The following is a 51,975-nucleotide window of genomic DNA, read 5'->3' as shown; positions in this document are numbered from 1 at the left end:
GGGCCCCCCCCCCCTCATCGCGGGGCGCCCCCGCCGGCGTGCCGACCGGGAGAAGGCTACTTCTCGGCAGCCGCCTCTTCGCTCTGCTCGGCCGGAGCCGCGGCGCCGTCTTCCTCGACGGGGATCAGCGAGATCTTGCCGCGGTTGTCGATGTCGGCGATCTCGACACGCAACTTCGAGCCGACGCTCACGACGTCCTCGACCTTGGCGATGCGCTTGCCGCTGCCCAGCTTCGAGATGTGCACCAGTCCGTCGCGGCCGGGGAGAAGCGACACGAACGCACCGAAGGCGGTGGTCTTGACGACCGTGCCCAGGAAGCGCTCGCCGACCTTCGGCAGCTGCGGGTTGGCGATGGCGTTGATCAGGTCGATCGCGGCCTGCGCGGACGGGCCGTCCGTCGCACCGACGAACACGGTGCCGTCATCTTCGATGGAGATGTTGGCGCCGGTCTGCTCGGTGATGGAGTTGATCATCTTGCCCTTGGGCCCGATGACCTCACCGATCTTGTCGACGGGGACCTTGATGGCCGTGACGCGCGGGGCGAACGGGCTCATCTCGTCGGGGGTGTCGATGGCCTCGGCCATGACCTCGAGAATCGTCGCCCGCGCGTCCTTGGCCTGCGCCAGCGCGCCGGCGAGGACCTTGGACGGGATGCCGTCGAGCTTCGTGTCCAGCTGCAGCGCCGTGACGAAGTCCTTCGTGCCCGCGACCTTGAAGTCCATGTCGCCGAACGCGTCCTCGGCACCGAGGATGTCGGTGAGCGCGACGTAACGGGTCTCACCGTCGACCTGGTCGGAGACGAGGCCCATGGCGATACCGGCGACCGGAGCCTTCAACGGCACACCGGCGTTGAGCAGTGCGAGCGTCGACGCGCACACGGAGCCCATCGAGGTGGAGCCGTTGGAGCTGAGCGCCTCCGACACCTGACGGATGGCGTACGGGAATTCCTCGACGCTGGGCAGCACGGGCATGAGTGCCCGCTCCGCCAGCGCGCCGTGACCGATCTCGCGGCGCTTCGGCGAACCGACGCGTCCCGTCTCACCGGTGGAGTACGGCGGGAAGTTGTAGTGGTGCATGTACCGCTTGGTCGTCTCGGGTCCGAGCGAATCGACCTGCTGCGCCATCTTCACCATGTCGAGGGTGGTGACGCCCAGGATCTGGGTCTCGCCGCGCTCGAACAGAGCGGAACCGTGGGCACGCGGAACGATGGCGACCTCGGCCGACAGCGAACGGATGTCCGTGATGCCACGGCCGTCGATGCGGAACTGATCGCGCAGGATGCGCTGACGGACCAGCTTCTTCGTCAGCGAGCGGAACGCCGCGCCGAGTTCCTTCTCGCGTCCCTCGAAGTTCGGGGCGACCTGCTCGAGGACCTCGACCTTGACCTCGTCGGTCTTGTCGTCGCGCTCCTGCTTGCCGGCGATGGTCAGTGCCGCGCTGAGCTTCTCCGCTGCGGCGGCCTCGACGGCGGCGAACACGTCGTCCTGGTACGCCGGGAAGACGGGGAAGTCACCGGTGGGCTTGGCCGCCTTGACCGCGAGCTGCTGCTGCGCGGTGCACAGGCGAGCGATGAACGGCTTGGCGGCTTCGAGGCCCTCGGCCACGATCGTCTCGGTGGGAGCCTGTGCGCCACCGTCGATCAGGGAGATCACGTTGTCGGTGGCCTCGGCCTCGACCATCATGATCGCGACGTCGGCGTCGTCACCGCTGCCGGAGACGATGCGGCCGGCGACGACCATGTCGAAGACGGCGTTCTCGAGCTGCTCGACGGTGGGGAATGCGACCCACTGGCCGGCCTTGTTCTCGTCCGACGTGATGAGCGCGACACGCACACCACCGACGGGGCCGGAGAACGGCAGTCCGGCGATCTGGGTGGAGGCGGACGCGGCGTTGATCGCGACCACGTCGTACAGGTCCTGCGGGTTCAGGCTCATCACCGTGACCACGACCTGGATCTCGTTGCGCAGACCGTCGACGAACGACGGACGCAGCGGCCGGTCGATCAGGCGGCAGGTCAGGATCGCGTCCGTGGAGGGGCGGCCCTCACGACGGAAGAACGAGCCGGGGATACGGCCCGCGGCGTACATGCGCTCCTCGACGTCCACCGTCAGGGGGAAGAAGTCGAAGTGCTCCTTGGGGTGCTTGCTGGCGCTCGTCGCGGACAGCAGCATCGTCTCGTCGTCCAGGTAGGCGACGACGGCGCCGGCGGCCTGCTGCGCGAGGCGACCGGTCTCGAAACGAATGGTGCGGGTTCCGAAAGACCCGTTGTCGATCACGGCGGTGGATTCGAACACGCCCTCATCGACCTCTACTGCGGAATTCTCTGTCATCTCTTCTTTTCACTTCCCTCTCGTCTTCGCCGTACCCGCGGGGGCGTTCTCACCCTCCTGGCGAGAACTGCGCACCTGAGGGACATCCCCCTCTCGAGTTCTCGGGATGTCACTGTGCGGAGGCGGCCGTCGATCGAAGTCCGCCGGACCGTGTCCGGAAGACCACTACCGAAGACCGACACCACATTCTCGGGTGCATACGGTAGTGCTGCCCTCGGCAGCTAACACCGATAGCCAGCGAGGCCCAGTCTAAGCAAGGCCCCGCCGGCTACCGGAGTGATTTGCGATCGAAATGATCGCGATGTTGCGAAACTCAGCGACGCAGGCCGAGACGCTCGATCAGCGAGCGGTAACGCTCGATGTCGACCTTCTGGACGTACTTGAGCAGACGACGACGGCGTCCGACCAGCAGCAGGAGGCCGCGGCGGGAGTGGTGGTCGTGCTTGTGCATCTTGAGGTGTTCGGTGAGATCGACGATGCGCTTGGTGAGCATGGCCACCTGCGCCTCCGGCGAACCGGTGTCGGTCTCGTGCAGGCCGTACTCGCTCAGGACCTGCTTCTTCTCTTCGGTGGTCAATGCCACTGGTTCACTCCTGGTGATGACGTTCGCGTGCATGGATCGAAACTCGGCGCGGCCGCCGCGAACCGCAGCGCACGCCAGCGGTCTACTTTACCAGCTGAAATGCACGTGCTTTACCGCACGTCCTCCGAGGCCGCGAGGATCGCGCGCGCACGCTCGGCGTCCTTGCCCATCGCGACGATCAGGTCGTCCACGGAATCGAACTTCTCCATCCCACGGAGACGCTCGACGAGGTCGACGGCCACGTGCTGGCCGTACAGGTCGGCTTCCCGATCGAGGACGAAGGCCTCCACGGTGCGCGTCCGCCCGGAGAACGTCGGGTTGGTGCCCACCGACACGGCAGCCATGTACCGCTCGCCGGACGTGACGGTGCCCAGGTCGACTCCGTGCCCGAGCACGGTGAACCAGGCGGCGTACACGCCGTCCGCGGGAATCGCGGCGTACATCGGCGGCGCGACGTTCGCGGTCGGGTAGCCGAGCTGGCGTCCGCGACCGTCGCCGTGGACGACGACGCCCTCGACACGGTGCGGGCGGCCGAGCGCCTCCGTCGCGGCGGCCATGTCACCGGCGTCCACGCAGGAGCGGATGTAGGTGGACGAGAACGTGACTGCGTGCTCCGCGAGCAATGTCACACCGTCGACCGCGAACCCGAACCGGTCGCCGATCTGCCGCAGCAGGTCGACGTTGCCCGCGGCCTTCTTGCCGAACGTGAAATTCTCACCGACGACGACGTCGGCCACGTGCAGGCGCTCCACGAGAATCTCGTGGGCGTACCGCTCCGGCGTCAGCTTCATGAATTCGGCGGTGAACGGCATGACGCAGAACACGTCGATGCCCAGCTCCTCCGCGAGCTCCGCCCGGCGGGCGAGCGTCGTGAGCTGGGCGGGATGACTGCCCGGTCGAACCACTTCCATCGGATGGGGATCGAAAGTCATGAGCACGCTGGGTATTCCACGCGTGCGGGCAGCCGCCACCGCTCGACTGATCAATTGGGCGTGACCTCGGTGCACGCCATCGAATACGCCGATCGTGAGAACACAACGACCCCAATCGGCAGGAACCTCGTCGAGACCACGCCATCTCAGCACGAGTGGCAGCCTACGGTGCCGCGCGCCGATGTTCATCTTCGGACCGGTCGTCCGGCGGTCCGGCGTGGCGGGGAAACGTCACGACCTCGCGGTTCGCCGTCGCCGGTGACGTCCCCCGGGGATCGATCAGGTGTGTCGATGTGTCTCGCCGGTAAGACTTGCCTAAGCTCGTTGGCGTGGCCGTGAACAAGAATGACCAGAGCGTGACCGAGGACTCGACCTCCGAGACCGGGGCGCTCTCGGCAGTGGCGCAGGACTACCTGAAGGTCATCTGGACCGTTCAGGAGTGGTCGCAGGAGCGGGTCTCCACGAAACTGCTCTCCGAGAAGATCGGGGTGTCCGCGTCGACCGTGTCGGAGGCCATCCGGAAACTGTCCGATCAGGGCCTCGTCGATCACGCCCGCTACGGGTCGATCGCCCTGACCGAGGCGGGGCGCGTCGCGGCCGTCGGAATGGTCCGCAGGCACCGCCTCATCGAGACGTACCTGGTGCACGAACTCGGCTACGGCTGGGACGAGGTGCACGACGAGGCGGAGGTGCTCGAGCACGCCGTCTCGGATCTGATGATCTCCCGGATGGACGCCAAGCTCGGCCATCCCGAACGCGATCCGCACGGTGATCCGATTCCTGCGGTCGACGGGTCGGTGCCCACTCCCCCGGCACGTCAGCTCAGCGACTTCGTCAACGGCGAGAGTGGCCGCATCGCCCGCATCTCCGACTCCGACCCGGCCATGCTGCGGTACTTCGATTCGGTGGGTGTGGCACTGGACGTGACGGTGACGGTGCTGGAGCGACGCGACTACGCCGGCACCGTGTCGGTGCGGATCGGCGCCCAGGATGACACCGTCGAGCTCGGAAACCCCGCGGCCCAGGCCATCTGGCTGGTGTGAGCCGCTACCTCAGGGTCGCGGGACGGACCACCATCACCGAGCTCGCCCGCTTTCCCCGCTCCTGGAGCAGCGCGATGGTGTGCCCGCTCGGATCGATGGCGGCGCAGACGCCCTTGATGCCGATCGGCTCCAGCCAGCGGCCCTGACTGATCGCCTCGGCCTCGTCGGCGTCGATCTGCCGGTGCGGGAACGCGGTCTGCGCGGCGGCGTCGATGTCGAGGCTGACGCCCGGCTCCTCGGCCAGCTGTTCCAGCGTGCGCGCGTGTTCGAGGGTGAACGGTCCCACTCGGGTCCGGCGCAGCGACGTGAGGTGCCCGCCGACACCGATCAACGCGATCCCCAGATCACGTGCGAGCGCCCGCACATAGGTTCCGGACGAACATTCCACCTCGACGTCGAGGTCGACGAACGTGCCCTCGGTGCGCCTCGCGGTCACCTCGAACCGGGACACCGTGACCGACCGGGGCGCGAGTTCGAACTCCTCACCGGCGCGGATCAGCGCGTGCGCCCGCCGGCCGTCCACCTTGATGGCACTGACGCTCGACGGGATCTGCTGGATGTCCCCGGTGAGGGTGCGCACCTGTGCGGCGATCTCCTCGTCCCTCACCCCGGACGCATCGGCCGAGGCGACGACGTCCCCCTCGGCGTCGTCGGTGGTGGTGGCCTGCCCCAACCGGATCGTGGCCGTGTACGCCTTGGTGGTCAGCGCGAGAAGCCCCAGCAGCTTCGTCGCCCGCTCCACACCGAGCACCAGCACCCCGGTGGCCATCGGGTCCAGAGTGCCCGCGTGGCCGACCTTCCGGGTGCCGAGCAGCTTGCGGCACCGGGCCACCACGTCGTGGCTGGTGACGCCCGCGTCCTTGTCGACGATGAGCAGTCCGGCGCCGACGAGACCGGAAGAAGGCTTTTCACGTGCAGACACGAGGCCCGATTCTGCCAGCCGCCGTCACGGCACCGAAATCAGTGCACCGCAATGGCGGTGATGATGAGGCCGTCGGACACCATCCACCGGCCGTCGAACGACGCCAGCGGTGGTCCGTCGACGGTCTCCCCGGAGATGAGGAGATCCGAATGGAACGTGCCGGTGCCGTCGCCGGACGCCTCGAACGTGATGTGCGCGTCCTCGAACCCGAGCCACCGGCCGGTGAGCGGGAACCACGCCTTGTACGTGGCTTCCTTGGCGCAGAACAGCAGCCTGTCCCGGTGCACCGGACCGCCGGTGGCCGAGCGCCACTGCCCGGAGTCCGCCGCACCCGACAGCCAGTCGCGCTCGGCGGGCAGGCTCACCGCGTCCAGCACCCCGTCGGGCAGCGCGTCGTGCGGTTCGGCGTCGATGCCGACGGACCGCACCTGCATCGCGTAGCCGAGCGCCGCGCCTCGGTACCCGTCGCAGTGGGTGAGGCTCCCGACCACGCCGCGCGGCCACACCGGGGAACCCTTGTCGCCCCGCAGAACAGGGGCCTGGTCCACACCCAGCTTCGTCATCGCCAGGCGGGCGCAGTGCCGCGCGGTGGTGAATTCGCGTCGCCGCTTCTCCACCGCCCGCCCGATCAGCGCCTCCTCCTGCGGGTGCGGACGCAGCCCCGCCGGGTCCTCGAACAGTTCCGAGGACACCACCCCGGCCGGCAGAATTCTCTCGATCACAGGGCCCCCCTCGCCCGCATCTTCTCCACTTCGGCTTCCTGTTCGGGAGTGACCTTGAAGTGGCCGCCCCACTTGTTCAGCGTGCCCGGCGGATACTCCGGCACCGGGAGGATCTGCCGCAGCAAATTGTCCGGGAGTCCCCGCCGCTGCCACTCCCGCGGGTAGCCCAGCGACACCTCCTCGAACCGCACCCCGTCGTAGTAGGTGGTGCGCGGAATGTGCAGATGCCCGTACACGGCGCAGACGGCGTTGTACCGGGTGTGCCAGTCCGCGGTCAGTTCGGTGCCGCACCACAGCGAGAACTCCGGGTACCACAGCACCTGCGTGGGCTGACGCACCAACGGGAAGTGGTTGATCAGGACAGTGCGGGTGCCGGCGGGGAGGGCGTCCAGCCGGGCCTTCGTCGTCTCGACGCGGTTGCGGCACCAGGCGTCCCGGGTTCCGTACGGTTCGCTCGACAGCAGGAACTCGTCCGTGGCCACCACGTTCTTCTCCCGCGCGATCGCGAGGCCTTCCTCCTTGGTGGTGGCGCCGTCGGGCAGGAACGTGTAGTCGTACAGCAGGAACATCGGGACCAGCGTGACCGGGCCGTCCTCCGCCTCCCACACCGGGAACGGGTCCTCGGGGGTGATGACCCCGATCTCGCGGCACATGGTGACGAGGTAGTCGTAGCGGGCGGCGCCGTGGATCTGCACCGGGTCCTTCGCCGTCGTCCACAGTTCGTGGTTGCCGGGAACCCAGATGACCTGCGCGAAACGACTGCGCAGGAGTGTCAGCGCCCACCGGATGTCGTCCGTCTTCTCGGAGACGTCCCCGGCGACGATCAGCCAGTCCTCGGGCGAGTCCGGGTAGATGTCCTCGGTGATCGGGCGGTTTCCCCGGTGCCCCACATGGGTGTCGCTCACCGCCATCAGTTTGGGTGCCACGTCAACCACCTTTCCGATCGTGCTCCGCCGCCGGATCGCTGTCCGATCCGTGCCGTGCCTGCAGGTCGGCCCCCACCACTGCCCAGCGGCCCGATCCGACCCGCCACACGACCGCAAGCATCCGAAGTATCAAGAACACCGTGAGCCCCGTCCAGATTCCCGCCAGGCCCCAGTCGTTCAGCATCGACAGCCAGATCAGCGGCAGGAACCCGGCCAGCGCGCAGGACAGCGTGGCGTTCCGGAGGAAGGCGACGTCCCCGGCCCCGAGCAGCACGCCGTCGAGCGCGAACACGACGCCGGCCACCGGCATGATCGCGACGAAGAACCACCAGGCCACCGCCATCTCGTCGAGTACGGCCCGGTCGGAGGTGAACAGTGCGGGGATCACGCCGTGACCGAGGGCGAAGATCAGGGCGAGTCCGGTCGCGAAGATCGTGGACCATCGGGTGATGCGCCACGACAGTCGCGTGGCACCGTGGGCGTGCCCGGCGCCCAGCGCGGCACCGACGAGTGCCTGTGCGGCGATTGCCAGGGAGTCGAGGGTGAGGGCCACGAGGTTCCACAGCTGCAGCACCACCTGGTGGGCGGCGACCGCTGCGGCGCCGAACCGGGACGCGACGGCGGCGGCGGACAGGAAGCACGCCTGGAACGCCAGGCTCCGCAGGATCAGGTCCCGGCCGAGAACCATCTGGGCGCGCATGACGTGCCACCGCGGTCGCAACGGCACCCGCTCGACCACCAGCGCCCCGACGAACAGGCTCGCGGACACGGCCTGCCCGATCACGTTCGCGACCGCCGAACCCTCGAGTTCCAGCCGCGGCGCGCCCCACAATCCGTGCACCAGCACCGGGCAGGCCACGGCCGACACGACGAGACCGGCGATCACGAATCGCAGGGGCCGCACCGTGTTCTGCACACCACGCATCCACCCGTTGCCCGCCATCGCGACGAGGATCAGCGGGGCGCCGAACACCGCGATCCGCAACCAGCTTCCGGCGGCCGCCGCGATGTCGGAGCCGCCCGCGATCGCCGACGTGACCGGGCCTCCGAACAGGTGGACCAGCGCGATCACCAGCGCGCCGATGCCCAGTGCCAGCCATGTGGCCTGCACTCCTTCCCGGACCGCACCGCGCTCGTCCCCGGCGCCGTGCATGCGGGACGCGCGCGCCGTCGTGCCGTAGGACAGGAACGTCAGCTGGGTGCTGACCTGGGCGAGAATGAGGCCGCCGACGGCAAGGCCCGCGAGCGCCAGCGCACCCAGCCGGCCGACGACAGCGATGTCGAAGAGCAGATAGATCGGTTCGGCCGCGAGCACACCGAGCGCCGGCAACGCCAGCCCGAACACCGTCCGGGCGGTCGCGTCGCCCGTGACTTCCGACACCTCAGCCAACGATTTCGGACCTCAGCCGAGCGATTCGACGAGCGCGGTCACGATCTCGTCCGCAGAGTTCACGGCCGTGTAGCCGGCAGCGAACCGGTGACCGCCGCCGCCGAGGTACCCGGCGACGATCGAGACGTCCACGTCGGACTTCGACCGCAGCGACACCGAATACGTGCCGTCGGCCGCCTCCTTGAGGACGGCCGCGACCTCGGCCTCGGACGTCGTCCGGACGATGTCGATGACGCTCTCGATCTCCTCCGAGCGCAGATCCCCGACGTAGGCCTGCCGGATGACGGCGTAGACGAGTCCGCGCCCACCGGCCGCCTCGGGGAGGAGCGTCGCCGATCCGAGCACCGAGGACAGCATCGGCAGCCACCCGAACGGATGGGTGTCGAGCAGACGGCGGGCGATGCGGGCACCGTCGATCCCGGTGGCGAGGAGACGCTCCGCGAGAGTGTGCGTGCCCGGCTGCACCCAGCGGAACGAACCGGTGTCGGTCACGAGACCCGCGTACAGGCAGTGCGCGAGGTCGGTGTCGATGTCCACACCCCACACGTCGAACATCTGCGCCACGACAGCGGTCGTCGACTCCGCCGACTCGTCGATCAGGTTCATGCGACCGAACCGGGTGTTGGACCGGTGGTGATCGATGACGAGGGTCTCCCCCGCGTGCGCGAGCCGGTCGGCGAGCTTCCCGAGACGTCCGGCGCTGCCGCAGTCCACGGTCACGAGCAGATCGACGTTGCGGCGCACCTGGTCCGCGGGCACCAGCAGGTGCGTGCCCGGCAGTTCGCGCATCGACTCCGGCAGTTCGTCGGGCGCGCCGAACGCCACCTGCACCGGAATCCCCTTGCGCTCGAGCACCAATGCCAGGGCGAGTCCACTGCCGATCGTGTCGGCATCGGGTTGGACGTGACACAGAATCGTCACCGACGTCGCGTTCTCGAGAACGGCGACCGCCTGCGGCAGAAACACCTCGTGACGATCGAGATCAGACAGGGACGTCTCCTGAGTGTGGGTCATGTCGGTTCGTGTCAGTCCGCCTGGCGGGACCGGGACGGCTCGTCGACTTCGGCGTCGTCCGCGTCCTCGACTCGGGGTTCCTTGTACGGGTCGGGGTCACCCGCGGGGGACGCACCGGCCGCGACTCGCGCGACCTCGTCGTCGGCGGCGCGAGCGCGGGCGAGGAGTTCCTCCATGTGCCGCGCCGTGTCGGGAACCGTGTCCGCGACGAACGTCAGCGTCGGCGTGAACCGGACTCCGGTGCCTGCACCCACCTTCGAACGCAGAACGCCCTTCGCCTTCTCCAGTCCCGCAGCCGCGGACACGAGATCCGGTTCGGATTCCAGGTCGGCGCCCATCACGGTGTAGTAGACGGTGGCGTCGTGAAGGTCGGCCGTCACCTTGGTGTCGGTGATCGTGACGAACGCCAGGCGAGGGTCCTTGATCTCGTGATCGATCGCCGTCGCGACGATCGTGCCGATGCGCTTGGCGAGTTTGCGTGCCCGGGCGGGATCCACCATGACAATCAGACTCCTCTCCCTGGCCGCTCGATAAGTTGTGAAGTTGCGTGTAGCTGTAGTTCATTCTGCACGCCGGGCCGCGGACGCGGCGGGCGGGCAGGGCGCCCCGAATCAGTCCTCGGGGCCGAAAATCCTTCGCCGGACCGCAAGGAGTTGCAGTTCCGGCATCCCGGCGACGTGCCGTTCGCACGTGTCGAGCACCTCGTGTACGTGATCGACCGCCGAACTCGCCATCGTGACGCCGAGCATCGACCGGCGGTACCGATCCTGTTCCCCGGCCTCCGCCGCCGAGACGCCGTAGCGTCGCAGCTCCGCCAGAACCGGTTTGACCATTGCACGCTTCTCTTTGAGAGATCGCACGTCACCGAGCAAGATGTCGAGCTCGAGCGCACCGACGTACAAACTTTCCTCCTTCGGGGAGACGTGCGCTCCCCCGGCCGATCGAGTCGGCCGAGGAAGCGCACGCCGGATGACGCTGCTGCGTCACCCCAAACGGATGGCGACTAGTCGCGCGGCTTTTCCCGAAGCTCGTAGGCCTCGATGACGTCACCGACCTTGATGTCGGAGTAGGTGAGCGTCAAACCGCACTCGTAACCCTCGCGTACCTCGACGGCGTCTTCCTTCTCCCGCTTCAGCGAGGAGATGGTGACGGTCTCGGCGACAACCGTGTTGTCACGCAGCAGCCGGGCCTTCGCATTGCGACGGATGGTACCCGAGGTGACGAGGCAACCGGCGATGTTGCCGACCTTGGACGAACGGAACATCGCGCGGATCTCCGCCTTGCCCAGTTCGACCTCTTCGTAGATCGGCTTGAGCATGCCCTTGAGAGCCTTCTCGACCTCGTCGATGGCCTGGTAGATCACCGAGTAGTACCGGATGTCGACGCCCTCGCGGTTCGCCAACTCGGTCGCCTTGCCCTCGGCGCGGACGTTGAACCCGATGATGATCGCGTTCGACGCAGCGGCCAGGTTGACGTTGGTCTCGGTGACGCCACCGACACCGCGGTCGATGACCCGCAACTGCACCTCGTCGTCGATCTCGATGCCGTGCAGGGCCTCTTCCAAGGCCTCCACGGTTCCCGAGTTGTCGCCCTTGAGGATGAGGTTGAGCTGCGACGTCTCCTTGAGTGCCGAATCCAGGTCCTCGAGGCTGATGCGCTTGCGGCTCTTCGCGGCCAGGGCGTTGCGCTTCCGCGCATTGCGCCGGTCGGCGATCTGACGAGCGATGCGGTCCTCGTCGACCACGAGCAGGTTGTCGCCTGCACCGGGGACAGACGTGAAACCGACCACCTGGACGGGACGTGAGGGCAGGGCCTCGAGCACGTCGTCGCCGTGCTCGTCGACCATGCGGCGCACACGTCCGTATGCGTCGCCGGCCACGATCGAGTCGCCGACCCGCAGCGTTCCGCGCTGGATGAGCACGGTCGCGACGGGGCCGCGTCCACGGTCGAGGTGCGCCTCGATGGCGACACCCTGAGCGTCCATGTCCGGGTTGGCCCGCAGGTCGAGGGCGGCGTCCGCCGTCAACAGCACTGCTTCGAGCAGCGCGTCGATGTTGGTGCCCTGCTTCGCCGAGATGTCGACGAACATGGTGTCTCCGCCGTATTCCTCGGTGACCAGTCCGTACTCGGTGAGCTGCTGCCGGATCTTGTCCGGGTTCGCGCCTTCCTTGTCGATCTTGTTCACCGCGACCACGATCGGCACGTCGGCCGCCTGGGCGTGGTTGATCGCTTCCACCGTCTGCGGCATGACGCCGTCGTCGGCGGCGACGACCAGGATCGCGAGGTCGGTGGCCTTGGCACCACGGGCACGCATGGCCGTGAAGGCCTCGTGACCGGGGGTGTCGATGAACGTCACGAGACGCTCGTTGCCGTCGAGCTCGGTCAGCACCTGGTAGGCACCGATGTGCTGCGTGATGCCACCGGCCTCGCCCTCACGGACGTTGGCCTTGCGGATCGTGTCGAGCAGTCGGGTCTTACCGTGGTCGACGTGGCCCATGACGGTGACCACCGGCGGCCGGGACTCGAGGTCCTCTTCGCCGCCTTCGTCCTCGCCGTAGGTGAGGTCGAAGCTGTCGAGCAGCTCGCGGTCCTCGTCCTCCGGGCTGACGACCTGGACGACGTAGTTCATCTCGCCGCCGAGCAGTTCCAGCGTCTCGTCGTTGACCGACTGGGTCGCCGTCACCATCTCGCCGAGGTTGAACAGTGCCTGCACCAACGCTGCGGGGTTCGCGTCGATCTTCTCCGCGAAGTCCGACAGGGAGGCACCGCGGGCGAGGCGAATGGTCTCGCCGTTGCCACGGGGCAACCGCACGCCGCCGACGGCGGGCGCCTGCATGGAATCGTATTCCTGGCGCTTCTGACGCTTCGACTTGCGACCACGACGCGGGGCGCCACCGGGACGACCGAAGGCACCTGCTGCCGCACCGCGCTGACCGGGGCGTCCGCCGCCGCCGGGACGACCGCGGAAACCACCTGCGGGTGCTCCGCCACCGGGCGCGCCTGCGCCGGCACCGGGTGCTCCGCCGCCGCGGTATCCACCGCCGCCGCCACCGGGACGACCGCCGGGGGCTCCGCCGGGACGGCCGGGACGACCGCCGGGAGCGGGACGTGCCGAACGAGCGGGCATCGCGCCCGGGTTCGGGCGAGGAGGCATCGAGCCGGGGCTGGGACGGGGTCCACCCTGCCCCGGTGCCGGACGGGGACCGCCCTGACCGGGAGCCGGACGAGGACCGCCCTGACCGGGAGCCGGACGAGGACCGCCCTGACCCGGTGCCGGACGAGGACCGCCCTGACCGGGAGCCGGACGGGGTGCACCCGGGCGCGGCGCGCCGGGAGCGGGCCGGGGTGCCGGACGCTCCGCGGGAGCCGAGGAGTACGGGTTGTTACCGACGCGCGGAGGCTTCGGGCCGGGACGCGGTCCGCCGGGCTTGGCGCCCGTGGACGGAGCCGCGGGTGTGCTGGCCGCCGCAGGGGCGGCCGGCGCTGCCGGCGCTGCCGGAGCCGGGGCAGCCGGGGTGGGGCGACCGGGCTTGGGAGCGTTGCTCGCCGGTGCGGCCGGGGTGGCTGCGCTCGCTGCGGGTGCGGCCGGAGCCGGGGCCTGGGGTGTGGCCGCGGGGGCTGCTGCAGCGGGTGCGGCCGGAGCCGGGGCTGCCGGCTTGGGGCCGGGGCGGGGTCCGCCTGGCTTGGCCGAGGTCGCCGGGGCACTCGGCGCGGGCGCGCCGGGCTTGGCAGCCGGACGGGCTGCGGAATCGGCCGACTTCGCCGACGGGAAGGATTCCCGCAGACGCCGGGCTACGGGCGCCTCCACCGTGGAGGACGCCGACTTCACGAACTCGCCCTGCTCCTTGAGCGTTGCGAGTAGTTCTTTACTTGTGACACCGAGTTCTTTAGCCAACTCGTGCACGCGGGCCTTGCCTGCCACTGCTCTCCTCACTGATGAGGTCGAGCAGGAGGCTCCCCTGAGAGGGGCCCGCACGACCTCGGGTTATCTCCGATGGACGATCATCGCTGGTGCTTCACGGTGTGCTCATGAGTGCTTGTGCCTGTTCTGTTCGAGAGGTACTGCTCTGGGTGGGTGCCCTGCGCGTACCCAGTGGTCGACTTCTGACGTGTCGACACTTCCGGACACTCGCAGCGCTCTGCCGAATGCTCGGCGTCGTTCCGCGAGACTCAGGCAAACCTCGACGGGGTGCAGCCACGCACCTCGACCGGGAAGCCTGCGCCTCGGGTCCGGGGCGAGAACATGACCTTGCGGCCCGCTCTCACCAACCACAACCCTGAGCAGATCGACAGCCAGCGCGCGCTCCCTACATCCTATGCATGTTCGGACCGGAGAACCGGTAGGAACGCGCGCAGAATCGGGATGCTCATGCTGAACCATTGACCACTCTACCGCCGACTTGCCCCGATCTCCGCATTCCCGGCTCAACGACTGGTCGCGGCGGGTCCGCCTGCCGACTCGGGAGCGGGTGCGGCGTCGCTGCGGATGTCGATTCGCCACCCGGTCAAGCGCGCAGCAAGACGGGCATTTTGCCCTTCCTTGCCGATCGCGAGGGACAGCTGGAAGTCGGGGACGACGACACGCGCGGCGCGGGCCTCCGGATCCACGACAGTGACGGAGACCACTTTCGACGGCGACAGTGCGTTGCCGACGAACCGGGCCGGGTCGTCGTCGAAGTCGATGATGTCGATCTTCTCGCCGGCGAGTTCACTCATCACATTGCGCACCCGCTGACCCATCGGACCGATGCACGCACCCTTCGCGTTCAGCCCCTGCACCCGCGACTGGACGGCGATCTTCGACCGGTGGCCTGCCTCGCGGGCCACGGCGATGATCTCGACCGAGCCGTCCGCGATTTCCGGAACCTCGAGCGCGAACAGTTTACGCACGAGATTCGGGTGGGTGCGCGACAACGTGATCTGCGGCCCCCGCTGCCCGCGGGCGACACCGACGACGTAGCACTTGAGCCGCTCGCCGTGCTCGTAGTTCTCGCCGGGCACCTGCTCGGCGGGCGGGATCAGGCCCTCGGCGCCGCTGGCCTCGCTCCCGATCCGCACCACGACCATGCCGCGCGAGTTCGCCCGGGTGTCGCGCTGGATCACGCCGCCGACGATCTCACCCTCGTGGGTGGAGTACTCGCCGAAGCTCCGCTCGTGCTCGGCGTCGCGCAGCCGCTGGAGGATGACCTGGCGCGCGGTGGTCGCCGCGATCCGGCCGAACCCTTCCGGGGTGTCGTCCCATTCCTCGCCGACCATGTTGCCGTCGGAGTCGACGTCGTGCGCCATCACCCGCACGATGCCGCTCTTGGTGTCGACGTCGATCCGGGCGTGCTGCTGATGCCCCTCGGTGTGCCGGTAGGCGGTGAGCAGCGCCGTCTGGATCGTCGAGATGACGGTCTCGATCGAGATGCCCTTGTCTGCTTCGATGGCGCGCAGCGCCGCAATGTCGATATTCACTTGTCCAACCCCTCTACTACTTCTTCATCTTCCGACGCGTCTGCGTCCGCGGGTGCCACGCGGCCCTCGGGTATTCCGCCCGCGAGTTCCAGCTCCCTCGGGTCGGGTTTCGAGAATTCCACCTGCACAACAGCTTTTTGAATCTCCGGGAGCGCGATGCGCCGAACGTCCGGACCGGTGCGCGAGCCGATCACCACCGCGACCGAGTCGCCGTCGAGGGTTCCGATCCGGCCGACGACGGTCTCGTGCGCAAGGTCGATACGGGCCTTGCGGCCGCGGGCCCGCCGCCAGTGGCGCTCGTGCGTGAGTGGTCGGTCGATGCCGGGAGACGTGACCTCGAGCGTGTACGGGGACTCCCCGAAATCGGACACCGCATCGAACACTTCGGAGATCTCGTGGCTCAGGTTCGCGACCGCGTCGAGTTCGAGCCCGGCGTCGCTGTCCACCATGATCCGGACCGCGCTGTGTCTGCCCGCGAGGGTGACCGCAACGTCCTCCAAGTCGTAGCCCTGGCGTTGCACCAGATCGGAGATGAGCTCCGTCACCCTCTCCTTGGATGGAACCGGCATCGGGGAAGCTCCTCGTTTCAGTTGTCGCTCGTCGTGTGTCGTGGTCTGCAGGTCACCGTGCCGCACAGGGCAGCACCTCGAACCCGCCGGGACGGGTTCGAGCATCTAAGAGTAACGCCGATTCGAGGCGCCCGTGACCAGCCCCGGTGCTCGATTCCCGGGATCGCGGCCCGACCTGGCACCATGGACCGGTGCTCATGCCCACCGTCTCCCGGCCCCCGACATCCGGTCCGGCCGTGTCCCGGCGCACCGCTCTCCGGTTCGCAGCCGCCTCCGCGTTCGGCATCGCGAGCGTCCCCCTGCTGGCGGGGTGCGCCGACGGCGAGGACGCCGACACCGAGGTCGATTCACTGGTCGCGCAGTCGCGTCTGGCGCGTCGCGACGCCGCGGGCGCAGCGGCGACCATCGCACTACTGCCCGACCGCGGCGCGGCACTCGAACTCGTCCGCGCCCAGCGCACCGCCCACGCCGACGCGTTGGACGCCGAAATCGCCAGGGCCGCAGGAACGTACCCGGACGGCACCGCGCCGACCACGTCCGCTCCCCCGTCGGCGACACCGACTGCACCCGCACCTCCGCCCGGTCTCGAGCAGTTGCGGGCCGACCTGGCCGAGTCCCAGCGCAGTGCGGCCGACTCGGCACGCTCGCTGACCGCGTACCGCGCCGGACTGTGCGCGTCGATCAGCGCCGCGTGCGGAACGTACCTGGCGGTGGTGCTGCCGTGACGACACCCACCGAAGCCGAGAGCACGAGCCTCGGCGACGCGCTGGCCGCCGAACATTCCGCGGTGTTCGCCTACGGGGTGGTCGCAGCCTTCTCGAATCCCACGCGGGCGGCGCAGGTGGCCACCGCCGCCGCGGCCCACCGGGCCCGCCGGGACGAACTCCTGGACACGCTGACCGCGGCGGGTCTGACGGCCCCGGCCGCCGAAGCGGGCTACACGTTGCCGTTCCCGGTCGCCGACCCCATCACCGCCGCGCAGCTCGCGGCCCAGGTCGAGGCGGACACCGCGGTCGCGTGGCGGGCGGTCGTCGAGCACGGCGAGACGGCGGACACCCGCACGCTCGGCGTGACCGCGCTGACCGACGCCGCCGTCCGGGAGGCCACCTGGCGCGTGGCCCTCGGAACCGATCCGGTGGTCGACCCGTTTCCCGGCCAACCCTGACACACAGGTTCCCGCCCACCGGGATCGTGCCCCCACCCGGCGCGCTCCCGGCTTAGCGTCTCTTCCGACACACTGAACGACAACGGGAGGACGGCGGCGTGGACGAACGCTCGGTGGAGCAGCGTGTGGCGGACCTGGAGCGGGTGACCGCGATCAAGGCCCTCAAGTACCGCTACTGGCGAGCGTGCGACGGCAAGGATCCGGACGCGTTCCGTGCCTGCTTCGTCGCGTCCGGGGCGTCCGTCGACTTCGGCCCCCTCGGCCGGTTCGACGACGCCGACCGGCTCACGGACGTCTTCCGCAGCATCGCGCTCCACGAGGTGGACGGCGAGCACGTGATCCTGGACATGCACCACGGCTTCCATCCGGACATCGTGCTGCACAGCGACACCGAGGCGACCGGTACGTGGACGCTGCAGTTCCGCCAGGTCGATCTGCTGAAGCGGACGGAGACCGTGTCCGCCGGCGAGTACGACGACGCCTACCGCTTCGAGGACGGTGAATGGCGAATGTCGCGATGCCACTTCACCACTCGATGGTCGATCACCCGGCCGCTCACCGAGGACACGGTGGTCGTCCGGTGACCGCGCGGGTAGCTCTGGTCACCGGGGGAAGCCGCGGCGTCGGCAAGGGTGTCGCGACCGCGCTGGGAGCCGCCGGGTGGACCGTCTACGTCACCGGACGCGGCCCGGTCACCGCGGACAGCCCGTTGTCGGCGTCCGCGCGAGCGGTCAGCGACGCCGGGGGCAGCGGCATCGCGGTGGCGTGCGATCACCGCGTCGACGAGGAGGTGCACGCCCTGTTCGCCCGGATCTCGGACGAGCAGTCAGGCCGACTCGACCTGCTGGTCAACAACGTGTGGGCCGCCCCCGCGGGATTCGGCGGGTTCAGCACACCGTTCTGGGAACGGCCCCTCGGCGACTGGGACTCGCTGATCGGCGTCGGACTGCGCGCCCATTACGTCGCGTCGGTGGAGGCAGCCCGGTTGATGGTGCCCCGGCGGTCCGGGTTGATCGCGAACATCTCGTCGTTCGGGACCCGGGGACATCTGCACTCGGTGCTCTACGGCATGTCCAAGGCCGGGTTGGACAAGATGGCCAGCGACATGGCGGCGGAGCTGGCTCCGCACGACGTCCGCGCGGTCTCGCTGTGGCCGGGCATCGTGCGCACGGAGATGGTCGTCGCCAGCGGGATGGAGACCATCGCCGGCTTTCCCGTGGCGGACGCCGAGTCTCCCGAGTTCGTCGGCGAGGTGATCAGCGCCCTCACCGCGGACCCCACCCTGCCCGACCGCAGCGGCCACACGTTCGTGACGGCGGAGCTGGCCGTCGAGTACGGCATCACCGACACGCAGGGCCGCACCCCGCCGTCGCACCGGGGACCGTTCGGCGGCGGTCCCCTGTTCTGAGCCGTGGCCGTCAGGTCACGTCGCGACAGCGGACGAGCCAGATCGTGCCTGCCGCGAACGCGGCGACGTAGCCGGCCAGGACGAGCACCGACGTGCCGCCGTCGAGGATGTTCAGGACTCCCGGGGTGGTGTCGCCGCCGAAGTCGCGCAGCGAGCCGGCCAGCGAGCCCGCGGCGGTGCCGGGGAGGAAGTCCGTCACCACCGACACGGGGTCGAGGACGGCAGCGACTCCGCGGAGCAGGTTCTCGACCACCAGCACCCACACGAGGCCGAGACCGACGGACAACGCGGGCCCCCGCGCGAGGGCGCCGACGAGGACACCCGCCGCGGTCCACATGGCGAGGATGAGCATCCCGGAGGCGAGGGCCTTCAGCATCGCCGAGGCGGCAGGCAGATTCGCCGGCTCCGATTCGACCGTGGCGACGACGGTGGCCACCCCGACGTCGACGGCCGCCACGGTGAGGACGAGTCCGATCACCACGGTCAGCAGCGCGAGGAGTGTTCCGGCGAGTGCGGCCGATCGCGAAGGGCCCTGGGTGAACACGGTCTTCCATGTCCCCCACCCGTAGCCGCTGCCGATGGTGAGCGCGCCGAGGATGAGCATCAGCGCACCCCCGAACATGGCCATGCCCTGGGTGAACACCTGGGGCACCGCCGAGGGCAGCATCTGCGCGAGCAGCACGTCCGGGGGCGCCGACGACGCCATGTCGGTGGTGCCGCCGGTCGCATAGGTGATGTAGTTGAACAGATAGACGAAGACCAGGTTCAGCACGATCCACGCGGCGAGCAGCACCCACATCGACGGCCACTTCCGCAGTCGGAGAAGCTCGGCTCGCGTATTGGCGATCACTGCATTCATGACATTCTCCTCGGTTCGTTGCTCGCCGTGCGGTCGCCGTGACTGCTGTCGGACGTCATCGCGAAGAAGACGTCCTCGAGCGACCGCTCCCGCCGCGACAACTCGTGCAGGTCGATTCCCGCGTCGACGAGAACACGGGCCACCTTCGGGGCCAGTTCCGGCGACACGGCGACGGCGAGCGCGTCACCCACCGTGTCGACGACGTCGCGCCCCAGCAGTTCCGCGAGGACCGCCGCGGCCCGTTCCCGCGGATCGGCGCGCACCAGCAGGCTGGTGCCGCCGCGCAGTTCGGCGACGGTGGACTGCGCGACCAGCTCCCCGCGTGAGATCACGCCGACGCGATCGCAGATCTCCTGCACCTCGCTGAGCATGTGGCTGGACAGCATCACGGAATGCCCGGAATCGGCGAGTTCGACTATCAGTTCCCGCATCTCGGCCATCCCCGCCGGGTCGAGACCGTTGGTGGGTTCGTCGAGGATCAGCAGGTCGGGGTCGCCGAGGAGTGCGGCCGCGACACCGAGGCGCTGCTTCATCCCGAGCGAGTAGGTGCGGAACCGGTCGTGCCCGCGATCGCGCAGACCCACCCGGTGCAGCGCGGATTCCACCGCGTCGTCCGGCAGCCGGCGGTATCTGCTCAGTACCCGCAGGTTGTCGCGCCCGGACAGGTAGGGGAAGAATCCGGGGCCTTCGATCAGCACCCCGGTGCGCGCCGCCACCCCGCCGTCACCGGGTGCGCGCCCGAAGAGGGTCGCGGTCCCGGAGGTCGGCCGGACGAGGCCCGTGAGCATGCGCAGTGTGGTGGTCTTGCCTGCGCCGTTCGGTCCGAGGAACCCGTACACCTCGCCCGCCCGCACGGTCAGGCTGACGGCAGCGACCGCCGTGTGTTCGCCGTAGCGTTTGGTCAACCTGTCGGTGACCACGATGTCGGAAGTCATGGTTCCAGCCTCGGCCCCGCGGACGGCGCGCACATCCGCCTGCGCGCGTCTTCTCGCGTACGTGCCGCGGACGATGACAGCGTCGGCGGATCGGGTCTACGTTCGGGTGGTGCACATCGACCGGAGGGACACGTCGATCACCCCGCGGGACGTCCTGATCGTCCTGGGCGTCGCAATCGTGCAGGTCGTCGGCAGTGTCGGCGCCAACCACAACCAGTCGTGGGCGACGCCGCTGGACGCGGCGGGCTTCGTGTTGCTGGTGTGCGGTCCGCTCGCGCTGCTCTTCCGGCGACGGTCGCCGGTCACGGTCCTGCTCGTCGTTCTCGCCGTCACGGTCCTGTACGTCGGAAGGAGTTACGGGTACGGCCCGGTGTTCCTGTCGCTCGTGGTCGCGTTTCTCGGCGCGGCGACGGCCGGGTCGCGCTGGCACACGTATCCGGCCCTCGCGGTCGGTTACGTGCTGATCGTCTTCGCCGTGCCCGCCGTCTCGGCCGCCGAGACTCCGTCGCTCCTCGCTCTCACCGGCATCGCGGCCTGGCTGCTGGTGCTCCTCGCCGCCGCCGAGGTCGTCCGTCAGCGTCGTGGGACGCTCGACGCCCGCAGGCAACGCGCCGAGGCGGCGCGCCGCAGCACCCTGGACGAGCAGCGCCGCCGGGCCAGCGAGGAGCGGCTCGAGATCGCCCGCGAGCTGCACGATGTTCTGGCACACAGCCTTTCGCTCATCAACGTGCAGGCGTCGGTCGCACTCGAGCTGTGGGACAGCAGACCCGAACAGTCGCAGGAGGCGCTGTCCGCGATCAAGGTCGCGAGCCGCGACGCGATCGGCGACGTCCACGCGCTGCTGGCGTCGTTGCGCGGCGGCGGCGACGACAGCCCGCCCACCGCGCCGACCGCGGGGATCGGGGACCTGGACGGTGTGGTCGAGCGTGCCCGCGCCGCGGGTCTCGCGGTGACGACGGTCGTCGAGGGCGCACCGCGGCCGTTGCCCGCCGTGGTCGACGTCGCTGCGGCGCGCATCGTGCAGGAGTCGCTGACCAACGTGGCCCGTCACTCCGGCGGCTCGTCGGCCGACGTCACGGTGACGTACTCGCCCGCGTCCGTCCGCGTGCGGATCGACGACGACGGACGGGGCCCGGCCGGGGCGCCGGCCGGTGGCGGCGGAAACGGGATCCCCGGCATGCGGGAACGCGCCCGCGCCCTCGGTGGTGAGCTGACCGCCGGACCCGGACCGGGCGGCGGCTTCCGGGTGCAGGCGACGCTCCCCCTCGGACGCGACACGGCGGGCCGGGCATGACGATTCGCGTACTCGTCGCCGACGACCAGGCGCTCGTGCGGGCGGGTTTCGCCGCCCTGCTCGACGCCCAGCCGGACATCGCCGTGGCCGGTCAGGCCGAGAACGGTGAGCAGGCGGTGAGCCTGACCCGGGCGCTGGTTCCCGACGTCGTCCTCATGGACATCCGGATGCCGGTGCTCGACGGATTGGAGGCGACCCGGCGTATCGCCGCCGATCCCGCGTTGTCCGGGGTGCGGGTGGTGGTGCTCACCACCTTCGAATTGGACGAGTACGTCTTCGAGGCGATGCGCGCGGGGGCGACGGGTTTCCTGGTCAAGCACACCGAGCCCGCCGAACTGGTGCGGGCGGTCCGTGTGGTGGCCGACGGGGATGCCCTGCTGTCGCCGTCCGTGACGCGGAAACTGGTCGCGGAGTTCGCGACCCACGCCAAACGGCCGCCGCACTCCGGCCGCCTCGACGACCTCACCGATCGTGAACGCGAGGTGATGATCCTGATCGCCGAGGGCCTCACCAACGCCGAGATCGGCGCGCGACTGTTCCTGAGCCCGGCCACCGCCCGCACGCACGTCAGCCGGATTCTGTTGAAACTCGGCGCCAGGGACCGCACACAACTGGTGGTGATGGCGTACGAGTGGGGCATGGTTCGGCCGGGCTGGCAGGACTGACACTCGGTCCGGCCCCGTCACGTCGACGCCAGGACCGCCTTCGACCGTCCCGGCATGAGGGCGGCGGCGGCGACCGCGACCGCCACGGATCCGGCTCCCACGTACAGCGCCGGCGCGAGGGCGTCGATGTACCCGGTCGGCGTGAGGCTGCCGCCCGCACCGAGGAACACCGCGGTCAGCAGCGCGATCCCCAGCGCGACTCCGATCTCCCGGAGCGTCGCGTTGGTCGAACTGGCCGTGCCGTGGTCGGCCTCGGGCATGTCGGCGAGGACGGCCGTCGCGTTGGGGGCGAACGTCAGACCCATTCCCGCACCGGCCATCACGAACGCCGGAACCATGCTGCCGTAGGTGGCGCCGGGGACGATGAGCGACGCCATCCAGAGCAGTGACAGTCCCTGCAGCACCAGTCCGGTGACGAGGAGGGTCCGGACGCCCAGCCGAGGCGCGAGCAACCCCGCGATCGGCGCCACCACCATCGGTGCCGCCGTCCACGGCAGCGTTCTCAGGCCGGCCTCGAACGGGGAATATCCCATGACGATCTGGAGGTACTGCGACAGGAGGAAGACGGCACCCATCATTCCCAGCGTGAACGTCAGCCCGATCACGTTGGCCAAGGAGAACTGACGGGACCGGAACAACCGTAGCGGCATCACGGGAAACGGTGTGCGCAACTCGCGCACCACGAACGCCGCGAGTAGCACCCCCGCTGCGACGAGGGCACCGAGAACCGTGGCACTGGTCCAGCCGTCGTCGTTGCCGTGCACGATGCCCCAGACTCCGAGGAACACCGCGGCCCCGGCCAATACGACGCCGAGCGGATCCAGCGGTTGCCGCTTCCCCTTCGACTCGCCGAGCGCATAGAGCGCCAACGGGATCGCGACCGCGGCGACGGGAACGTTGATCCAGAACACGGCCTGCCACGACACCCCGTCGACGACGGCGCCGCCGATCACCGGGCCGAGAGCGATTCCGAGCCCCGAGACGCCGCCCCAGATCCCGATGGCGAGGGCCCGCGCCGCGAGCGGCACGGCCCCGGCGAGCAGGGTGAGCGAGAGCGGCATGATCGCGGCCGCGCCGACGCCCTGGACGGCCCGCGCCGCGATCAGCATCTCGGAGGTGGTCGACAGCGCCGAGGCGATCGACGCCAGCGCGAAGAGCACTATGCCCCAGAGGAATACACGCCGGCGCCCGAGCCGGTCGCCGAGCGCCGACAGCGTCAGCATCAAGGTCGCGAAGGCCAGCGTGTAGGCGTTCATGAACCACTGCAGCTGCCCCACCGACGCACTCAGGTCGCGTTGGATCACCGGCAGGGCGCTGGTCATCACGAGGTTGTCGAGCGTGGCCATGAACATCGGGATCGAGGCGGCGGTGATCGCCAGCCACACCGGCACCGTCCGGCCGCGGCGATGCCCCGGGGGCGGCGCCGCCGACTCGTGGTCGAGGCGTTCGGAGAGTGTCGTCATGACGGGACCTCACATCCGAGTCGGGGTTGAGGAAGCAGAAGTTGTAAGCATCAGATGATTACTTATTTCGGAGACTAGTAATCAACTGATAACATGTCAACATGGCCTCGCCCGTGAAACAGACCCGCATGAGCGCGACGGAACGGCGTGAACTCGTACTGGCGGCCGCCTCCCGCGCGTTCGCCAGGGACGGCTATCACGGCACCAGCACCGACGCCGTCGCACGCGAGGCGGGGGTGTCGCAGCCGTACGTGGTCCGCATGTTCGGTTCGAAATCGCGGCTGTTCGCCGACGTCTTCGACCGCGCGATGTCCCGGATCCTCGAGACCTTCGAGCCCTGGTTCGACGGTGTCGCCGCCGACCCCGAGAACGACGAATCGTGGCTCCCGATGGGCGTCGCGTACACCGAACTGCTCGAGGACCGCGACCTCCTGCTGGTGATGATGCACGGCTTCACGTCCGGCGCGAACCCGGAGATCGGCGCACTGGCGCGCGACTGGATGTCCCGGCTCTACACACAGATCCGTACGAGCACCGGCTGCAGCCCCGAACGGGCCCGCACCTTCATCGCCAACGGAATGCTGCTCAACACCCTGCTCGCCATGCAGGTGCCCGAACATGCCGGGCAGGATCCGGCGCTCGAGGAACTCGCCGTGTGCGCGTTCGGGAACACCCTGGACGCCGCGAGCTCCGAGAACTGATCCGTGATCGGCGATTTCCGCTCTTGATCTTGCTCATCGGACACACGGCGGGGCACGATGGAAGCGTGCGGAAGGGGTGTAGCCGTGGACCGAGCCGTTGAGTCTCGACTGAGCTATTCCGACAGGGAGGGTCACCACCACACCGTGGACCTCTCCCCCACTTCCGCGCGCGTCACGATCGGACGGTCGCCCGGCTCCGATCTACTCCTCACGGAGGACGACGAGGTCTCGCGCCTCCACGCCGTGCTCGAATGCGTCGGCTCGCACTGGACCATCCTCGACGACGGACTCTCGCGTAACGGCACGTTCGTCAACGGCGAGCGGCTCGCCGGCCGGCGCCGGCTCCGGCAGGGCGACAGCATCCGCATCGGCGGAACCAAGATCCGGTACCTCGAATTCGGCGGCGCCCTCGACGAGGCCACCCGGATGGGGACCGACATGCCCGACGTCCGGTCCCTGACCGACACCCAGCGAGCGGTCCTCACGGCGCTGTGCCGGCCGTACAAGCACGGCGCCGCGTTCGCGAATCCCGCGTCGAACCAGCAGATCGCGCAGGAGTTGTTCCTCAGCGTCGACGCGATCAAGACGCATCTGCGCGCATTGTTCGCGAAATTCGGCGTCGGCGATCTCCCGCAGAATCAGAAGCGGGTCAGCCTGGCCGAGCGGGCCATGCGCAGCGGCATCATCAACGAGCGCGATCTCTGATCAGCACGCGGCCATCAGCTCGCGGTCGTGCGCGGCCGTATCACCGTGGGCGATCCGCTCGACGAGTCCGATGATGGCGAGCGCGACGTCGGCCGCACGCTCGAGGATCACCGAGTGACCCGCCCCGTCGACGCTCACGAGTTCCGAAGCGGGGAGCTTCGAGGCCATTGCGACCGAATGCTGGAGCGGGGTGAGCATGTCCACCGAGCCGCACAGGATCAGCGACGGGATGTGCGCGAGCGCGGCGAGGGAGTGCCGCTCGTCGAACCCGAGCAGGGATTCCAGGAAGCTCGACATGGTGACGACGGACGTGGTGTTGGCCATCGCCGCGACCAGTGCGGCCAGGCGGGGGTCGACGACCCGGTTGCGGGCGCCTGCCGCGCGGGCGATCGCCGTGCAGACGGTGCGGCCTACCCGCTTCGATCCGTGCACGACCCGCGGCGCGCGACGCACCGCGGTGCGGAACAGCGACACCGCGGGGCTGCGCAGGTGCCGGCCGAGGCCCGCCTCGGCGAGATCGCACGCCGCGGTGGAGATCAGGGCCATGCCCACGATCCGCGAACCGATGGTGTGCGGGTTCTGCCGGGTGTAGGACAGCGCGGTCATCCCGCCCATCGAGTGCCCGACGAGGACGACCGGGCCGTGCGGTGCGACGGCGTCGAGCACGGAACCGAGGTCGCGGCCGAGCTGATCGATCGTGTAGGTGGCGGCCGGCGCTTCACCCGACTCACCGTGCCCCCGATGATCGTAGAAGACCATGCGAACATCGTTGCGCCAGAAGCGGACCAGCTGTTCGCGCAGCGCCCACCAGGATTCGGTGCGCAGGCAGTGACCGTGGACGAACACCACCGTGGTGGCCGCGTCGGGCGAACCGAACTCGCGAACCGCGAGCGGGACCCCGTCGTCGGTCCTGACCGTGAGGCGACGACCTTCGTGCTCATGTGCAACCGGGGTGTTCGTCATGATGGCCTCCTCGGTTTCTTCGCTCGCGGCTGGTGAAGCGTTACGTCCTTGCTTGTCCCCTACTCTGCCGCGCACCGTCTGCACCAACCAGGACCCCCAGTGGTGGCCACCGCACCCGGAGGTGTCGCGCATTCCACCCCTGGGGTGGGTGGACACGGGCATGCCGGTCATCCCCCTCGGCGAGGAGGCATCCGCATGCAGTGCCGGCGCGGAAGGACCCCGGATTCGTCCCCTCGTGAGTTCCGATTCCGGGGTCCCCGCCGCGACGAAGCAACCGGTCCGGGTCGCCCGCGACTGGAGGGTGTTCTCTGCTGCCGTTTCAGGATGCGGTGTCCGGACGGGCACCACCAGGCACCCCGGGGTGGGGAACCCGTCACCCCCAGGGAAGGCCCGGACCGCCCTGGCCGCCGAAGTCGTGGCCGCCGACGCTCGTTCCACCGGGCCCGGCCTTGATTCCGTCGACGGCGATCGGCCCGACGTGCGGGCCGCCGATGTCGACGTTGCCGCCCTGTGCGTTCGGTCCGGGAGCAAGGGTGCTCACGGAGGGATCGTCGGACGGGGCGTCCGGCGCCGCCGACGCGATGCCTGAGCCCGCCGCGAGGACGAAGAACGCGGCCGCGACGGTGGCACCCGTGCGTGTGAGGACAGTGGAGAAGCCGAAGGACGTCGACATGGGAAGAACCTTTCGCAGTGCGTGACAGGGGGCGGGGTGGGCGGTACGGGCATGGCGCCGAGGGGCCGGCACCTGACGGTGTCGACCCCTCGGCGTTCAGTGAGATCGAGCGATCACGACTCGGTCAGAAGCAGAAGACGAACCCGCAGTTCTGGGTGTTGTCCGTGGTGGTCGTGTCACCGGCACCCGCGCCTCCGTTCGCGGAGCCGCCGTTCGCATCCCCGGCATTGCCTCCATTGGCATCTCCGGCGTTCCCGCCGTTTCCTCCGTTGCCACCGTTGCCGGCGTTCTGGGGGCCGGTCGTGGTGCCCGGGCTGCCGATCACCGGACCGCCCAGCACGACGTTTCCACCGGAGCCGTTGCCGCCGTTGCCGCCGGCACCGCCCTGAGACGTGCCGCCGTTGCCACCCTGCGACGTGCCGCCCGGTGCCGTGCCGCCGTTGCCACCCGGATCGGCGGAGGCGATTCCCGCTCCGGCGGTGAGGGCGAAGCCCGCGATCGCGAGAGCGGAGAGGGTGCGCTTGAAGGTGTGTGCCATGTGTGGATCTTTCTGTGGGGGTGGGGTTTTGCTTGCCACATAAGAATGCGCTGAGAGCGCCCACCCGGACAGATACCCCAGGGGGCGCAAGCGGCACCCCGAGGGATGACGCCGCCCCACCCCGTGGAGCCGTGCCTACGGCCGCATTTCGTACGCCCCGTCGTACCCTTCCACCTGCGCCCACACCCGCGAGAATCGTTCCGCGTCCACGACGGGCCGGCGGATCGCGCCGAGCGCCCACTGCTGCTGAGCCTCCGTGGCGGACGATTTACCGTGCAGCGCAACGGCATAACGAGAGAAGTCGCGAATCTGGAAGTCGAAGATCTGGTCGATCAGGTCGCGGTCGATGCCGGCGATGCCGGCCTGCTCGAGAATGAGGTGCCCGTACACCACGAGCGAAAACAGATGCCCGAGGTCGAGCAGGAAGTCGAGGTCCTTCTGCTGGTCGGCGTCGGGCGGGGCGGTGGTGAGCAGTTCCCGCAACGCCGTCGCCTGCTCGTGGAACCGGGCCACGTTCGGGACGTCCGAATGCGCCTCGTACACCGTCGTCCAGTCGTGGAACCGGATCTTGCCCGCACCTCGGGTCGGTCCCTGCGCCCAGAAGAAGGCGTCGTCGGCGGCGTCGAGCCGGGTGCCGACCTCCGGGTACTCCGCGGGATTGAGCAAATAGTTCGGCATGAACTTCAGGATCAGGCCGACGTTGACGTGTACCGTTCCCTCGAGCTTCGGCAGGGTGCCGATCAGCTGGGCGGCCTCCCGGAAGTAGGTGTTCTTCTCGTAGCCCTTCGCCGCGATCACGTCGTGCAGGAGCGCGATCACCTTCTCCCCCTCGGAGGTGACCTTCGCCTTCGTCATCGGGTTGAACAGCAGGTACCGGCGGTCGTCGAGACCGGCGCTGCGGAAGTAGTCGACGGAGCGGGCGCTGAACAGCTTCATCGCGACCAGCCTGCTGTAGGCGTCGACGAAGTTGCCGCGCACATGCGGGAAATCGGTGACGGGGTTTCCGTACAGAATCCTGTTGCGCGCGTGGGTGATCGACTCGTAGAACGCATGCTCGGAGATACCGATCGAACCCGTGCACAGGTTGAACTTGCCGACGTTGACCGTGTTCAGCGCGGCCTCGAACGCGGCGACCCCGGTGTGCAGGATGTCCTCTTCCCGGACCGGGTAGTCCTCGAGCCGGAACGTGCTGACGTACATCTGGCCGTGCACCACGTTGCCCTGCAGGTGGTACGCCGGGTGGCGGCTGTCCGCGACGAAGAAGACGTAGCCGTCGCTGCCCTCGACATCGGTGCGCCGGCCGAACACCGACACCATGCCCGCGACGTTGCCGTTGCCGATGTAGTACTTGTCGCCGCTCGCGGTGAACGCGAGATCCGGATCACCCTCGGCAGGGGTCAGCAGCATGTCCGTCGAGTAGACGTCCGCACCGTGCTCGCGCTCCGACAGACCGAACGCCAGCACCCCACCGTCGTCGAGGAGCCTCGCGGCGCGATCCTTCGCAGCCCGGTTCCCGCTCATCCAGATGGGGCCGAGACCCAGAACCGTCACCTGCCACGCGTACCAGTACGCCAGCCCGTAGAACCCGAAGATCTCACTGAGCGCGGCGTTGCGCGCGGCATCCCAGCGTTTGCCCGGGTCGCCGCCCGCCGACTCGGCAGGCGTGAGGAACGTGGCGAACAGCTTCTCCCGTTTCACGAACTCCAGGAAGTCCTCGGGCCAGACCGCCTCGAGATCGTCCTCGATGAGCCGCTTCTTACCCCGCGACTCGAACCACTCGATCAGCGCCCGCAGCAGTCTGCGCGTCTCCGGATCGAAATGCTCGGGATCGTAGGAGTTCGGATCGAACAGCAGGGAGTTCGTCACAGCAGGCCTTTCGTCCGGACGTGTCAGGCCAAGCTAACAGTCCGGACGAAAGGCGTGGGGCGGTTTGATCAGCCCCTGACGGTCTTGACGATCTCGCTCAGCGCGGACTCCGCGGCCACCTCGCGGCTCTCGCCGGTGAAGCGGTCCCGCACCTCCACCTTGCCCTCGCCCCAGCCGCGGCCGACGACCACGACCAGCGGGACACCGAGCAGTTCGGAGTCCTTGAACTTCACGCCCGGCGACGCCTTGCGGTCGTCGAGGATGACCTCGAGACCGGCCTTGTCGAGGTCGGCGGCGAGCCCCTCGGCGCCTTCCCGGGCGGTGTCGTCCTTGTTGGCGATCACCACGTGCACGTCGGCGGGCGACACCTCGGCCGGCCAGCGCAGGCCCTTCTCGTCGTGGTGCTGTTCCGCGATCACCGCGACGAGACGGGAGACGCCGACGCCGTAGGACCCCATCGTGGGCCGGACGGGCTTGCCGTTCTCGCCGAGCACGTCCACGGAGAACACGTCGGTGTACTTGCGACCCAGCTGGAAGACGTGACCGATCTCGATGCCCCGCGCCGCGACGAGTTCACCGGCGCCGTCGGGTGACGGGTCGCCGCCGCGGACCTCGGCGGCCTCGATGGTGCCGTCCGGGACGAAATCGCGGCCCGCGACGAGCCCGACCACGTGCTTGCCCTTCTCGTCGGCTCCGGTGATCCAGCTGGTGCCGTCGACGATGCGCGGATCGACGAGGTACCGGACACCGTTGGCCTGCAGCGCCTTCGGTCCGACGTACCCCTTGACCAGGAACGGGTTGGCCTCGAAGTCCGCTTCAGTGAGCAGTTCGAACTCGGCGGGCTCGAGCGAGGCGCCGAGACGCTTGTCGTCGACCTCGCGGTCGCCGGGGACACCGATGGCGAGCAGTTCCCACTTCCCGCCGGGCTGCCGGACCTTGACGAGGAGGTTCTTCAGCGTGTCCGCGGCGGTGACGGTCCGGCCCAGGTCGGCGTCGTTGGCCCACGCGACGAGCGTCGCGATCGTCGGGGTGTCCGGCGTGTCGTACACCTTCGCGGCGGGCAGTCCGTCGAACGGAATGGGCTCGGGAGCGAGCGTCTTCACAGCCTCCACGTTGGCGGCGTAGCCGGACTCGAGGCAGCGGACGTACGTGTCCTCACCGATCTCGCTCTCCGCGAGGAACTCCTCCGACGCGCTGCCGCCCATCGCACCGGACGTCGCCGACACGATCACGTACTTGACGCCGAGCCGGGCGAAGATCCGCTCGTAGGCGTCGCGGTGCGCCTGGTACGACTCGGTGAGGCCGTCGTCGGTGAGGTCGAAGGAGTACGAATCCTTCATGACGAACTCGCGGCCGCGGAGGATGCCGGCCCGCGGACGCTCCTCGTCGCGGTACTTGGTCTGCACCTGGTACAGGGTGACCGGGAAATCCTTGTACGAGTTGTACTCGCCCTTGACGGTGAGCGCGAACAGTTCCTCGTGGGTGGGTCCGAGCAGGTAGTCGCCGCCCTTGCGGTCCTTCAGGCGGAACAGTCCGTCGCCGTACTCGGTCCAGCGGTTGGACGCCTCGTACGGTTCCCGCGGGAGGAGTGCGGGCAGGGAGATCTCCTGCGCACCGATGCCGTTCATCTCTTCCCGCACCACCCGCTCGACCTCGCGCAGCACGCGCAGACCCAGCGGCAGCCACGAGTAGACGCCGGGCGCGATTCGACGCACGTAACCGGCGCGGACCAGCAGCTTGTGGCTGGGGACCTCGGCGTCGGCGGGGTCGTCGCGCAGCGTGCGGAGGAACAGGTGGGACAGGCGGGTAATCACGGGATACCAGAATAGTCGGCTGGGACGAGGCCGGGCGCGTCGGTAGGGTTTCGTGCGTGCTGGTGCTACTTCCTCCCTCCGAAACCAAGTCCGACGGCGGCGCCGACGCGCCCCTCGACCTGGCCGAGCTGTCCATGCCGCAGCTCACCGAAACCCGTGAAATGCTGGTCCAGTCGCTGGTCACACTGGCCGCGGACGGGGAGGCGTCGCAGCTCGCGCTCGGCCTGGGCCCCACGCAGGCCGACGAGATCGAGCGCAACGCCAAATTGTGGGTCTCCCCCACCCGGCCCGCACTCGAGCGCTACACGGGTGTGCTGTTCGACGCGCTCGACGCGAAGTCGTTCACCAGGGCGCAGAAATCCAAGGCGCTGTCCCGGCTCGCGATGGGGTCCGCACTGTTCGGTGCGGTGCGCGCCGGCGACCTGATCCCCGCCTACCGGCTGTCGGGCGGATCGAAGCTTCCCGGGCTGAGCACCCTCCGGGCGCTGTGGAAACCGGAACTGTCCCGGGCCATCACCGCCGAGGCGGACGGTCTCGTCGTCGACCTGCGGTCGGGGACGTACCAGCAGCTCGGACCGATCCCCGAGGCCGTGATCGCCACCGTCCTCACGGAGAAACCGGACGGCACCCGCACCGTCGTCAGCCATTTCAACAAGCACCACAAGGGTCTGCTCGCCCGGGCGCTCACCGTGTCCCGCGCCGAACCCCAGGACGTTCGCGGGGTAGCGCGGGTGGCGGCGAAGGCCGGACTGCGCGTCGAGGTGGCGTCGGACCGCGAGCTGATCATCCTCACCGACTGACCGCCACCCGTGAGTACTTCTCAACCGCGGGCGGTTAAGAAGTACTCACGGGTGCGTCAGCGCTCGTCGGGCTTGACGGCGAGGACCGGTTTGCGGCAGGACAGCAGCAGCCGCTGGGCGGTGCTTCCCATCAGCAGCTTCCCGACGGGCGTGCGGTCGCGGATGCCGATCACGAGCAGTTCCGCGTTCGGCGCCGTCATCGCCTCGAGGATCACGTCGACGGTGTCGTCCCCGACAATCTGCCGGACCTCGTGGTCGATCCCGCTCGCCGCCAGCTTGCCTTCGAGTTCCTGCAGGTGCGCGTTGTCGGCGAACGACTGATCGGCGAGGGAGTCACCCTTCGACGAGTTGATCACGAGCAGCGACGTTCCGCGCAGCTGCGCCTCGGCGACGCCGTGTTCGAGGGCCGCCCCTCCGAACTGGTCGGGGGTGTATCCGACGACGATCATGCGTGTGCCTTCTCTCTGGTGTCGGTGGCGTCGCCGCCGGCCGGTCCGTCGGGGAAATCGGGTGCCGCGACGGGGTAGTGCGCGCGGACGACCTTGGCGACGAGCGGTGCGATGAGGAGCACGGCGATCACGATGTAGACGATGATCGCGACGGGCTCGGTGAACAGGCTGCCCCAGTCTCCGCCGCCGAGTTGCAGGCTCTGCCGCAGTTGCCGTTCGATGCGCGGCCCGAGGATGACGCCGATGATCAACGGCAGCACCGGCAGCCCGAACCTTCGCATCATCAGACCCAGCAACCCGAACGTCAGCAGCAGCGCCAGGTCGAGCCATTGCAGGTTGACGGCGAACGCGCCCAGGGCGGCGAAGAACAAAATGCCCGCGTACAGGTAGGGGCGCGGGGTGCGAAGCAGCTTCGCCCACAGCGGCGCGAGCGGAAGGTTGAGCACCAGCAGCAGGAAGTTACCGATGAACAGGCTGGCGATCAGCGTCCAGATCAGCAGCGGTTCCTTCTCGAACAGGGTCGGTCCGGGCTGGATGCCGTACGACACGAAGGCCGTCAGCATGACCGCGGCCGTGGCGTTGGTCGGCAGACCCAGCGACAGCATCGGCACGAGCGTGCCCGCCGCCGACGCGTTGTTGGCGGCCTCCGGGCCTGCGACACCTTCGATGGCGCCCTTGCCGAATTCGTCCTTGTGCTTCGACAGCTTCTTCTCGGTGATGTAGGAGAGGAATGTGGGGAGTTCCGCGCCGCCCGCGGGCAGCGCACCGAACGGGAACCCGTACGCGGTGCCCCGCAGCCACGGCTTCCAGGAACGCTTCCAGTCGCTCTTGCCCATCCAGGGCCTGCCGACGGGGATGACCTCGGCGGGTGTGCGGCGGAGGTGCGCGGCGACCCAGAGTGCCTCCCCCAGCGCGAACACGGCGACCGCGACGACGACGATGTCGATCCCGTCCGACAGCTGCGGGATGCCGAACGTGGCACGCGGCTGGCCGGTGAGGAAGTCGATGCCGACCAGCCCGATCGCGAGGCCGAGTAGCAGGGAGATGCACCCACGGAGTTTGGAAGTTCCGAGGACCGCCGTGACGGCGACGAGGGCGAGCAGCATGATCGCGAGGTACGACGGCGCACCGAGGGTGACCGCGAAACTCGAGACGGCAGGCGCGAAGAGCACCAGGAGCATCGTGCCGATGGACCCGGCGACGAAGGAACCGATCGCGGCGGTCGCCAGGGCCTGCGCGGCCCTGCCCGCTCTCGCCATCTTGTTGCCTTCGATCGCGGTGATCACCGAGGACGACTCACCCGGCGTGTTCAGCAGGATCGACGTCGTCGACCCGCCGTACATGCCGCCGTAGTAGATGCCGGCGAACATGATGAACGCGGCGCTCGGGCTGACGTTGTAGGTGACGGGCAGCAGCAGGGCGACGGTCATGGCCGGTCCGATGCCCGGGAGCACACCGACGGCCGTGCCGAGCAGGACGCCGATGCAGGCGTAGAGCAGGTTCATGGGGGTGGCTGCCTGCTCGAACCCCTGCAGCAGCCAGTTCAGATTGTCCATGTCAGAGAATTCCGTCCAGAATGCCTGCGGGCAGCGGTATTCCGAGCCCGACGTAAAACGCGTAGAAGCTTCCGAATCCGAGCACGGCCCCGATCGCGATGTTGCGCACCCAGTGCCTGCTGCCCAGAATGGTTGCGGCCCCGGCGAACAGGACGGTGCCGATGATCGCCCATCCCAGGAAGTCGACGAGCGCGATGGTCAGCACGAACAATCCGACGAGCAGACCGACCGTCTTCCAGTCGCCCGGAGAATTCGGGTCGACGTCCTCGCCGCTGTCGGCGTCCCCGGTGGAGCCGCGCAGGATCGCGACGGCGAACACCACGGACAGCACCAGCAGTCCCCCGCCGATGACGAGGGGGAACAGTCGCGGGCCCACCGGGTCCACCTTCGCGAAGCCCTCGCTGAGCGACAGCGCGTCGACGACGAGGAACACCCCGATCACGGCCATCACCGCGCACACGACGAACTGCGCGTAGTCCCTCCGCTTCGGCTTCGGCGTCGTGTCCGCGGAGACGGCCGCGGGATCTGCGGGCGCGGTCATGTCAGCCCCAATTCGGCCAGCGTGGACGAGACCCGCTCGTCCTGGTCCCGGAGGAACTGCTCGAACTCCGGTCCAATCATGAAGGCGTCACTCCAACCGTTCTTCACCAGGGCCTCCTTCCATTCCGGTGTGTCGTGCAACTTCTGAAGCGCCTCGACCATGTCGGCCTTGGCACCCTCGGACAGCCCGGGAGGCGCCAGGACGCCCCGCCAGTTGGTGAAGGTCAGATCCACTCCGGCTTCGGTGAGCGTCGGCGCGTCGACACCGTCGACCCGCTCGTTTCCCGACACCGCGAGGACCCTCACCTGGCCGGCCTCGATCTGGTCGACGTACTCGCCGAGCCCCGACGTGCCCGCGGTGATCTTCTTGCCGAGCAGGGCCGTCAGCAGGTCGCCGCCGCCGTCGTAGGACACGTAGTTCACCGCGTTGGGGTCCACGCCCACCGCGCGTGCCGTCTCCATCGGGAACAGGTGGTCGGGGCCGCCGGGCGAGGATCCGCCGCCGATGGTGATCGACGCCGGGTCGGCGCGCCACGCGGCCACGAAATCGTCGATGTTCTGAAACGGCGAATCCGCGGGCACGAGAATGCCCTCCTGCTCCTCGACCACCTTGGCCAGCGCGGTGGCATCGGAGACCCGTGCGGTGGATCCGTTGGTGTAGCCGGCGCCGACGACGCCGAGGCCCATCATCATCATGAGGTCGTCGTTGCCGGCCTCGTTCATCAGCCGGGCCATCGCCACCGTTCCACCTGCGCCGATCACGTTGAAGACCTCGACGCGGCCGGTGATGTCCTCGTCTTCCATGATCTTCACCGCGGTCCGCGCCGTGAGGTCGTAGCCGCCGCCCGGACTGTTCGGAACCATCATCCGCACCCTGTGCAGGCCCTCGTCCTCGCCGCGGGTGACCCCGCAGCCGGCCACGAGGAGGCCCACGAGCGCGAGCAGGAGCAGCGCGCGTACCCTGCTCCCGCTACCTGTTCTCGACATCGTTCCCCATTTCGCCATGAATGTGATCTTCCGCAATACTGAACCTCGGGCGTGATGCACGTCACCTATGCGAACGAAACGGAACTTAAGTTCATTGTGGTCACCACTTCATCCCCGCGTTCGTAGCCTCGCGGGCCAGGTCCTGCTTCTCCAGCTCGTCGTCGTCGCCGTCGTGCTGCTCGCGGTGGCCGCGGTGTCGGTCCACCAGTCGACCGTGGAGTTCCGCGACCTCCAGGGACAGCGCATGATCGCGGTGGCCGAGAACGTGGCGTCGACGCCGGTGGTGCGCGACCAACTGTCGGACCGCTCGGTCGAGCGGGTGCTGGCACCGGAGGTCGATCGCGCCGTCAACCTGTCGGGCGCCACGCTCGCCGAGATCGTCGCGCCGAATGGGGCGGTCACCGTGTCGTCGGATCCGACCCGGCTCGGGGTCCCCGCGGAACTCGGGGCCAGCGACGTGATGACCGGACGCGCCTGGTCGGGCGACGTGGACGTCGACGGGCGCCGCGCCATCGTCGGGCACGTCCCGATCCTGTCCGCCACCGGGGACGTCCTCGCGGTCGTCTCCGTCAGCGACGACTACCCGTCCATCTGGGACCTGCTCAGCAGCGCGGGGGCGCGCCTGCTCCTGTACCTCGGGATCGGTGCCGGTCTGGGGCTTCTCGGCTCGTGGCTGCTGTCCCGCCGGATCAAGACCCACACCCGCGGACTCGAAATCGCCGAGATCGCAAGCCTTGCCGACCATCGCGAGGCCCTGCTGCACAGCATCCGCGAGGGGGTGGTCGCGGTGAACCCCGACGGCGTGATCACCGTGCTCAACGACAGCGCCCAGGAACTGCTCGACCTCACCGGCGACTCCGTCGGCAGGCACGTCGACGACGTCACGCTCGACCCCGCCGTCCGGCAGTACCTCCTCACCGGGGAGGACGGCCGCGACGTGGTGCTGTCGACGTCGTCGCGAATGCTCGCGCTGAGCCGTCGCGCCGCCACCAGCCAGGGCCACAAGATCGGCACCGTCACCACGATGCGCGACAGCACCGAACTGGCGTCGATGCAGAGCCAGCTGTCTTCGCACAAGAGTGTCACCGACACCCTGCGGGCGCAGACGCACGAGTTCGCCAACCAGCTGCACACGATCTCGGGGCTGACGCAGCTCGGCGACTACGACGCGGTCACCGAGTTCGTCGGCACCCTCACCCGCCGCCGGGCGGAGATCAGTGACGCTGTCACGCAACGTATCTCGGATCCTGCCGTGGCCGCGCTGCTGATCGCGAAGACGTCGCTCGCCGCCGAGACCGGGGTGTCGCTGACGCTGGAACCGGACTCACACCTGCACGCCCTCGGCCCCGAACTCGCCACCGACGTGATCACCGTGCTCGGCAACCTCATCGACAACGCCGTCGACGTGTCCGAGGGCGGCCGGGACGCGCGGATCTCGATCAGGATCACCGACGACGACGGCATTCTCATCGAGGTCGCCGATTCCGGTCCCGGAGTTCCCGAGACGATGCGGGAGGAGATCTTCTCCCGCGGGGTCACCTCGAAACCCGGCACGCCCGGTGGCCGCGGAATCGGGCTCGCCCTGGTCCGTCTCGTCAGCTCCCAGCACGGCGGGACCGCGGCCGTCTCGGACGCACCCGGCACCGGTGGTGCCTTGTTCACCGTCCACGTGCCGCGTAGCTAGACTCTCCGATCATGACAGGACGGCGTGGCGATGTATGAGGTCCTGGTCGTCGACGACGACTTCATGGTCGCGGAGATCCACCGCCGATTCGTCGACAAGACACCGGGGTTCACCACCGTCGGGGTGGCGCGGACCGCCGCGGAGGCCCTCGAATCGGTGCGCACCGGCAACCCCGACCTCGTGCTCCTGGACGTGTACCTGCCGGACATGTCCGGCCTCGACGTCCTGCAGCGACTGCGCGCCGAGGGCAACGCCGTCGGCGTCATCATGATCACCGCCGCCCGGGAGATCGACACCGTCAGCCGCGCCCTGCACGGCGGCGCCTCCGACTATCTGGTCAAGCCGTTCGACTACACGCAACTGCAGGAGAAGCTCGAGAACTTCCGGCGCCGCGCCCGCGCCCTCGAATCACAATCCGGCGCAGACCAATCCCTGATCGACTCCCTGTTCGGGGGCAAGGGCAAGAATCCGGAACCGAGCCGGCTCCCGAAGGGACTCAGCGCCGAAACCGGCCGCCTCGTGCTCGACATCCTGCGGTCGAAGGGCGAACTGTCGTCGACCGAATGCGCCGAACTCGCCGGACTCTCCCGGGTCAGTGTGCGCCGCTACCTCGAGCACTACCTGTCCGAGGGGCTGCTGGAGGTCCGGCTGGAGTACGGGGGTGCGGGCAGGCCCGTGCGCCGGTACCGGCCGGCACCCCGCTGATCCGCGTCAGGATCGGGTGCAGATGCCGGGCAGCGCGAACGGTGTCGAGTCCCCGGCGCCGCGGCTCTCCGCGCGCTGCAGAAGGTTGAAGGTGGCGGCGCCGAAGGCCGGTGAGTAGGACACCGAGTCGGTGCACCCGCCGTGGTCGAGGCCCCCGACGAGGGCGACGACCCGCGGACCCGCCACCCACGGGCCACCACTCGTTCCGTCGCTGAGACCGTCGCAGACCACCGTCGGATAGCTGTCCGTCGACGTGGTCGCGGCCGTGTACGACACCGGACTGTCACCCAGCGCCGGGTAGCCGGTGACCGCCACGGTGGTCTCGGCTGCCGGGGCGGGCGCCAGTTCGAAGCCGCCACCGACCACCGATTCGACGGGGGCGGGCACGGTGGTTCCACTCGGCGCCACCCGGAGGACGGCGTAGTCGTGCTGGGGGTCCTGCGACTCCCGCCAGCGGTGGCCGGAACCCCGGCCATCCAGGCAGCCAGCAGCAGGCCTGCTGCGACTGCCCCCATGCCGGACGTGCGGGTGGGTGTGAGCACAGGACCATCATGCTCCGCCCGGCCTGCGCGGGCGGGCCGATTTCTGCGACCCGCCGTGCCGGTCAGCCGCGTTGCGGAAGCTGCTGCAGCGCCCACTGGTTGCCGTCGGGATCGGCGAAGTACACGAAACGCCCCCATGCCAGATCCTGCACCTCGCTGACGGGCACACCGCGGGAGGACAGTTCCGCGTGGGCGGCATCGGCGTCGTCGATGACGATCTGCAACCCGTGCACCGAGCCGGGCGGGGTGTCGACCAGGCCCTCGCCGACGGCGATCGAGCAGGCCGATCCGGGCGGGGTGAGCTGGACGAACCGCACATTCTCGTCCACGCGGTGATCGTGGTCGACGACGAAGCCGACCTGGTCGGCGTAGAACGCCTTGGCCCGGTCCACGTCGGACACCGGCAGAATGATCAGCTCGATTTTGTAGTCCATGACCGGATGCTAGCGACGGTCTCCGGTCACCGGGCCGAAACGCTCACGCCTGCTGCGCGGCCTTCTCGGCGGCCTGCGCCTGCGCGACCTGTTGCGGGGTGAAGCGGATGAACAGCGCGGCGAATCCGGCGATGAGGGCGCAGCCGGCGCTGCCGACGAGGGCGAAGGTGTAGCCGTTGCCGAGTGCCTCGAGTTGCGCCGGATTCATGTCCGCGACCTTGCCGGAGATGCCGCCGAGCGACAGGGTGCGCGAGGTGGCCATCGCCCCGATGACGGCGAGGGCGAGGGGGCCGCCGAGGGTCTGCGCCACCTGCGCGATCGCGGCGAGCGGACCGATCTCGGTTTCCGACACCCCGGCGATGGCGCACAGCGGGAGCGGGACCACGGCGAGTCCGACGCCGAACCCGATGCCGACGACCGGTACGAACAGGTTGGCCAGATAGGTGGCGGAACTGTCGAGGGTCGACCCGTAGAGCAGCCCGACCACCATGATCGTGGCGCCGGCGACCACCAGCCACCGCGGCTGGATCCGCACGGCGAGCTTGGACGCCACCGCGGCCGCGCTGCCGAGGCCGAACGCGAACGGAATGAACGCGAGGCCCGCCTCGAGGGGGCTGTAGCCGAGGATGTCCTGGACGAACAACGCCACGAACGCGGCGACCGTGAACATGACGGCACCGGCGAAGAAGATCGCGACGAGCGTCGCCACCCGGTTCTTGTCGTGGAACAGCGAGAACGGCAGCAGCGGGTTGTCGGCGGTCCGTTCGACGTACAGGAACGCGCCGAACAGCAGCAGCCCGGCGATGAGCGCGCCGATCACGTACGGACTCCCCCAGCCGAGTTCCGGGCCCTCGGTGAGCGCGAACACCACACCAGTCGCCGCGACCGTCGCGAGGACCGCGCCGGGAACGTCGAGGGCCAGGCGCTCGCCCGCGGTCTCCTTCAACGCCACGAACGCGCACCCCACGATGACGACCCCGATGGGCACGTTGATGAGGAAGATCAGGCGCCACGACACCTCGGTGAGCGCGCCGCCGATGATCAGGCCTGCGATGGACCCGATGCCCGTCATGGCCGCGAAGATCGCGATGGCCTGGTTGCGTGCGGGTCCGGCCGCGAATGTGGTCGCGACCAGGGCCAGTGCCGTCGGCGAGGCCACCGCGGCGCCGACGCCCTGCAGGAACCGGGCCGCGATCAGCATGAACTCGCCCACCGCGAGACCGCACAGCAGCGAGGCGACGGTGAACAGGGCGACACCGCCGACGAACATCTTCTTCCGGCCGAACGCGTCACCGAGCCGTCCGCCCAGCAGCATGAGGCCACCGAATGCGAGCGCGTACGACGTCAGCACCCAGTTGCGTCCGCTGTCGCTCAGACCCAGGTCGGCCTGCAGCGGCGCGAGGGCCAGGTTCGCGACGGTGCCGTCGAGGACCACCATCATCTGCAGCCCGCTCAGCACGACGATCGCCAGCCCCATCACGCGGGTGGCGGCGGGCGGATTCACCGTGGTTCTCGCCGCAGACTGGTTCGACGCCGGCGCGCCTTCGGGTACTCGGGATTCAGACACGGGGGTTCACGTTACCCAGCGTCCACAGAAAACCCGGCCACGGGCCCGATGACCACGATGGCGGGGGGACGGATCTGCTCTTCCTTGACCCGCGCGGCGACGGTCTGGAGATCGGCCCGCACGGTGCGCTGCGTCCGCAGCGTGCCCTCCTGGATCACCGTGACCGGGGTGTCCACGGGACGCCCGCCGTCCATCAGGACGGTCGCGAACGCCTCGATGCGTTCGACGGCCATCAGCAACACGATCGTGCCCTTCAACCGGGCCAGCGCCGACCAGTCGACGAGGGAATCCGGGTGGTCGGGGGCGACGTGACCGCTGACGACGACGAACTCGTGGGTGACGCCCCGGTGGGTGACCGGGATGCCGGCGGCCGACGGCACCGAGATGGCGCTGGTGATGCCGGGGACGACCGTGACGGGCACACCTGCCGCGGCGCACGCCTCCAGTTCCTCGTAGCCGCGCCCGAACACGTACGGGTCGCCGCCCTTGAGCCGCACCACGAACTTGCCGGCCTTCGCGCCGTCGATGAGGGCGGCGTTGATCGCCTCCTGCGCCATCGCGCGGCCGTACGGAATCTTCGCGGCGTCGATGACCTCGACGTCCGAGCCCAGTTCGGCGAGCAGTTCCGGCGGGGCGAGGCGATCGGCGACCACCACGTCGGCGCGGGCGAGCAGTCGACGGCCGCGCACGGTGATGAGGTCGGGGTCGCCGGGACCTCCGCCGACCAGTGCGACGCCGGCCGCAGGCGACTCGGCGGTATCGGCGACCGCACCGGATTGCAGGCCCTCGACGAGGGCCGTGCGCACGGCCGCGGACCGGCGGTGGTCGCCGCCCGCCAGCACGCCGATGCTCATTCCGTCGTAGCTCGCGCTGGCCGGGGTGACGGCGGTGCCGTAGCGGGCGTTGTCGGCGCGGACGCAGAAGACACGGTTCCGTTCGGCCTCGGCGACGATCGCCGCGTTGGTGTCCGGCTCGTCCGTGCACGCGATGGCGTACCAGGCGTCGGCGAGGTCGCCGTCCCGGTACTCGCGAAGTTCCACTGTGATCTGTCCCGCAGTGGCCATTCCCTCGACCGCCGGCGTGACCGCGCGGCTGATCAGGTGAACCCGTGCACCCGATGCGATCAGGAGCCCGAGCCTGCGCTGTGCGACTGTTCCGCCACCGACCACGACCACACGACGATCGGCCAAATTGAGTCCGACCAGGTAGTTGGTCTCGTCTCCGGTGGCAGCAGTCACGCGCTCTCCCCGTTTCTCCTGAAAATCCTGCACGGCTCGTCTCGAACCTACGAAACTTTACGGGCTGCCGCGACGACGACGCCATTCGCGGACCACTTGGTCACCATCAACGGCCCGCCGCCCGCGCCGAGCACGGCCGCCGCTTCCGCGACGCTCGGCGATCCCGTCGCCGACTGCACCCGGTCCGACGGGTTGGCGACCTCGACGGCGGAGAGGTCGGCCGCGGCGAATCCGCGGACGGGGACGCCCAACTCCGACGCGGCGTCCAGCAGGGCCGGTTCCGCAGCCTTGCGGTCGAGGGTGCACAGGCAGTCCAGAGCCCCGTCCGACACGTGGTTCGCGGCGGCCAGCACGTGCCGGACGGCGGCGACGATGTCGGCGCCGCCCGCCGCCGCGCGGAACCCGACGCCGACGCAGACGTCAGCCATGCGCGGCGAAGGTGCGGGCCGCGGCCACGAAACGGGCGATCGCCGCCGGGTGACCCGCAGGGTGGGTGTGCAGGTACGAGGCGTGCACGCCGCCGCGCACGAATCCCTCGCGCGCAGGGTCACCGTCCCAGGGCCGCCAGCCCCAGGCCGGCGCGAAGCCGTCCGCCTCCGCCGCGGTGAGCGACGTGCGATGGAACTCGTGGCCGACCACCCGCTCACCCGCCGCGAACAGGGTGGAGTCCGTCACCGCCACCGCCTCGCGGTACCCGAGCGTGAGACGAGACCCGAACGAGGCGTCGACCCCGACCACGGAGGCCATCGCGTGCCCGTCGAGGCTGCGGGCGAGGTAGAGCAGACCGGCGCACTCGGCATGGATCGGCGCCCCCGCTGTGGCGAGTGCGCGGATCTGCGACAGGAGCGCAGAGTTTTCCGCGAGCACGACGGCGTGCTCCTCGGGGAAACCACCGGGCAGCACCACGCCGCTCGTGCCGGGTGGCAACGCGTCGTGCAGGGGGTCGAACGTGATCACGTCCGCACCGGCGGCGTCCAGGAGTTCGCGGTGCTCGGCGTACCCGAACGTGAACGCCCGGCCCCCGGCGATCGCCACGGTCGGGCGCGGGCCGGGCGGAAGTGCTCCGACCTCCGCAGCGGGGTCCCACACCGGCCCGTCGACCGCCGAGGACGCGAGTGCGCGGATGGCGGGGAGGTCGAGGTGGCGGGCGGCCAATCGGGTCATGGCGTCCACGGCGTTCACGGCGTCGGCGCCGTGCTCCGCGGCCGGGATCAGCCCGAGATGGCGGGACGGGACCTCCAATTCGGCCATTCGCGGCACGGCGCCGAGCACGGGGAGCCCGACGCGCTCGCACGCCTGCCGCAGCACCTGTTCGTGCCGTGGGCTGCCCACCCGGTTGAGGATCACCCCGCCGATGCGAACCCCGGAGTCGTACGTGGAGAAGCCGTGCAGGACGGCGGCCAGGCTCTGACTGTGGCCGCGAGCGTCCACCACCAGCACCACGGGGGCACCGAGCAGCGCGGCCACCTGGGCCGTCGACCCCTCGGCCGACGGCTCGTGGGACGCGGCGTCAATCTTGCCGTCGAACAGCCCCATGACGCCCTCGACGACCGCGACGTCGCACCCCGAACTCCCGTGCCGGTACAGCGGCGCGATCCTCTCCGCGCCGACCATCACCGGGTCGAGGTTGCGTCCCGGGCGTCCTGCCGCGAGCCCGTGGTACCCGGGATCGATGTAGTCAGGGCCGACCTTGAACGGGGCCACCGCGCAGCCGGACTCGCGCAGGGCCCCGACCAGACCGGTTGCGACGGTGGTCTTTCCGCTGCCCGACGCGGGTGCGGCGATGACCACCGCGGGCACCGAGGGGAGGGCGGTCACCACTCGATGCCTCGCTGGCCCTTTCGGCCGGCGTCCATCGGATGCTTGATCTTGGTCATCTCCGTCACCAGGTCCGCCGCGTCGATCAGCGCCTGCGGGGCGTCGCGGCCCGTGATCACCACGTGCTGGTTGCCCGGCCGGTTCCGCAGGACCTCGACCACCTCGCCGACGTCGACCCACCCCCACTTCAGGGGATACGTGAATTCGTCGAGCACGTAGAAGCGATGTTCCTCGGCACCCAGTCGGCGCGCGATCTCGGTCCACCCCTCGGCGGCCGCGGCGGCGTGGTCTTCCTCGGTGCCGTGCTTCCGCGTCCAGGACCAGCCCTCGCCCATCTTGTGCCATTGCACCGCCCCGCCGACACCGGTGTCGTCGTGCAGTTGGCCGAGGGCGCGGAACGCTGCTTCCTCCCCCACCTTCCACTTGGCGCTCTTGACGAACTGGAACACTCCGACGTCGAATCCCTGATTCCAGGCACGTAGTGCCATGCCGAACGCGGCCGTCGACTTCCCCTTGCCCGGTCCGGTGTGGACCGCGAGCACGGGAGCGTTGCGCCGTTGACGCGTGGTGAGGCCGTCGTTCGGAACGTTCTCGGGAACACCCTTGGGCATGTGACTTCTCTCTCCCTACCGAATTCCGCGTCCGGGTCAGGCCGCGGCGCGGACGACGCCCGCGACCTGCTGCGCGGACAATTCGCCGAGGCGGACGTAACCACCCCGCAACCGGCGGGACAGTTCCGCGGCCAGCCCGAGCCGGACCATCCCGCTCTCGCAGTCGACGACCACCGACGCGACCGCGCTGTCGGCGAGCAGCCCGGCCGCCACCTTCGCCCGGTGCAGTGCGTCCTTGCCGCCGGTCGCGCGTCCGTCGGTCAGCGCGACGACGAGCGCGCGGCGCTGCGGGTCGCGGAGCCGCTCCCGCAGCACGACCTCGCGCGCGCGCAGAAAGCCTTCTGCCAGTGGGGATTTGCCACCCGTCTTCATTCCCTGCAGGCGGCGGACGGCGATGTCGACCGACGAGGTGGGCGGCAGGACGAGTTCCGCGGCCCGTCCCCGGACCGTGATCACCGCCACCTTGTCGCGGCGCTGATAGGCGTCGCGGAGCAGTGAGACGACCGCGCCGGTCACGGCCGACAACCGGTCGCGGGCCGCCATCGACCCGGATGCGTCCACGACGAACACCACGAGGTTGCCCTCGCGCCCCTCGCGGATCGCTCCGCGCAGATCCGCGGAATCGAGGATCATCCGCCCGGCGGTCCGGCCGCGGGCCACCTGCTGCCCGGCGGCGGCGAAGAGCGTGCCCACCAGGTGGAGTCCGTGCCCCGACTCGGCGGTGGAGCGCACCGCGCGACCGCGCGACGAGCGGGAACGCGAGCGCCGGCCGGGCGCGCCCTCGCCGACTCCGGGCACCTCGAGAAGCTTGGTGGTGAACTGGGGGGCGGTCGGCCCTGCCGGGCGTTCCGGGGGTGCCGGTGCGCCGCCTCCGGGCCCGTCGGGATCGTCGGGTCCCTCCGGGTCGGTGTCCGTGCCGTCCGCCGCGGGCGGTGCGCCGGGCGGGGATCCGGGTTCGGGCTCCGGCGGTTCCCCGGCACCGGACCGCGCGTCCTCGTCGGCCTGCCGGAGCGCGTCGTCGAGTTGCTGTTCGTCGAGACCGGGTTCGTCGAACGGATCCCGGCGGCGACGGTGCGGCAGAGTCAGTTCGGCGGCCACCCGCACGTCCTCCGCCTCGACGGCGCCGACGCCCCGCCACGCGGCGTGCGCGGTCGCGGTGCGGGCGAGAACGAGATCGGCGCGCATGCCGTCCACGTCGAACGACGCACAGAGAGAAGCGATTCGGCGCAACTCGACGTCGTCGAGCACGACGGAGTCGAGCCGGTCGCGGGCCTCGAGGATGGCGGCGGCGAGGGCGGCGTCCTGCTCGGCGTAGCGCTGGACGAACTGTGCGGGATCGCGTTCGAAGTCCAGCCGACGCCGGACCACCTCCATCCGCACGTCCACCTCCCGGGACGCGGCGACGTCGACGGCCAGCCCGAACCGGTCGAGGAGCTGCGGCCGGAGTTCGCCCTCCTCCGGATTCATCGTGCCGACCATGACGAACCGGGCGGCGTGCGAATGCGAGATGCCGTCCCGTTCGACGTGGACGCGGCCCATCGCCGCGGCGTCGAGCAGCACATCCACCAAGTGGTCGTGCAGAAGATTGACCTCGTCGACGTAGAGCACACCCTGATGGGCAGCCGACAACAGTCCCGGTTGAAACGCGCGCTCACCGTCGCGCAGCACCTTCTCGAGATCGAGGGAACCGACGACGCGGTCTTCCGTGGCCCCGACCGGCAATTCGATCAGCCTCGCCGGGCGGGTGCCGTTCTCGTCCTGCACCGCCGGGAGCAGGGCGGTCAGAGCGCGAACAACCGTCGACTTGGCCGTCCCCTTCTCGCCGCGGACGAGCACTCCGCCGATACCGGGATGGACCGCGCAGAGGACGAGGGCCAGCCGCAACCGGTCCTGGCCGACCACCGCACTGAACGGAAAACCCCACGAAAAGTCGGGTCGAACCTGGTCCACTTCACGATCCGCACGCACGCTGCATCCCTTCACGTCCCGGTTTCCTCGCCGAGAGCTTTGGCCGGTACGAACGCCGCGGCAATCTGGCTGGGAGACCGATCGGCAACCAGGGTGGTGGCAGCCGGTCAGAGATCCGTCACAGTGGCGGGACCGCGCCTGATTCGAACAGGACTTCCCCGCGGACATTCACCTGACGACCCTAGTCGGCGCTCACTTCCCAGCGCTCGACGGGGCCGCCTGCGCCCCGTCGAACACCGCACCACCGCCGGCACCGCCGCCGGCATCATGGGCGGCACCGCCGCCGCGACGCATGGGGACGTGCGGAATGCCGTCCTCGACGAACTCTTCGCCGTCCGGCCGGAAACCGTGCTTGGCGTACATGTCCACCAGGTACGTCTGCGCGTTGATCCGGCACGGCGCGTCACCCACCTCGGCGAGTGCGGCGCGCAGCAGACGCGTGGTGTGCCCCTGACCGCGCGCAGGCCGCGCCGTGCACAGCCTGCCGATGCGGAACGACTTGGCGCCGTCGGCGTGCTCCTCGAGGAGGCGGAGCGTGCAGACCACCTGACCGTCCTGCTCCAGCCAGAAGTGACGCGTCTCGGCCAGCAGGTCCCGGCCGTCGAGTTCCGGGTACGGGCACGCCTGCTCGACGACGAAGACCTCTACGCGGAGCCTGAGCAACTCGTAGAGCGTCTTGTTGTCGAGATCGAGTGCCCACGAACGCTTGAGTGCTGCGGTTGCCGTCATGACAGGCAACTATCGCACAGCTCCCGGGAGTGCGCGCGTCCGTGGACCCGGGCCGAGCGGTCGGTCAGACCGCGACCGACGCGTCCTCCACCTTGCTGGTGTCGAGCTGGAGCACCTTCGATGTCCAGTCCCACACCTGCGAGAACAGGCCGGTGTCGTCGGAGAGCTTGACTCCGAGCGAGGGCACCATTTCCTGGAGCTTCGGCTTCCACGACTCGTACTGCGTCGGGAAGCAGCGCTGCAGCACGTCGAGCATGGCGGGCACCGCGGTGGACGCGCCCGGCGACGCGCCGAGCAGGCCTGCGATGCTGCCGTCGCCGGCGTTGACGACGGCGGTGCCGAATTCGAGGACGCCGCCCTTGCCCTTGGCCCGGCGGATGACCTGGACGCGCTGGCCCGCGGTGATCAGCTCCCAGTCCTTGCCGAGCGCCTTCGGGACGAACTCCCGCAGGGTGTCGATGCGACCGGCCTCGGACATCGCGAGTTCACTGATCAGGTACTTGACGAGACCGAGTTCGCTGACGCCGACCCCGAGCATCGACAGCAGGTTGTTCGGCTTGACCGAGCTGGGCAGGTCGGTGACCCGGCCCTGCTTGAGGAACTTGGGCGACCAGCCGGCGTACGGTCCGAACAGCAGTCCGGGCTTGCTGCCGATCACGCGGGTGTCGAGGTGCGGAACCGACATGGGCGGCGCGCCGACGGCCGCCTTGCCGTAGACCTTCGCCCGGTGCTGGTCGATGAGCTCCGGGTTGGTGCAGCGCAGGAACGCGCCGCTGACGGGGAACCCACCGAAGCCCTTGGCCTCCTCGATGCCGGACTTCTGCAGCAGGTGCAGCGCACCGCCGCCGGCGCCGACGAACACGAACTTGGCGCGCACGACCTTCTTGGCACCGTTGCGGCGGTTGGTGACCTTGACCACCCAGCTGCCGTCGGACTGCTTGGTGAGGTCGGTGACCTCGTGCCCGAAGTGGACGACGCCGCCGGACGCGCCGACGTAGCCGAGGAGCTGCTTCGTGAGGGCGCCGAAGTCGACGTCGGTGCCGTCCTGGGTCCAGTTGAGGGCGATCGGATCGCTGAAGTCGCGGCCCTTCGCCATCAGCGGCAGCCGCCGGGTGAACTCGTCGGGGGCGTCGATGTACTCCATGCCCGCGAACAGGGGGTGGCCGGCGAGGGCGTCGTAGCGGGCCCGCAGGTACTTCGCGTTGGCCTCGCCGTGCACGAAGCTCACGTGCGGGATGGGGTTGATGAACTCCTTGGGCTGCGTCAGCACACCGCTCTCGACGCCGTGCGCCCAGAACTGCCGCGACACCTGGAACTGCTCGTTCACGTTGACGGCCTTCGTGATGTCCACGGTGCCGTCGGCGTTCTGCGGGGTGTAATTGAGCTCACACAGTGCGGAGTGGCCGGTGCCCGCGTTGTTCCACGGGTCACTGCTCTCGGCGGCTACTGCGTCGAGCCGCTCGAATGCGGTGATCGACCAATCGGGCTGCACCTGACGCAGGATCGCTCCCAGCGTCGCGCTCATGATGCCCGCGCCAACCAGCACTACATCCGTTTTCGTCTCTACCGCATTCTGATCTGACACTGGAGTATCGACTTCCTTGTCCATAGCCGTACGCGCATACGCCTGCCGTGTTCGCCGGATAGGTTACCCGCGCGTATGAGCGAAAATCACCTGCCCCAATTGTGCGCCTCCCCGCACCCCCGGAACGCACATTAGATTGTGATCTGTGACTACTTGGGCTCCCGACGTTCTCGGCGACGGTTATCAACAGCTGACCATCCCTCTCGGCACCGACCCCGACGGCGAGGGCGAGGTGAAGGCGACGCTGATCCGCTACCAGCCCCCGCAGGAGACGAAGAAGACCGGCCGCGCCGTGCTCTACGTCCACGGATTCACCGACTACTTCTTCCAGAAGCACCTGGCCGAGCACTTCGCCGCACAGGGTTACGCGTTCTTCGCCCTCGATCTGCGCAAGTGCGGGCGCTCGCTCGAACCGGGGCAGACGCCGCACTTCGTCTCCGATCTGAGCCTGTACGACACCGAACTGGACGAGGCGTTGCGCCAGGTCCGGGAACAGACCGGCGACGGAGAGGTCCTGCTGGTCGCGCATTCGACGGGCGGCCTGGTGCTGCCGCTGTGGCTGCACCGCCGGCAGCGCACGGCGGGCGGCACCGCGGCCCTCGGCATCAGCGGGGTCATCCTCAACAGCCCGTGGTTCGATCTGCAGGGTCCGTCGTACCTGCGGAACGTCGGGACGGTGGCCGTCGACGCGGTCGGGCGGGTCAAGCGCAAGTCGATCATCCCGAAGACCGGGCTCGACACGTACGGCGTGAGCCTGCACGTGGAGGGCAACGGCATCTGGAACTACAACCTCGACTGGAAGCCGTTGAGCGGTTTCCCCGTCACGTTCGGGTGGCTGCGCGCGGTGCGCCGCGGGCACGCGCAGTTGCACCGGGGACTCGACATCGGGGTTCCCGCCCTGATCCTGCGTTCCAAGGCCTCGTACTTCGCGCCGCGGTACGACCCCCGGGTCGACACCGCCGACGCCGTGCTCGACGTCCGGCAGATCGCGCGCTGGGCGGGGTGCCTCGGCGACCGCACCACGATCGTGCCGATCGCGGGCGCCCGGCACGACGTGTTCCTGTCCGCCGACCAGCCCCGCGCCGAGGCGTTCGCCGAGGTGGACCTGTGGCTCGAGTGGCTGCACGGCCACAACGCTGCGGAGGCGAACCGGTGACACATTTCGATCTGGCGATCATCGGTTCCGGGTCCGGCAACTCGCTGCCCGACGAACGGTTCGCGGACAGGAAGATCGCGATCCTGGAGGAGGGCACGTACGGCGGGACGTGCCTGAACGTCGGCTGCATCCCGACGAAGATGTTCGTCTACGCCGCGGAGGTGGCCCGCACGGTCACCGGTTCCGCGAAGTACGGCGTCGACGCCCAACTCGAGGGTGTGCGCTGGCCCGACATCGTCAAACGGGTCTTCGGCCGCATCGACCCGATCTCGGCCGGCGGCGAGCGCTATCGCGCCGAGGACAGCCCGAACACGACGCTGTTCCGCGGGCATGCGACGTTCGTGGGTCCGCGGACCCTCGACACCGGGACCGGGGAGGTGATCACGGCCGATCAGGTGGTCGTCGCCGCGGGATCACGGCCGATCATTCCCGACGTCGTCCGCGAATCGGGTGTGCCGTACTACACGAACAACGACATCATGCGGCTACCGGAACTGCCCGAACGGATGGTGATCATCGGCGCGGGATTCATCGCCGCCGAGTTCGCGCACGTGTTCTCCGCGCTGGGCACCCGGGTGTCGCTGATCGCGCGCAGCTCACGCCTGCTGCGCCACCTCGACGAGGACGTCTCCCGCCGGTTCACGGATCTCGCCGAGCAGAAATGGGACGTGCACCGCGGGCACGCCGTGACGGCCGTGCGCCGGGACGGTGCCGGCGTCGCCGTCGAACTCGCGGACGGTACCGTCGTCTCGGGCGACGTTCTCCTGGTGGCGACCGGGCGGCAGTCGAACGGCGACGCCGTCGGGGCCGCCGCCGGCGGCATCGATCTCGACGACGAGGGACGCGTCGTGGTCGACGAATTCCAACGGACCAGTGCCGAAGGTGTTTTCGCGCTCGGCGACGTCTCCTCGCCGTACCAGCTCAAGCACGTCGCCAACCACGAGGCCCGGGTCGTTCAGCACAATCTGCTGCAGGACGCGTGGAAGGACACGTCGGGGCTGCGCGCCTCGGACCACCGGTTCGTTCCCGCCGCCGTGTTCACCGACCCGCAGATCGCGCACGTCGGGCTGACCGAGGCCGAGGCCCGGGAGGCCGGCTGGGACGTCACGGTGAAGGTGCAGGCGTACGGCGACGTCGCGTACGGGTGGGCGATGGAGGACGACGAGGGTCTCTGCAAGGTCGTCGCGGAACGGGGCACCGGGCGCCTGCTGGGGGCACACGTGATCGGCGCCCAGGCGCCGACCGTGATCCAACCGCTGATCCAGGCGATGAGCTTCGGGTTGACGGCGCAGCAGATGGCGCGGGGACAGTACTGGATCCACCCGGCGATGCCCGAGGTGGTCGAGAACGCTCTCCTCGGCCTCGACGTGCCGTTCGAGTGACGGTCGCCAAATCCGTCGCGCTGTTCGCCGTCGCGGCGCTGTTCGAGATCGGCGGCGCGTGGCTGGTGTGGCAGGGCGTCCGCGAACACCGGGGCTGGATCTGGATCGGCGCCGGTGTCGCGGCGCTGGGGGCGTACGGGTTCGTCGCGACGATGCAGCCGGACGCCAACTTCGGCCGCATCCTCGCCGCCTACGGCGGGGTGTTCGTCGCGGGCTCGCTGATCTGGGGCATGGTGGCCGACGGTTTCCGCCCGGACCGCTGGGACGTCTCGGGCGCCCTCATCTGCCTGCTGGGCATGGCCGTCATCATGTACGCCCCACGCTGAGCCCGGTCGGGCCCGGCGTGGGGCCGCACGTCTACCAGGGGCTGGTGCGGAGGACGATCTCGGTGGCCAGCTCCGCGGCCGCGGCCGCGGGGACGTTGCTGACGCCGTCGAGTTGGACGACGCGGAAGTCGGAGTAGACGAAGCGTCCGCTGGCGTCCGCCTCGGCGCGCCGGTCGGGGTCCGCGACCATCACGGTCGTGGGGAGTTCGACCGCCGGACAGTCGGATCCGCGCACCGCACCCGCGGCGTCGGGCGCCGCCGGATGCCCCCGGTCGGCGACGACGAGGCTCGCGAAGCGCCCGAACTGGCGCGCCGCCAGCGACCAGGCCAGTTCGGCCCCTTCCCGGCTGCCGACGAGGTTGACCCATCCGACCTTCAGCTCGTCGAGCAGGCCCATGACTGCCGCCTCGTCGAGACCGGTGATGTCCTCGGGCACGATCGTGCGCAGGTCGGAATTGTGCAGGCGCTCGCAGACGCCGTCGTAGACATCCGGCCCGTCGCCGGCCCCCGGTAGCAGCAGAACGGTGTGTTTGCTCTCCGGTCCGTCGATCCGGACCGTGCAATTTCCATTTCCCACCGCCACGTGCGTCAGTTCCATGGGCTAAAAACTACGCGATCGGGGACCTCTTGCGCTCGGACCGCCCCTAGTTCGAGGTTCGTTACGTGAGTCGTGATCCGATCGACCGACGAGGCGGGCCGTATCTCGGCGACGGCCTAGCGCAGCACGGTCGACGCGATGGCAGGCAACCCGGCCGGCGCGCCCGCGGCGACCAGCGCCTCGAGGGCGTGGAGATCGAGATTCTGCTCCACCAGGTCCGCGAGCAGATCGAGTTGAGCGGTCCGGATCGCGGCGACATCCGTGTCGGGTGCGGTGACGAAACCGGTTCTCCCCGCGTGCTCGGCCACGTCGTCCAGCAGAAGCCGGCGGAACCGGTCGGTCTCGAGCAGACCGTGCCAGTGC

At 69.3% G+C, this 51,975-nt stretch carries 52 protein-coding genes and 1 pseudogene; 15 read left to right on the top strand and 38 right to left on the bottom strand.

Annotated elements, in window-relative coordinates; genetic code table 11:
- Positions 1-56: 56 nt before the first annotated feature.
- The 3 genes from ACFTZB_RS08480 to ACFTZB_RS08470 form a co-directional block, all read right to left on the bottom strand.
- Positions 57-2,330 carry a polyribonucleotide nucleotidyltransferase gene (locus ACFTZB_RS08480; protein ID WP_276141533.1) on the bottom strand — a complete coding sequence of 758 codons (2,274 nt, stop codon included), beginning with the start codon at positions 2,328-2,330 and terminating at the stop codon, positions 57-59.
- A gap of 313 nt (positions 2,331-2,643) precedes the next feature.
- A complete protein-coding gene (gene rpsO / locus ACFTZB_RS08475; RefSeq protein WP_005240682.1) occupies positions 2,644-2,913 on the bottom strand; it encodes a 30S ribosomal protein S15 in 270 nt (89 codons plus the stop codon).
- 110 nt (positions 2,914-3,023) lie between these two features.
- Positions 3,024-3,998 (bottom strand): bifunctional riboflavin kinase/FAD synthetase, encoded by a 975-nt coding sequence (locus ACFTZB_RS08470; RefSeq protein ID WP_025432373.1) that lies wholly within the window; start codon positions 3,996-3,998, stop codon positions 3,024-3,026.
- Positions 3,999-4,174: 176 nt separating this feature from the next.
- Here ACFTZB_RS08470 and ACFTZB_RS08465 point away from each other — a divergent pair, with 176 nt between their 5' ends.
- Complete coding sequence (locus tag ACFTZB_RS08465; RefSeq protein WP_378431045.1) at positions 4,175-4,888, top strand: metal-dependent transcriptional regulator; 714 nt, start codon at positions 4,175-4,177, stop codon at positions 4,886-4,888.
- Between the two features lie 4 nt (positions 4,889-4,892).
- Here the strand turns inward: ACFTZB_RS08465 and truB are convergent, their stop codons facing one another.
- The 11 genes from truB to rimP all read right to left on the bottom strand — a co-directional run bounded on the left by truB (position 4,893) and on the right by rimP (position 15,888).
- Positions 4,893-5,810 carry a tRNA pseudouridine(55) synthase TruB gene (gene truB, locus ACFTZB_RS08460; protein ID WP_378431044.1) on the bottom strand — a complete coding sequence of 306 codons (918 nt, stop codon included), beginning with the start codon at positions 5,808-5,810 and terminating at the stop codon, positions 4,893-4,895.
- A 38-nt stretch (positions 5,811-5,848) separates the two neighbouring features.
- Positions 5,849-6,532 (bottom strand): 4'-phosphopantetheinyl transferase Npt, encoded by a 684-nt coding sequence (gene npt / locus ACFTZB_RS08455; protein WP_378431043.1) that lies wholly within the window; start codon positions 6,530-6,532, stop codon positions 5,849-5,851.
- Positions 6,529-7,458, bottom strand: a complete 930-nt coding sequence (locus tag ACFTZB_RS08450) for a metallophosphoesterase family protein (protein WP_378431042.1) — start codon at positions 7,456-7,458, stop codon at positions 6,529-6,531. Before ACFTZB_RS08450 ends, npt begins: the two co-directional genes overlap by 4 nt.
- A 1-nt stretch (position 7,459) precedes the next feature.
- A complete protein-coding gene (locus tag ACFTZB_RS08445) occupies positions 7,460-8,848 on the bottom strand; it encodes an MATE family efflux transporter (RefSeq protein WP_378431041.1) in 1,389 nt (462 codons plus the stop codon).
- Between the two features lie 12 nt (positions 8,849-8,860).
- Positions 8,861-9,862, bottom strand: coding sequence for a bifunctional oligoribonuclease/PAP phosphatase NrnA (locus tag ACFTZB_RS08440; protein WP_378431040.1), 1,002 nt, complete (start codon positions 9,860-9,862; stop codon positions 8,861-8,863).
- Positions 9,863-9,873: 11 nt separating this feature from the next.
- Complete coding sequence (rbfA, locus tag ACFTZB_RS08435) at positions 9,874-10,362, bottom strand: 30S ribosome-binding factor RbfA (protein ID WP_015890370.1); 489 nt, start codon at positions 10,360-10,362, stop codon at positions 9,874-9,876.
- A 111-nt stretch (positions 10,363-10,473) separates the two neighbouring features.
- Complete coding sequence (locus ACFTZB_RS08430; RefSeq protein WP_378431039.1) at positions 10,474-10,764, bottom strand: DUF503 domain-containing protein; 291 nt, start codon at positions 10,762-10,764, stop codon at positions 10,474-10,476.
- Positions 10,765-10,865: 101 nt separating this feature from the next.
- Positions 10,866-13,784: a translation initiation factor IF-2 gene (gene infB, locus ACFTZB_RS08425; RefSeq protein WP_378431038.1), complete on the bottom strand. Its 2,919-nt coding sequence runs from the start codon at positions 13,782-13,784 to the stop codon at positions 10,866-10,868.
- A gap of 105 nt (positions 13,785-13,889) precedes the next feature.
- Positions 13,890-14,243, bottom strand: a complete 354-nt coding sequence (locus ACFTZB_RS08420) for a YlxR family protein (protein WP_378431037.1) — start codon at positions 14,241-14,243, stop codon at positions 13,890-13,892.
- Positions 14,244-14,287: 44 nt separating this feature from the next.
- Complete coding sequence (gene nusA, locus ACFTZB_RS08415; protein ID WP_072937876.1) at positions 14,288-15,319, bottom strand: transcription termination factor NusA; 1,032 nt, start codon at positions 15,317-15,319, stop codon at positions 14,288-14,290.
- On the bottom strand, positions 15,316-15,888 hold the full coding sequence (gene rimP, locus ACFTZB_RS08410) for a ribosome maturation factor RimP (RefSeq protein WP_378431035.1): 573 nt from the start codon (positions 15,886-15,888) through the stop codon (positions 15,316-15,318). Before rimP ends, nusA begins: the two co-directional genes overlap by 4 nt.
- Positions 15,889-16,085: 197 nt before the next feature.
- Here rimP and ACFTZB_RS08405 point away from each other — a divergent pair, with 197 nt between their 5' ends.
- The 4 genes from ACFTZB_RS08405 (at position 16,086) to ACFTZB_RS08390 (ending at position 18,461) form a co-directional block, all read left to right on the top strand.
- Positions 16,086-16,613, top strand: a complete 528-nt coding sequence (locus ACFTZB_RS08405; RefSeq protein ID WP_378431048.1) for a hypothetical protein — start codon at positions 16,086-16,088, stop codon at positions 16,611-16,613.
- Positions 16,610-17,053 (top strand): ferritin-like domain-containing protein, encoded by a 444-nt coding sequence (locus ACFTZB_RS08400; protein WP_378431034.1) that lies wholly within the window; start codon positions 16,610-16,612, stop codon positions 17,051-17,053. The genes ACFTZB_RS08405 and ACFTZB_RS08400 overlap by 4 nt, the downstream gene beginning before the upstream one ends.
- Positions 17,054-17,151: 98 nt before the next feature.
- Positions 17,152-17,637 carry a nuclear transport factor 2 family protein gene (locus ACFTZB_RS08395; protein ID WP_378431033.1) on the top strand — a complete coding sequence of 162 codons (486 nt, stop codon included), beginning with the start codon at positions 17,152-17,154 and terminating at the stop codon, positions 17,635-17,637.
- A complete protein-coding gene (locus ACFTZB_RS08390) occupies positions 17,634-18,461 on the top strand; it encodes an SDR family NAD(P)-dependent oxidoreductase (protein WP_378431032.1) in 828 nt (275 codons plus the stop codon). Before ACFTZB_RS08395 ends, ACFTZB_RS08390 begins: the two co-directional genes overlap by 4 nt.
- Before the next feature lie 10 nt (positions 18,462-18,471).
- Here ACFTZB_RS08390 and ACFTZB_RS08385 read toward each other — a convergent pair whose 3' ends face one another.
- Positions 18,472-19,320: an ABC transporter permease subunit gene (locus tag ACFTZB_RS08385; RefSeq protein WP_378431031.1), complete on the bottom strand. Its 849-nt coding sequence runs from the start codon at positions 19,318-19,320 to the stop codon at positions 18,472-18,474.
- Positions 19,317-20,255 (bottom strand): ABC transporter ATP-binding protein, encoded by a 939-nt coding sequence (locus ACFTZB_RS08380; RefSeq protein ID WP_378431030.1) that lies wholly within the window; start codon positions 20,253-20,255, stop codon positions 19,317-19,319. Before ACFTZB_RS08380 ends, ACFTZB_RS08385 begins: the two co-directional genes overlap by 4 nt.
- Here ACFTZB_RS08380 and ACFTZB_RS08375 point away from each other — a divergent pair.
- Together ACFTZB_RS08375 and ACFTZB_RS08370 are read left to right on the top strand one after the other, a co-directional pair.
- Positions 20,254-21,549 carry a sensor histidine kinase gene (locus tag ACFTZB_RS08375; RefSeq protein WP_378431029.1) on the top strand — a complete coding sequence of 432 codons (1,296 nt, stop codon included), beginning with the start codon at positions 20,254-20,256 and terminating at the stop codon, positions 21,547-21,549. The two genes, ACFTZB_RS08380 and ACFTZB_RS08375, sit on opposite strands and share 2 nt — an antisense overlap.
- Positions 21,546-22,214, top strand: coding sequence for a response regulator (locus ACFTZB_RS08370; protein ID WP_378431028.1), 669 nt, complete (start codon positions 21,546-21,548; stop codon positions 22,212-22,214). The genes ACFTZB_RS08375 and ACFTZB_RS08370 overlap by 4 nt, the downstream gene beginning before the upstream one ends.
- A 17-nt stretch (positions 22,215-22,231) precedes the next feature.
- Here the strand turns inward: ACFTZB_RS08370 and ACFTZB_RS08365 are convergent, their stop codons facing one another.
- Entirely contained in the window at positions 22,232-23,677 is a 1,446-nt protein-coding gene (locus tag ACFTZB_RS08365; protein ID WP_378431027.1) for a DHA2 family efflux MFS transporter permease subunit, read from the bottom strand.
- Between the two features lie 101 nt (positions 23,678-23,778).
- Here ACFTZB_RS08365 and ACFTZB_RS08360 point away from each other — a divergent pair, with 101 nt between their 5' ends.
- Both ACFTZB_RS08360 and ACFTZB_RS08355 read left to right on the top strand, forming a co-directional pair.
- Positions 23,779-24,378, top strand: a complete 600-nt coding sequence (locus tag ACFTZB_RS08360) for a TetR/AcrR family transcriptional regulator (RefSeq protein WP_378431026.1) — start codon at positions 23,779-23,781, stop codon at positions 24,376-24,378.
- 57 nt (positions 24,379-24,435) lie between these two features.
- A complete protein-coding gene (locus ACFTZB_RS08355; RefSeq protein WP_072937866.1) occupies positions 24,436-25,083 on the top strand; it encodes an FHA domain-containing protein in 648 nt (215 codons plus the stop codon).
- On the opposite strand, the gene ACFTZB_RS08350 is transcribed toward ACFTZB_RS08355, so the two are convergent.
- The 5 genes from ACFTZB_RS08350 to ACFTZB_RS08330 all read right to left on the bottom strand — a co-directional run bounded on the left by ACFTZB_RS08350 (position 25,084) and on the right by ACFTZB_RS08330 (position 30,937).
- The gene (locus tag ACFTZB_RS08350) at positions 25,084-26,046 is read right to left on the bottom strand and encodes an alpha/beta fold hydrolase (protein WP_378431024.1); all 963 of its coding nucleotides are present in this window, start codon (positions 26,044-26,046) and stop codon (positions 25,084-25,086) included.
- Positions 26,047-26,419: 373 nt separating this feature from the next.
- Entirely contained in the window at positions 26,420-26,719 is a 300-nt protein-coding gene (locus tag ACFTZB_RS08345; protein WP_378431023.1) for a hypothetical protein, read from the bottom strand.
- A gap of 124 nt (positions 26,720-26,843) precedes the next feature.
- Positions 26,844-27,257: a hypothetical protein gene (locus ACFTZB_RS08340; RefSeq protein WP_174705457.1), complete on the bottom strand. Its 414-nt coding sequence runs from the start codon at positions 27,255-27,257 to the stop codon at positions 26,844-26,846.
- Positions 27,258-27,392: 135 nt separating this feature from the next.
- Complete coding sequence (locus tag ACFTZB_RS08335; protein ID WP_378431022.1) at positions 27,393-29,123, bottom strand: acyl-CoA dehydrogenase family protein; 1,731 nt, start codon at positions 29,121-29,123, stop codon at positions 27,393-27,395.
- 68 nt (positions 29,124-29,191) lie between these two features.
- Positions 29,192-30,937: a proline--tRNA ligase gene (locus tag ACFTZB_RS08330; RefSeq protein WP_378431020.1), complete on the bottom strand. Its 1,746-nt coding sequence runs from the start codon at positions 30,935-30,937 to the stop codon at positions 29,192-29,194.
- A 56-nt stretch (positions 30,938-30,993) separates the two neighbouring features.
- On the opposite strand from ACFTZB_RS08330, the gene yaaA reads away from it, so the two are divergent.
- A complete protein-coding gene (gene yaaA / locus ACFTZB_RS08325; protein ID WP_206005228.1) occupies positions 30,994-31,737 on the top strand; it encodes a peroxide stress protein YaaA in 744 nt (247 codons plus the stop codon).
- Between the two features lie 56 nt (positions 31,738-31,793).
- Here yaaA and ACFTZB_RS08320 read toward each other — a convergent pair whose 3' ends face one another.
- Genes ACFTZB_RS08320 through ACFTZB_RS08305 form a run of 4 tightly spaced genes read right to left on the bottom strand, consistent with a single transcriptional unit; the run spans position 31,794 to position 35,269 of the window.
- Positions 31,794-32,186, bottom strand: a complete 393-nt coding sequence (locus ACFTZB_RS08320) for a universal stress protein (protein ID WP_378431019.1) — start codon at positions 32,184-32,186, stop codon at positions 31,794-31,796.
- Positions 32,183-33,742 (bottom strand): tripartite tricarboxylate transporter permease, encoded by a 1,560-nt coding sequence (locus tag ACFTZB_RS08315; RefSeq protein ID WP_378431018.1) that lies wholly within the window; start codon positions 33,740-33,742, stop codon positions 32,183-32,185. The genes ACFTZB_RS08320 and ACFTZB_RS08315 overlap by 4 nt, the downstream gene beginning before the upstream one ends.
- 1 nt (position 33,743) lies before the next feature.
- Positions 33,744-34,283 (bottom strand): tripartite tricarboxylate transporter TctB family protein, encoded by a 540-nt coding sequence (locus tag ACFTZB_RS08310; protein WP_378431017.1) that lies wholly within the window; start codon positions 34,281-34,283, stop codon positions 33,744-33,746.
- On the bottom strand, positions 34,280-35,269 hold the full coding sequence (locus tag ACFTZB_RS08305; protein WP_378431047.1) for a Bug family tripartite tricarboxylate transporter substrate binding protein: 990 nt from the start codon (positions 35,267-35,269) through the stop codon (positions 34,280-34,282). Before ACFTZB_RS08305 ends, ACFTZB_RS08310 begins: the two co-directional genes overlap by 4 nt.
- Positions 35,270-35,336: 67 nt before the next feature.
- On the opposite strand from ACFTZB_RS08305, the gene ACFTZB_RS08300 reads away from it, so the two are divergent.
- A complete protein-coding gene (locus tag ACFTZB_RS08300) occupies positions 35,337-36,953 on the top strand; it encodes an ATP-binding protein (RefSeq protein WP_378431016.1) in 1,617 nt (538 codons plus the stop codon).
- 30 nt (positions 36,954-36,983) lie between these two features.
- On the top strand, positions 36,984-37,658 hold the full coding sequence (locus ACFTZB_RS08295) for a response regulator (RefSeq protein WP_087555714.1): 675 nt from the start codon (positions 36,984-36,986) through the stop codon (positions 37,656-37,658).
- Between the two features lie 6 nt (positions 37,659-37,664).
- On the opposite strand, the gene ACFTZB_RS08290 is transcribed toward ACFTZB_RS08295, so the two are convergent.
- The 10 genes from ACFTZB_RS08290 to mqo form a co-directional block, all read right to left on the bottom strand.
- Complete coding sequence (locus ACFTZB_RS08290) at positions 37,665-38,045, bottom strand: hypothetical protein (RefSeq protein WP_378431015.1); 381 nt, start codon at positions 38,043-38,045, stop codon at positions 37,665-37,667.
- 217 nt (positions 38,046-38,262) lie between these two features.
- Positions 38,263-38,634 (bottom strand): glyoxalase superfamily protein, encoded by a 372-nt coding sequence (locus ACFTZB_RS08285; RefSeq protein ID WP_206005232.1) that lies wholly within the window; start codon positions 38,632-38,634, stop codon positions 38,263-38,265.
- Positions 38,635-38,677: 43 nt separating this feature from the next.
- Positions 38,678-40,111 carry an MFS transporter gene (locus tag ACFTZB_RS08280; RefSeq protein WP_378431046.1) on the bottom strand — a complete coding sequence of 478 codons (1,434 nt, stop codon included), beginning with the start codon at positions 40,109-40,111 and terminating at the stop codon, positions 38,678-38,680.
- A gap of 101 nt (positions 40,112-40,212) precedes the next feature.
- On the bottom strand, positions 40,213-41,439 hold the full coding sequence (gene cobA / locus ACFTZB_RS08275) for a uroporphyrinogen-III C-methyltransferase (protein WP_378431014.1): 1,227 nt from the start codon (positions 41,437-41,439) through the stop codon (positions 40,213-40,215).
- Between the two features lie 47 nt (positions 41,440-41,486).
- Positions 41,487-41,867 carry a cobalamin biosynthesis protein gene (locus tag ACFTZB_RS08270; RefSeq protein ID WP_378431013.1) on the bottom strand — a complete coding sequence of 127 codons (381 nt, stop codon included), beginning with the start codon at positions 41,865-41,867 and terminating at the stop codon, positions 41,487-41,489.
- Positions 41,860-43,260: a cobyrinate a,c-diamide synthase gene (locus ACFTZB_RS08265; protein ID WP_378431012.1), complete on the bottom strand. Its 1,401-nt coding sequence runs from the start codon at positions 43,258-43,260 to the stop codon at positions 41,860-41,862. The genes ACFTZB_RS08270 and ACFTZB_RS08265 overlap by 8 nt, the downstream gene beginning before the upstream one ends.
- Entirely contained in the window at positions 43,254-43,868 is a 615-nt protein-coding gene (gene cobO / locus ACFTZB_RS08260; RefSeq protein ID WP_378431011.1) for a cob(I)yrinic acid a,c-diamide adenosyltransferase, read from the bottom strand. The genes ACFTZB_RS08265 and cobO overlap by 7 nt, the downstream gene beginning before the upstream one ends.
- Positions 43,869-43,904: 36 nt before the next feature.
- Entirely contained in the window at positions 43,905-45,818 is a 1,914-nt protein-coding gene (locus ACFTZB_RS08255; RefSeq protein ID WP_378431010.1) for a VWA domain-containing protein, read from the bottom strand.
- Between the two features lie 210 nt (positions 45,819-46,028).
- Positions 46,029-46,565, bottom strand: coding sequence for a GNAT family N-acetyltransferase (locus ACFTZB_RS08250; RefSeq protein ID WP_378431008.1), 537 nt, complete (start codon positions 46,563-46,565; stop codon positions 46,029-46,031).
- Between the two features lie 64 nt (positions 46,566-46,629).
- The gene (gene mqo, locus ACFTZB_RS08245) at positions 46,630-48,174 is read right to left on the bottom strand and encodes a malate dehydrogenase (quinone) (RefSeq protein WP_378431007.1); all 1,545 of its coding nucleotides are present in this window, start codon (positions 48,172-48,174) and stop codon (positions 46,630-46,632) included.
- 121 nt (positions 48,175-48,295) lie between these two features.
- On the opposite strand from mqo, the gene ACFTZB_RS08240 reads away from it, so the two are divergent.
- The 3 genes from ACFTZB_RS08240 to ACFTZB_RS08230 are packed head-to-tail and all read left to right on the top strand — an operon-like array spanning position 48,296 to position 51,014.
- Positions 48,296-49,306 (top strand): alpha/beta hydrolase, encoded by a 1,011-nt coding sequence (locus tag ACFTZB_RS08240; RefSeq protein ID WP_378431006.1) that lies wholly within the window; start codon positions 48,296-48,298, stop codon positions 49,304-49,306.
- Positions 49,303-50,688, top strand: coding sequence for a mycothione reductase (gene mtr / locus ACFTZB_RS08235; RefSeq protein ID WP_378431005.1), 1,386 nt, complete (start codon positions 49,303-49,305; stop codon positions 50,686-50,688). Before ACFTZB_RS08240 ends, mtr begins: the two co-directional genes overlap by 4 nt.
- Complete coding sequence (locus ACFTZB_RS08230; RefSeq protein ID WP_015890329.1) at positions 50,685-51,014, top strand: YnfA family protein; 330 nt, start codon at positions 50,685-50,687, stop codon at positions 51,012-51,014. The genes mtr and ACFTZB_RS08230 overlap by 4 nt, the downstream gene beginning before the upstream one ends.
- 31 nt (positions 51,015-51,045) lie before the next feature.
- Here ACFTZB_RS08230 and ACFTZB_RS08225 read toward each other — a convergent pair whose 3' ends face one another.
- Both ACFTZB_RS08225 and ACFTZB_RS08220 read right to left on the bottom strand, forming a co-directional pair.
- Positions 51,046-51,612 (bottom strand): alpha/beta fold hydrolase, encoded by a 567-nt coding sequence (locus ACFTZB_RS08225; RefSeq protein WP_378431004.1) that lies wholly within the window; start codon positions 51,610-51,612, stop codon positions 51,046-51,048.
- A 116-nt stretch (positions 51,613-51,728) separates the two neighbouring features.
- Positions 51,729-51,975, bottom strand: a pseudogene (locus ACFTZB_RS08220) (cobyric acid synthase CobQ); the annotation flags it as partial.

This window comes from Rhodococcus sp. NPDC057014 (assembly GCF_042673295.1).
GTDB lineage: Bacteria > Actinomycetota > Actinomycetes > Mycobacteriales > Mycobacteriaceae > Rhodococcus_F.
This window is presented reverse-complemented; position numbering and strand designations above follow the sequence as displayed.

Coding starts and splice junctions, on each gene's coding strand:
- ACFTZB_RS08315 (WP_378431018.1), bottom strand. CDS start 33,742: ATGGACAATCTGAACTGGCTGCTGCAGGGGTTCGAGCAGGCAGCCACC.
- ACFTZB_RS08270 (WP_378431013.1), bottom strand. CDS start 41,867: ATGGCTGACGTCTGCGTCGGCGTCGGGTTCCGCGCGGCGGCGGGCGGC.
- ACFTZB_RS08225 (WP_378431004.1), bottom strand. CDS start 51,612: ATGGAACTGACGCACGTGGCGGTGGGAAATGGAAATTGCACGGTCCGG.
- ACFTZB_RS08285 (WP_206005232.1), bottom strand. CDS start 38,634: ATGGACTACAAAATCGAGCTGATCATTCTGCCGGTGTCCGACGTGGAC.
- ACFTZB_RS08305 (WP_378431047.1), bottom strand. CDS start 35,269: ATGTCGAGAACAGGTAGCGGGAGCAGGGTACGCGCGCTGCTCCTGCTC.
- rimP (WP_378431035.1), bottom strand. CDS start 15,888: ATGCCGGTTCCATCCAAGGAGAGGGTGACGGAGCTCATCTCCGATCTG.
- ACFTZB_RS08300 (WP_378431016.1), top strand. CDS start 35,337: ATGCGAACGAAACGGAACTTAAGTTCATTGTGGTCACCACTTCATCCC.
- ACFTZB_RS08440 (WP_378431040.1), bottom strand. CDS start 9,862: ATGACCCACACTCAGGAGACGTCCCTGTCTGATCTCGATCGTCACGAG.
- ACFTZB_RS08350 (WP_378431024.1), bottom strand. CDS start 26,046: ATGACGAACACCCCGGTTGCACATGAGCACGAAGGTCGTCGCCTCACG.
- ACFTZB_RS08420 (WP_378431037.1), bottom strand. CDS start 14,243: ATGGTTCAGCATGAGCATCCCGATTCTGCGCGCGTTCCTACCGGTTCT.
- ACFTZB_RS08250 (WP_378431008.1), bottom strand. CDS start 46,565: ATGACGGCAACCGCAGCACTCAAGCGTTCGTGGGCACTCGATCTCGAC.
- ACFTZB_RS08480 (WP_276141533.1), bottom strand. CDS start 2,330: ATGACAGAGAATTCCGCAGTAGAGGTCGATGAGGGCGTGTTCGAATCC.
- ACFTZB_RS08280 (WP_378431046.1), bottom strand. CDS start 40,111: ATGGGGCTGGCGATCGTCGTGCTGAGCGGGCTGCAGATGATGGTGGTC.
- ACFTZB_RS08340 (WP_174705457.1), bottom strand. CDS start 27,257: ATGGCACACACCTTCAAGCGCACCCTCTCCGCTCTCGCGATCGCGGGC.
- ACFTZB_RS08345 (WP_378431023.1), bottom strand. CDS start 26,719: ATGTCGACGTCCTTCGGCTTCTCCACTGTCCTCACACGCACGGGTGCC.
- cobO (WP_378431011.1), bottom strand. CDS start 43,868: ATGCCCAAGGGTGTTCCCGAGAACGTTCCGAACGACGGCCTCACCACG.
- ACFTZB_RS08375 (WP_378431029.1), top strand. CDS start 20,254: ATGGTTCCAGCCTCGGCCCCGCGGACGGCGCGCACATCCGCCTGCGCG.
- rbfA (WP_015890370.1), bottom strand. CDS start 10,362: ATGGTGGATCCCGCCCGGGCACGCAAACTCGCCAAGCGCATCGGCACG.
- ACFTZB_RS08405 (WP_378431048.1), top strand. CDS start 16,086: ATGCCCACCGTCTCCCGGCCCCCGACATCCGGTCCGGCCGTGTCCCGG.
- ACFTZB_RS08295 (WP_087555714.1), top strand. CDS start 36,984: ATGTATGAGGTCCTGGTCGTCGACGACGACTTCATGGTCGCGGAGATC.
- ACFTZB_RS08385 (WP_378431031.1), bottom strand. CDS start 19,320: ATGAATGCAGTGATCGCCAATACGCGAGCCGAGCTTCTCCGACTGCGG.
- ACFTZB_RS08355 (WP_072937866.1), top strand. CDS start 24,436: ATGGAAGCGTGCGGAAGGGGTGTAGCCGTGGACCGAGCCGTTGAGTCT.
- ACFTZB_RS08370 (WP_378431028.1), top strand. CDS start 21,546: ATGACGATTCGCGTACTCGTCGCCGACGACCAGGCGCTCGTGCGGGCG.
- mqo (WP_378431007.1), bottom strand. CDS start 48,174: ATGGACAAGGAAGTCGATACTCCAGTGTCAGATCAGAATGCGGTAGAG.
- ACFTZB_RS08365 (WP_378431027.1), bottom strand. CDS start 23,677: ATGACGACACTCTCCGAACGCCTCGACCACGAGTCGGCGGCGCCGCCC.
- ACFTZB_RS08380 (WP_378431030.1), bottom strand. CDS start 20,255: ATGACTTCCGACATCGTGGTCACCGACAGGTTGACCAAACGCTACGGC.
- ACFTZB_RS08320 (WP_378431019.1), bottom strand. CDS start 32,186: ATGATCGTCGTCGGATACACCCCCGACCAGTTCGGAGGGGCGGCCCTC.
- ACFTZB_RS08310 (WP_378431017.1), bottom strand. CDS start 34,283: ATGACCGCGCCCGCAGATCCCGCGGCCGTCTCCGCGGACACGACGCCG.
- ACFTZB_RS08360 (WP_378431026.1), top strand. CDS start 23,779: ATGGCCTCGCCCGTGAAACAGACCCGCATGAGCGCGACGGAACGGCGT.